Raw genomic sequence first — 57,671 nt, 5'->3', positions numbered from 1 at the left:
CGGTGCTGCTGCAGCGCTCCGGCACGGCTTATCTCTTCGTCAATGCCGGGCACATCCTCGGCATCGGCCTGCTGCTCGGGGCGATCCTGCCACTCGATCTCCGGCTTGCTGGCGTATTGCGTGCTTCGATGCTGCCGCTGATCGGCCCGATCCTGATCTGGACGGCCGCATTCGGGCTGGGGCTGGCACTGGCGACGGGTTTCTGGCTGTTCACGGTGAAGCCGGGCGAGTATCTCGGAAACACCGCCTTCCTGATCAAGCTCGGCCTGCTCGCCTTGGCGCTGGGTAATATCGCGCTCCAGCATCACGGGCTGAAGCCGGTGCTGGCCGGCGGCGAGATCGGCCCGCGGGTCCGCCTGCTGGCCACTCTCTCCGCCTCGCTCTGGCTCTGTGTGTTGGTCGCCGGACGCTGGATCGGCTTCCTGTGACGGCGTTCAGACGACCAGCGCCGTCATCGCCTCGTTGATCCACCACCATTCACGGCCGGGCGCGTCCTCGCCGCGCAAGGTCGCAAGCAATTGCTGGTAGCGCAGCGAGCGGTCGTGGTGCCGGCGGTATTGGTCGAGGTGCCAGGCGCGGAAGGCGTCGTCGGGCTCGCGTTTCATCGCCCTGGCCGAGGCGTCCAGCCAGTCGCGGGCGATGGTGCGGCCGGCGTCCGAACCGGGAGCTTCGCCCGCAGCCATCGCCTTGCGAACCTCAGCGAAGATGCGCTCGGCGGCGGCGTGATAGGCGGCGGGGTCGAAGTCCGGCGTCCACATCAGCTCGGCGTCGGCCTTGGCGCGAGCGATGACCGTTTCGTCGCTCAGCATCGTCCGGAGCTCGGCGAAGGCGTCGATCTGCTCCGGCGTCGGATCGTCCGGGAGCTCGGGCGTGCCGGCCTCGATCGCCTTCTGGCGCCAGTCGGGGTTCATCCTGTCGCCGGTGACCTCGTCGTAGAAGCGTTCGGTCAGGCTGCGCATGTCGGCATTGGACAGGCTGGTCATGGTCCATAATCTCCGGAGGTCGTCTGCGGTGGGTTCGGGATTGCGCAAGGCGGCGCGCAAGGTCGCGGCGATGCGGCGCTTGCCGGCGATCTCCGCCTTGAGCGCCGAGAGCCGCAGCGCCAGCAACTCGGCGAGCGAGCCCTTGCGGGCGAGGATGCCCTGGATCGCGGCGAGGCCGACGCCCATGGCGCGCAAGGCCTGGATCAGGTCGAGGCGCGCCGCATCGGCGTCCGAATAGATGCGGTAGTTCGCCGTGGTGCGGGTGGCCGGCGGGAGCAGACCCTTGTCGGAATAGAAGCGGATGCGCCGCACGGGCAGGTCGCAGAGGCGGGCGAGCTCGCCGATGGTGTAGCGTTGGTCAGTGGCAGTCATGGGGGCCTCCTAACGTCTCCACCAGATGGAGGGTCAAGCGGCCCGCGATCCAGCAATCGTTCGAATGCGAGGGATCGCGACAGGGGGATCGAAACCCTGTCCGGCAAAAACTGTGCGTCTCTCGCAATGCGTCAAAGCGGCGTTAGCCAGTCACAGCCATCTTCCTGCGCGTGCACGCCCCACGCCACGACCCGATCTCCAGGCACGCCGAACCGGCGAGCGAAGCGCCGAGCGCCGCCGCGCCGGCACGGCGCATCGATGGCCTCGGCTTCGAGCCGGTATTGGAACGTGAATACCGGCTGCACATGCGTGCCGAGCAACGCCGCAGCACGCTGGTCTGCCTCATCACGGCGCTCGGCATCTGGCTGACCTTCATTGGGCTCGACCTGACGCGGCTCGACAATCTCGTCACGATCGGCAGCGGCGACTACACGGTTGAGCTCGCCATTGTGCTGAGGCTCGCGACGCTGGCCGTGATCCTGCGCCTCGTCTGGATCGTGCGCCACAACCGCATGGCGCGTTCCTACCATCACCTCACCATGCTGGCGCTGGCGCTGATCGGCGTGACCTGCGCGTTCATCGCCAACATGTACAAGCTGCGCGGTCTGCCGCAGGCGGACATCGCCCAGCTTGTGATCATCGCCGCCGTGTTCCTGCCGGTCGGGTTGACCTTCCTGCAAAGCCTGAGCATCGCCCTGCTGATCGCGGTGTTCACCACGATGCTCGGCTTCGTCATGCTCGAGCCGGCGCAGTTGATCGAGCATGGCCGCCTGTCGATCCTGCTGTTCTTCGCCGTCTTCGTCAGCGCGGTCGGTGCCTGGCTGCGCGAGCGGGCCGAGCGCGACCAGTTCCTGCTGCGCCGCATGCTGCACAACCGGGCGATGTCGGATGCACTGACCGGTGTCGCCAACCGGCGCGGCTTCGAGGAGCATGTCGCGATGGCCTTACTGCAGGCGCGGCGCGACCGGGCGCCGGTCGTGTTCGCGGTGCTCGATATCGACCATTTCAAACGCTACAACGACCGCTACGGCCACCAGGCCGGCGACATCGCGCTGGCCTTGATCGCCCGGGCCATCGACAGCAAGCTGCGCCCGCCGATGGACATGGTCGGGCGGCTCGGCGGCGAAGAGTTCGGCCTGCTGCTCTATGACACCACGCCGGAGAAGGCGCAGGAGCGGCTGGAGCGGGTCGCGCAGGCGATCGCTGAGCTCAGGATCGAGCACGCCGCCTCGCCGACGGCGCAGCACATCACCGTCAGCATGGGGGCGGTCGGCTTCGATGGGCAGGAGACGGCGGTCGACCTCTACCGGCGCGCCGATGCAGCGCTCTATGCCGGCAAGAACTCGGGGCGAAACCGGGTCGAGCTTGGCCGGGGCGGCGAGCGTCTCGCGGGATAGCCGCGGACACCACCGGGCTGCTATGCGGCATCGATTGCATCGCCTAGAGAGAATCCCATGTCCGCACCTGTTTCCATCGGCCTGATCGGGGCCGGCATCATGGGCGAGCGCATGTTGCGCGCGATCCTGGCGCAGTCGCCCGAACTCGTGCGTGCCGCCGGCATCTGGGATCCGTCGGGCGAGGCGATGGCGCGGATCGCCGGCGAGCTGCCGCAGGTTGCACAGGTGACCGATGTCGCCGCGGTGATCGCGGCGAGTGACTGCGTCTACATCGCCTCGCCGCCGGCCTCCCATCTCGGCCATGCCCGCGCCGCGCTCGCCGCCGGCAAGAGCGTGTTCTGCGAGAAGCCGCTCGCGATCGACGTCGCTGACTCCAGGGCCTTTGTCGGCGAGGCCGGTGGCCGGGGCGCGGTCAACTTCCCCTTCGCCTCTTCGCCCGCCGTCTCGCAATTGCAGGACTGGATTGGGACCGGGGGTATAGGAGGCGGTCGGCGGATCGCGATCGAGGTCGCCTTCGCGACCTGGCCGCGCTCCTGGCAGGCCGATGCGGCGGGCTGGCTCGACCGGCGCGAGCAGGGCGGTTTCACCCGCGAGGTCGTCTCGCACTTCCTCTTCCTCAGCCGCCGGCTCGGCGGGCCGCTGCACGGCCTGCAGGCGAGCGCCTCGTTCCCGGAAGTGGGCAAGTCGGAGCGCCGGATCGAGGCGCGCCTGATGGCCGGCGACATCCCGGTAACGCTCATTGGCAGCGTCGGCACGACCCAGAAGGACGACCACAACATCTGGATGCTGGAAGGCGAGGGCGGTGCGGTCCGGCTCTGCGACTGGTCGCTGGCCGAGCAGCGACAGCCGGACGGCTCCTGGCAGCGCGCTCCCGATGCGCTGACCCAGCTCGAGGCGCGTCCCGTCGCATTGAAGCGGCAGCTCGAAGGCGTGGCGAGGCTGACACGCGGCGAGCCGCACCAGCTGGCGACGCTGGAGGAAGCGCTCAATGTGCAGGAGATTGTCGAGGGGATTCTTGCCAGCTAGACGCCTTCATTGAGGCGACATGCCGGGAGGGCTATGATCGGCGGGCTCAGGAGGCCTGCCGATGCGCCATGCCTTCCTCACCGATGCGCAGATCGACGCCCGCGCTCTGGCGCATCGGCGCGGGCTCGGTTTCGGCGACGACGAGGCCGTCGAGGTCATGACGTTGCTGGCCAGGCTCAAGGCGCACTATCCCGAATTCTCCCATGAGCGCGTACCCGACGGCTCTCTCGGCGAGGCCGAGGCCCAGTGGGATTCACAAGTCAAGCGGCTGCTGATCCCGGAAGGCGTGTTCCAGGCGGCCAATCGCGGCGAAGGCAGGGCGCTGATGACGGTGGCGCACGAGGTTGGCCACGCGTTGCTCGGCCATCAGGGCAATCTGAACCGGGGGCCGGCCGGCGGACGGGCCGAGCGGGCCTCGGCGAAGCTGCGCTCGATGGAATATCAGGCACGGCGCTATGCGGCCGCCTTCCTGATCCCCGATACGCCGGCGGTGCGCCTGCTCGACGCGACCGCGCTGAGCAAGCGCTATGGGGTCAGCATGAGTGCCGCGATCGTGCGCCATAGTGAGCTGCGATCGGGTGAAAGCGCGCGAGCCCTGCCATTGCGGCAGGCCGGGCTCGACCTCTGAGCGGCTTGCGGTTCGTCCGCCGGCGGGGCATGGCTCGGGCAACGTGACGATCATCGAGGCTGCCATGACCATCGCCGTTCCCGGCCTGCCGCCGACGCCGAAGCCCGCCGCACGGGCGCAGGGCGTCTCCCCCTTCATCGTCATGGACGTGATGAACGCCGCCGAGGCGATCGAGCGGCGCGGTGGCTCGGTCGTGCACATGGAGGTCGGGCAGCCTTCGGCACCGACGCCGGCCAGCATCCGTGCTGCTGCGGCGAAGGCGCTGGAGGACGGCCGCATCGGCTATACCCAGGCGCTCGGCATCGGCTCGCTCCGGGCCCGGATCGCACGGCATTATCGCGACACCTATGGCGTCGAGGTGCCGGCCGAGCGGGTGGTGGTGACCACGGGTTCCTCCGGCGGCTTCATCCTGTCCTTCCTCGCCTGCTTCGAGCCGGGTGCGCGCATCGCGATCACGGCGCCGGGCTATCCGGCCTATCGCAACATCCTGACCGCGCTCGGGCTCGAGCCGGTCGCGATCCCGGTCGGGCCGGAGACGCGCTATGCGCTGACGCCGGAGCTGATCGCGAAAGCCCATGCCGAGAAGCCGCTCGCCGGCGTGCTGACGATGAGCCCGGCCAATCCGACCGGTGTGGTGATGGCGCCGGAGGCAATCGCGGCGGTGGCGGCCGAGTGCCGGCGGCTCGGGCTCTGGTACATCTCCGACGAGATCTATCACGGCCTGACCTATGAGCGGCCGGCGACGACGGCGCTCGCCGCCGATCCGGACGCGATCATCGTCAACTCCTTCTCCAAGTACTATTGCATGACCGGTTGGCGGGTCGGCTGGCTGGTGGTCCCGGAGCGGTTGGTGCGCGTGATCGAGCGGCTGCAGCAGAATTTCTCGATCTCGGTGCCGATGCTGAGCCAGGTCGCGGGCGAGGCGGCCTTCGATGCGATGGATGAATGCGAGGCGATCAAGGCCGGCTATGCGGCGAACCGCGCCTATCTGCTGAAGGCGCTGCCGGAGATCGGGCTTGGCGACTTCCTCCCCGTCGATGGCGCCTTCTACATCTATCTCGACATTGGCCGATATTCGAACGATTCCATGAGCTTCTGCCGGGATGCTCTGGAGAATGCCGGCGTCGCGATCACGCCCGGGCTCGATTTCGACGAGGGGCGCGGAGCGCGGACGGTGCGGCTGTCCTTCGCCGGCTCGCTGGCGGAATGCGAGGAGGCGGTTGCGCGCCTGGGGCGCTGGCTGAAGACACGCTGAGGCGGGTGCTTGCCAAGACGAGGCAGTGGACTCAATCTGATCCGGCTTGGGGGCAGGACATGGTCGCAATGCGGAACTGGCTGAAGGCCATGGCGTTGTGCGGGGCCGCGCTATTGGCGGGCGCCGCGGCAGGCCCGATGCCGGCTGCGGCACAGCAAGCCAAAGCGGACTCATCGCCTGTCCTCACCCTGCGCGGCGACGAGACGCCTGAGACCGTACGCAAACTGGTCGACTCTCTCTCGGCCGGCGGGCGTAAGGTCGAGATCAGGATCGCGGGCAAGGGAGAGGCTGTCCCCGCGGCATCGCCGGCTGCCGCAGCCAGCCCTGGCCCTACAGCGACGAGCAATGCCCCGGCGGAGGACGAGACCCCGGCCGAGGCATTCTGGGACCATTTCGTCGATGGCGTGTCGCAGGGCCTCGGGGCGGTGCCGCGCCTGGCCCAGATACCGGACGCCTGGCGCAGCGCCTGGGCGCAGAATCGCAATGGCGTAAATGGAGTCTCGGCCGGCTGGCGGCTCGCCCTGGGCCTCGCGCTTGCGTTCGCCATCGCCGGGCTGTTCCGGCTCGCGACCAATAGCTGGTTCAAACGCCGGCTGCGGCCGGAGGGGCCGGAGTTCACGCCGCGCCTGATCGCGTCCTCCTGGGGGCTGCTGCAGGATCTGGCGACGCTCGGGCTCTGGCTCGCAGTGCTGCATGCGGTCCGCAAGTTCTGGCTGCCTGAGCCGGACCTCGCCCACATGGTGCTGCGCACGATCGCCAACGGCCTCACCATCGGCGCCGGCTATCTGATTCTCGGACGCTTCCTGCTCGCTCCCGGCGCCCCGGAACGTCGGGTGATGCCGCTGCCGCGGGCCGAGCGGGCTTTCAAATTCCTGATCTTCTTCGGCATTCTCACGCCCGTCCTGCTGACGGCGACGGTGTCGATGCAGCATGCCGCCGGACCCGGAGCCGTCGTCGGGCTGTTCGCCCTGGTCGGCATTGTCTCCACCGTGTTCAAGGTCTGGTGGTTCATCGATGCGCGGCACGACCTTGCGGCGTTGATTCTCCATTCCGCGCATGAACCCGGGCCGACGCGCCGCGTGATCGCCCTGACGACGGGCTGGCTCTATGCCGCACTCGCCGTGCTGATCTGGATGGTCGGCAATGCATCCTCGATGATGGAGGGCGGGGCGCGCTGGGCGGAGGCAGCCGCGCTGACGCAGTTCATCATCGTGCTGGCGCCGATCCTGGCGGTCGGCATCACCAGCCTGATGGCCTGCCGGCAGGCGCATGCGGCGGCGATGGGCGAGGTCGCTCCGCTCTCGATCGCGGTCGGACATGCCCTGCGCGCCGCGGCGGGCGGCGCGATCTGGGCCGGCGGCTTCTATCTGCTGGCGCGGCTCTGGGCCGGCTTCCTGTTCGGCGTCAGCTCCGACCAGTTCACCGTGCTGATGCGCCAGGCCGGCGGTGTCGCCGTGCTCGCTTTCGGCGGCTGGGTGGCGATCGTCTTCCTGCGCAGCTTCTTCGACGCCTATACGCCGAAGCCCGTGGCGAGCCTGCCGGGCGACGAAGACGCCGTACCGCATGACCATGTGCCGTCGCGGCTGGCGACCGTGCTGCCGGTGCTGCGCGGCGTCGTGCTCGCCGCCGTGTTCGGACTGACTGCATTGGTGCTGCTGTCGCGGCTCGGCGTCGACATCGGGCCGCTGCTCGCCGGCTTCGGTATTCTCGGCCTCGCCATATCCTTCGGCTCGCAGGCGCTGGTGCGCGACATCGTCTCCGGTTTCTTCTTCATGCTCGAGGACGCGTTCCGGGTCGGCGAATATGTCGATACCGGCCGGCTGAAAGGCACGGTCGAGAAGATCTCGCTGCGCTCGATGCAGTTGCGCCACCAGAGCGGGCAGATCCACACCGTCCCGTTCGGCCAGGTCCAATCGTTGACCAACGCCAGCCGCGACTGGGCGACGGTGAAGTTCAACGTCCGTCTCGATCACTCCGCCGACATCGAGAAGGCGCGCAAGACGATCAAGAAGATCGGCCTCGCCTTGCTCGAAGACCCGGAATACGGCCAGCATTTCATCGCCCAGCTCAAGATGCAGGGCGTCGCCGACATCACCGATCAGGCGATCGTCATCAGGCTGAAGTTCACCGGCAAGCCGAATCAGGCCTCGATGCTGCAGCGCGAGGCGCTGAAGCGGGTCTATCGCGGCCTGATCGATGCGCAGGTGCCGTTCGCCTCCAATGCGGTCACGGTGAAGGAAGGCGGAGGCAAGAGCGCCGCTGCCGCGATCGCGGCTGTGCCGCCGCCGACGCCGCTGGTGCCGGCGGCGGAGTGAACGTCGGTCGGGCCGGGGGCTTCACCCGGGCTGGCGGTCGAACTCCAGCATCAGGAAGAAACCGAAACCAAGCAGCGCCAGCAGGACGCCCATGCCGGCGGCGAGCCGGGCGGCCGAGAGCTGCCCCAGCCACTCATGGCGCTGGCCGGCGCGCTCGGCCGCGTGCTCGCGGCCATGCTTGTGGAACTGGCTGGCGTAGAGGTCCGGCGTCATCTGCGGGCCGACAGGCAGGTTGCCTTCCAGCTCGTAGCGTACCGCGACGAAGAGGGTGAACAGGCCAAGCAGGCCGACACCGAGCCAGCCGAGCGCCTGCTGAGCCAACCAGGCCAGCCCGATCAGGCCGGCGCAGGCGAACGCCCTCACGAACAGGCTCTCACGGCTCCTCGGCGGGCGCATCCGTCCCTCCCGGTCATGAAAAAGGCCGCCGCGATCGCTCGCGACGGCCCTGATGTTACTTGCGTCCGGCCAGCTTGTTCCACCAGCCGCCGCGCTTGGGCCGATCCGGATCCGGCGGCGTCAGCACCACCGCGACGGGTTCCTCGACCACGCGCGGTGCGGGCGGCGGCTCCTCGGCGACAGGCTCGGGCTGAGGCGCTGCGGCTTCGGGAGCAGGCACCGGCTCGGCCGGGGCAGCGGCGACGCCGTCCTCGGTGATCGGCACGACCTTCTTGCGCGAACGGCTGCGCTTGGGCTTTTCGGCAGGTTCGGTGACGGTTTCGCTGGCCGTGTCGGCCGCCTTGGCGGCCTCGACCGGCTCGGCTTGCGCTTCCGCCTCGGCCTTCTTGCTGCGGCTGCGCCGCGCGCGCTTCGGCTTGGCATCCGCTTCCGGCTCGGCGGCAGAGGTCTCGCTCACGGTCGCGGCCGGCTCATCGACGAGCGGAGCAGCGGCCGGGGCGGCGTCGTCCGATTCGCCGATAGCGGCATCATCGCCGTCCTCGGCCTCGTCCTGATCGCCGTTTTCGTCGGCCGCGCCTTCGAGGCCCTGGCCCTGACCATCGCGCTCACCACCGCGCCGCCGACGGCGCCGGCGCCGGCGGCGACGGCCGTCACGGCTCTCCTGGCTTTCGCCTTCTGCAGCGTCGGCACGCGGCGCGGCTGCGGTTTCGCCCTCAGCCTCCTCAACCTCGACCTCTACCTCGACGATATCCTCGTCCTCGGGCTCGTCGATGATCGCCTCGTCGCGCATGCTCGACACCGGCACGACGCGGTTCTCGTTGCCGACGAACTCGCCGCGCTCGACCTCGAAATAGCGGGTGCCGAGCAGGGCCGCGTCGGCCGAGACAGTGATCGCGATGTTGAAGCGCTCCTCCAGGTCGCGCAGATGGGCGCGCTTCTGGTTGAGCACGTAGAGCGCGACCTCCGGCCGGGTGCGGACCTCGAGATTATGCGAGGCGCTCTTGATCAGCGTCTCTTCGAGCGCCCGCAGGATCTGCAGCGCGATCGAGGGCGTCGAGCGGACGAGGCCGGCGCCGGCGCAATGCGGGCAGGGCACCGAGGAGCTCTCGAGCACGCCGGTGCGGATGCGCTGGCGCGACATCTCCAGGAGGCCAAAGGCCGAGATGCGGCCGACCTGGATGCGGGCCCGGTCGTTCTTCAGGCACTCCTTCAGCTTCTTCTCGACCGCGCGGTTGTTGCGGTTCTCTTCCATGTCGATGAAATCGATCACGATGAGACCGGCAAGGTCACGCAGGCGCAGCTGGCGCGAGATTTCCTCGGCCGCTTCGAGATTGGTCTTGAGGGCGGTGTCCTCGATGTTGTGCTCGCGGGTCGATCGCCCGGAGTTGATGTCGATCGCGACCAGCGCCTCGGTCTGGTTGATGACGATGTAACCGCCCGACTTCAGCGTCACCGTGTTCGAGAACATCGCGTCGAGCTGGCTCTCGACGCCGAAGGCGGCGAAGAGCGGGGTCTGCTCGCGATAGGGCTTCACGCTCTTGGCATGGCTCGGCATGAGCATGCGCATGAAGTCCTTCGCCTCGCGATAGGCGCTCTCGCCGGCGACGTGAACCTCGTCGATGTCCTTGTTGTAGAGGTCGCGGATCGAGCGCTTGACGAGGTTGCCCTCCTCATAGACCAGCGCCGGAGCGACCGAGCCGAGCGTCAGCTCGCGCACGCTCTCCCACATCCGCATCAGATATTCGTAGTCGCGCCTGATCTCCGGCTTGGTGCGGGAAGCGCCAGCGGTGCGCAGGATGATGCCCATCCCGTCCGGAACCTCCAGCTCCTGGGCGATCTCCTTCAGGCGCTTGCGGTCCTCGGCATTGGTGATCTTGCGCGAGATGCCGCCGCCCTTGCCGGTGTTCGGCATCAGCACCGAATAGCGGCCGGCGAGCGAGAGATACGTGGTGAGGGCGGCGCCTTTGTTGCCGCGCTCTTCCTTGACGACCTGGACCAGGATGATCTGGCGGCGCTTGATCACCTCCTGGATCTTGTACTGGCGGCGCAGATTGCGCGGGCGCTCGGGCATGTCGTCGAGGGCATCGCCGCCGCCGAGTTGCTCCGGCTCCTCCTGGGCCTCCTCGCTGCCGTTCTCCTCGTCGCCGTTCTCGTCGTCCTGCGAGCGGCGGCGCGCTTCAGAAGCCTCCTCGCCATCCTCGGAGGCGGATGCCCCGGTGGTGGTCTCGAAGGTCAGCGGCGCGGAGTTCTCGGCCGCGTCCTCATTGGTGGATTCGGCGATCTGCGGCGCGAAGCTCTCGCCGAAGGCGGGCGCGCCTTCGTTGACCATCGCGGCTTCCTTGCCGTTGGTCTCGACCAGATCCTCGGCCTGGGCGGCGCCGGCCTCGACCTCGGCGCTGACGGTCTCGCCGGTCTCGGCGGCGCGCTTGGGACGGTTGTCGCGGTCGCGGCGGCCGCGGCGGCCACGACGCTCGCGCTTTTCCTCGTCGCGCTCTTCCTCACGCTCGGCGCGGGCTTCCTCGGCGAGCAGGGCCTGCCGGTCGGCGACCGGAATCTGGTAGTAGTCGGGGTGGATTTCGGAGAAGGCGAGGAAGCCGTGGCGGTTGCCGCCATATTCCACGAAGGCGGCCTGGAGCGACGGCTCCACCCGCGTCACCTTCGCCAGATAGATATTGCCGCGGAGCGGCTTGCGGCTGGCCGATTCGAAATCAAACTCTTCGATACGCGATCCGCGGGACACCACGACCCGGGTCTCTTCCGGGTGGGTGGCATCGATAAGCATCTTGTTGGCCATGGGACAATTCCATTGGCGCGGCGGCCTTGGCAATCCGCCGGGCTGCGGACGTGTGTCCGCGGCCGCGGGCAGGGGCGCCGCGCGTCGACCGGTTGAAACCGGCATGTTGCAGGGAGAGGAGTTCGATCAAGGAAGGACGACGGAAGCGGACGGCGGAGCGGGCGGACAGCCCGTCACCACCTGAGAGGTTTCGACGAAACACCGAAAGGGAAAGCGGCGTCGTTTGCCCCGACATCTGACCTTTGACCTGCAGCGCGCCGCGAAGCGCACCGCGTTTGACACGCTCGCGGACAAGAGTACCGGCGCCGATTGCTGCCTGGCGCAGGCCCGTCCGCGGACGATTCCGTTGTTGGTTGCCCCCGCGCCGGCGCGGATCAGGTGACAGATCCGGTCGTTCGGCTGTTTCGCAGGGCGCCGGCGGGCTTATGACCCGTCTTGTGCGCTGCGGTAGCCTTCGCGATGCAACCATCTCCATTACAGACAGGCGATGCATTTTTGCAAGCACGTTAACGGTGGGTGATCGGCAGGGCGCGGTTTCCGGTGCCGATCGGCCGTGGTAACGGGTTGTCAACGACTGGCGACGCTATGGTTAAGTCTTGTTAAGCGTCGAACCAGCGAATCGAGGAGCGTTCTCCTGCTTCACCGGCTTCGCCTGTTGATCACGGGCCTTGCGCACCGTACCGCCACTCCGGCGCTGCGGCTATTGGTGCTGGCGGCTGCGCTTCTGTCATGGACATCGCTTGCGCCCGCGAATTCTCCCAGCCGTCCCGTCGCTGATCTTCCGGTCGCGACCGATGCGCGGCTGGAGGCTCAGGGCGACACCGTCCGGCTGACCATGGCGCTGTCCCGGCCCGTTGCGGCCAGCGCGACCGTCACCGCGGGGCCCGATCGGGTCATCGTCGACCTGCCGTCGATCAACTTCCAAGTTGAACAGAAGCAGGGCCGCAAGTCGGCAGGTTTCGTCTCCGGCTTCCGCTACGGCCTGTTCATGGCCGACCGGGCCCGCATCATCCTCGATCTGTCCCAGCCGGCCGCGATCGCGAACGTCACCGTCAAGCCGGTGCGCGGCGGCTTTGGCGAGCTTGTCGTCGAGCTGAAGCGGACGAGTCGCGAGGAGTTCGCCGCGCTCGCTCGCGAGGCGGCAGCGAAGACGCAGCTGCCGAGCATCCCGGTCGAGCGCAAGGCCGAAGGTGATTCGCGCCGCATCGTGGTGATCGACCCCGGCCATGGCGGCATCGATCCCGGCACCCAGGTCGCCGCGATTGCCGAGAAGGCGGTCGTGCTCGCCTTCGGGCTGAAGCTGAAGGAGCAGCTCGAGGCGCAGGGGCGCTACCGGGTGATCATGACCCGCTCCGACGACACCTTCATCTCGCTGAACGACCGTGTTCGTATCGCGCGCGGCGTCGAGGCCAATCTCTTCATCTCGATCCACGCCGATTCGCTGGCGCAGGCGCAGGATGTGCGCGGTGCCACCATCTACACCGGCTCCGAGCGCGCGAGCGACGCCGAGGCCGCGCGCCTGGCGGCCAAGGAGAATCAGGCCGATGCCGTCGCAGGCCTCGATTCGAGCGAGGACGTGCAGGATGTCGCCGGTATCCTGATGGATCTCGCCAAGCGTGAGACACGCAGTTTCTCGACGATCTTCGCGCGTAACCTGGTCGAGAAGCTCGGCGGCTCGGTCAAGATGCACAAGGTGCCGTTGCGTTCCGCAGGTTTTCGCGTATTGACCGCGCCTGACGTACCGTCGGTGCTGATCGAGCTCGGCTACATGTCGAGCCCGAAGGACGCCGAGCTCCTGAATTCCGAGGGCTGGCGCACGCAGGCGGCCGCGGCGGTCCAACAGGCCGTCGACCAGTATTTCGAACGCCTGCAAACCCCGGGCAAAGCTGCGCAAAGCAGGCCTTGACGGCACAATGGGCGAAGATGGCGATTTGTGGTCGCAAAGCCACGGTTCCGCCATGTCCGCCGTGATATAGAGACGAGTTCAAGATAAGCCGGGCACGGTGCGACGCCAAAGGGGGAGGGCGACGCCGCTGCCGCTAGCCGAGGTCAAAATTCTCGATGCGGTTCATATTGCGCCTTTTCGGATGGGCGTTCGCCGCCGGTACGATCGTGTTCGTCATCGGTGTCGCGGGTGCGGCCGGCGTGATCTGGCACTACTCCAAGGACCTGCCCGATTCGGCGCAGCTGCGGAATTACGAGCCGCCGGTGATGAGCCGTGTCCACGCCGGCGACGGTAGCCTGATCGCCGAGTTCGCTCGGGAGCGCCGGCTCTACCTGCCGATCCAGGCGGTGCCGAAGCTGATCATCGATGCCTTCCTCTCGGCCGAGGACAAGAATTTCTACAAGCATTTCGGCGTCGACCCCGAGGGTCTCGCCCGCGCCGCGATCTCGAATTTCCGCAATCGTGGCTCCGGCCGCCGGCCGCAGGGCGCCTCGACCATCACCCAGCAGGTGGCGAAGAACTTCCTCGTCGGCTCCGAGCAGAGCATCGAACGCAAGATTCGCGAGGCGCTGATCGCGCTGCGCATCGAGTCGACCTATTCGAAGGACAAGATCCTCGAGCTCTATCTCAACGAAATCTATCTTGGCGCGCCGGCGCCGGGGCAGGGTAGCTATGGCGTCGCCGCGGCGGCGCTGAACTATTTCGGCAAGTCGGTGCATGAGCTCAACGCGCAGGAAGCGGCCTATCTCGCCGCGCTGCCGAAGGCGCCGACCGACCTGCACCCGTTCCGCAATCGCGAGCGCGCGATCGAGCGGCGCAACTATGTGCTCGACCGCATGACCGAGAACGGATTCCTGAAGCGGGCCGACGCGGAAGCTGCCAAGAAGCAGCCGCTCGGCGTCAACCCACGCACGGTCTCGCCGAACCAGATCGCCGCCGGCTATTTCGCCGAGGAGATCCGGCGCGAGCTGCAGGACCGCTATGGCGAGAAGAAGCTGCTCGAGGGCGGGCTCTCGGTCCGTGCCACCGTCGATCCCAAGATGCAGCTGATGGCGCGCAAGGCGCTGGTCGACGGTCTCGTGCGCTTCGACGAGGCGCGCGGCTGGCGTGGCGCGATCCAGAAGATCGATGCGGCGAGCCGCGAATGGGGCCTCGCCATCGCCGAGCTGCCGGTGCTCGGTGACGTCAAGCCCTGGCGCCTCGCCGTCGTGCTCGACGTTGCCGGCGACAGTGCCCGCGTCGGGCTGCAGCCGATCCGCGAGGCGTCCGGCCAGCTCCGGCCGGAGCGGGAGACGGCGACACTCGGGCCGGACGGCATCCGCTGGACCAGGCGCACCCGCGTCTCGCAGGCGGTCTCGCCGGGGGATGTCGTCTATGTCGAGCCGATCGACGGCAAGCCGGGCCAGGTCCGTCTGCGCCAGATGCCCGAAGTCAACGGCGCGATCACCGTGATGGATCCGTTCTCGGGGCGTGTGCTCGCCATGGTCGGCGGCTTCTCGCACGACCAGTCCGAGTTCAACCGGGCGACGCAGGCGCTGCGCCAGCCGGGCTCGTCCTTCAAGCCCTTCGTCTACGCGACCGCCCTCGACAACGGCTATACCCCGTCCAGCATCGTGCTCGACGCGCCGATCGAGGTCGATCAGGGTGGCGGCCTCGGCATGTGGACGCCGAGCAACTACGACGGCAAGTTCACCGGCCCGCGCACGCTGCGCTACGGCATCCAGTTCTCGAAGAACCTGATGACGGTGCGCCTCGCCAAGGATGTCGGCATGCCGCTGATCGCGGAATATGCCCGCCGCTTCGGCATCTATGACGACATGCTGCCGGTGCTCTCGATGTCGCTCGGCGCCGGCGAGACCACGGTCATGCGCATGACCGCGGCCTATTCGATGCTGGCGAATGGCGGCAAGCGCATCCGGCCGACGCTGATCGACCGCATCCAGGATCGCTGGGGCGCGACGATCTACAAGCACGACCAGCGCGTCTGCGAGGGCTGCGAGGCGGATAAATGGAGCGGCCAGCGCGAGCCGCGGCTGGTCGACAATCGCGAGCAAGTGCTCGATCCGCTGACCGCCTACCAGATGGTCTCGATGCTCGAAGGTGTCGTCAACGCCGGCACCGCGACGGTGGTGAAGTCGGTCGGCAAGCCGCTCGCCGGCAAGACCGGCACGACCAACGACGCCAAGGACGTCTGGTTCGTCGGCTTCTCGCCCGACCTCGCGGTCGGCGTCTATATGGGCTTCGACAAGCCGAAGTCGCTCGGCAACTCGGCGACCGCCGGTCAGTACGCCGCGCCGATCTTCCGCGACTTCATGACCGTCGCGCTGAAGGACAAGCCGGCGACGCCGTTCCGCGTGCCGCCCGGCATCAAGCTGATCCGGGTCGACCCGCGCACCGGCATGCGCGCCGGCGGCGAGGGCGGCATCCTCGAAGCGTTCAAGCCGGGCACGGCGCCGCCGGACAGCTATTCGGTGATCGGCGCTTCCGACGGCACTGGCGGCGCGATGAGCGTGGCGCCTGCCGGCGGCCGTTCGGTCGGCTCCGGCACCGGCGGCCTCTATTGACGAGAGCTGAGGGCGCGGCCCTGACGGCCGCGCCGCTTCAGGCGATCCTCGAGGCCGAACTGGCGCGCGGCAACCGGATTCTCGATAGCGGCGCATGGCCGCCGGATTGCGATCTCTTCGTGCTGCTCGCCCGGCCGTTCCGCAAGCGCTACCCGCTTGCCGCGGGGCTCGTCTATGAGATGGTCGGCGATCCGCATTACTGGAAAGCCGAATACCGCCACGGTCGCGAGTGCCTTGCCTGCTCCTTCTGAGGGAGAGGTTGGCGCCGGCGCCATTTACACGACTGCGCTGCGTGCCTATGTCAGCGCCCAGCCAGTCAGCCTCAAGCGACGGACTTAAAGACGACGACCATGCGCCCAGAAATCCAGACGCAACTCGACAACGCCAAGCAGTCGATCGGACTGCTGAGGAGGCATCTTTGACTGGGATGTCGCACAACGACGCCTGGCGGAGCTGAACGCGCTTTCCGAAGGCCCCGATTTCTGGAACGACGCCGAAGCCGCGCAGAAGCTGATGCGCGAGCGCACCCAGCTCGAAACGCAGATCGAGGGCATCACCAAGCTCGAGCGTGACGTCGAGGACGCGCTCACGCTGATCGAGCTCGGCGAGATGGAAGAGGATACGGCGACCATTGCCGAGGGCGAGGCCGCGATCAAGGCGGTCGAGGCCGAAGCCGGCCGGCTGCAGGTCGAATCGCTGCTCTCCGGCGAGGCCGACATGCTCGACACCTATGTCGAGATCCATCCCGGCGCCGGTGGCACCGAGAGCCAGGACTGGGCCGAGATGCTGCTGCGCATGTACCGGCGCTGGGGCGAACGGCGGAAGTTCAAGGTCGAGACGCTGGAATACCAGGATGGCGACCAGGCCGGCATCAAGTCGGCGACGCTGCAGTTCAAGGGCCACAACGCCTATGGCTGGCTGAAGACCGAATCGGGCGTGCATCGGCTGGTGCGCATCTCGCCATTCGACTCGAATGCCCGCCGCCAGACCTCGTTCGCCTCGGTCTGGGTCTATCCCGTTGTCGACGACCGCATCGTCATCGACGTCAAGGAATCCGACTGCCGGATCGATACCTACCGGGCCCAGGGCGCCGGCGGCCAGCACATCAACACCACCGATTCGGCGGTGCGCATCACCCATATCCCGACCGGGATCGTGGCCGCGTGCCAGCAAGAGCGTTCGCAGCACAAGAACCGGGCCAAGGCCTGGGAAATGCTGCGCGCCCGCCTCTACGAGGTCGAGCTGAAGAAGCGCGAGGAGAAGGCGAACGCCGAGCAGGCCTCGAAGACCGATATCGGCTGGGGCCACCAGATCCGCTCCTATGTGCTGCAGCCCTATCAGCTGGTGAAGGACCTGCGCACCGGCGTCGCCTCGACCGCGCCTTCCGACGTGCTGGACGGCGATCTCGACCCGTTCATGGAGGCATCGCTGGCCCAGCGCGTCTACGGCACGAGTGTCGAAGTCGAGGACATCGATTGAGCGGGACCAAACGCTCCCGCGGCCGCGAGGTACTGATCAATCTCGCGGTCTCGCTCGGCAGCGTCGTCGTCTTCCTGCTATTCTGCGAGCTCGTGCTGTTCCGCTTCGTGCTGCCGGCGAGCGACGTGCCGCGCAATGCCTTCGTCAACGAGGTCGTGCGCTATCAGCCGGGGCAGAATGGCGTCTGGCGCGTGCGCGACGAGATCGCCGCGCCTTACAGGATCAATGCGCAGGGTTGGAACTCGCCGCTGCCGGACTATCCCGTCGAGCGCAAGGCTGGAACCAGCCGTATCGCCTTCGTCGGTGACAGTTTCGTCGAGGCGCTGCAGGTGCCGTTCGACAAGAGCTTCGCCGAAGTGGCCGGAGCCCGGCTGGCCAGCAAGGGGCCGGTCGAGATCCAGCGCTTCGGCGTCGCCGGCGCGCCGCTCAGCCAGTACCTGCAGATGGTCGAGCGCGAGGTCGCCCAGCGCCGCCCCGATCAGATCGTGGTGATGCTCGTCCATAACGATTTCGACGAGAGCTTCGTGTTCAAGCCGGGGCGCTATACGTCGAGCTTCCTCAAGCTGAAAGTCGAAGGCGGCAAGGTGGCCGGCGAGGTCGCGCCCGCACCCTGGCGCGGCGGCTGGCTCGAATTCCTGCGCCAGAGCGCGACGGCGCGTTTCCTGCTCTATCGTTGGCAGGTCCGGCCGCAGGCGCTGGTCGACGCGATCCTCGGACCCGCCAGGGCTGCGGGCGAGGGCGGCTATGCTGCCAATATCGACGTGGCGAGTGTGTTTGCGCAGGAGGCCGACATCCGCGTGGCGACCGACTACCTGTTCGGCCGGCTGAAGGCGCGTGCTGATTCGATCGGAGCGAAACTCCAGTTCGTCATGGATGGCGACCGCGCGGCGATCTATGCCGGCCGCGGCGACAGCCCGGCACTGAAGCTCAACCGGATTGCGGCGGAGATGGCGGCCAAGCACGGTATCGCCTTCCTCGACCTGCATCCCGTCTTCGCTGCGGAGTGGGCAAAGGCAGGTAAGCGCTTCGAGTTCCAGGCCGATGCTCACTGGAACGAGTACGGCCATCAGGTGGCCGGCGCGGCGATCGCAGACGCATTGCGGTAAAGCGAGACATTATCGAATCAAAACAGACCGCTGTGGACAAATGCTACAGTGGTCTGTGAAGCTTCGCCTATGCTTGGAATGGCTTCAGAGCTGCCCCACCAGTTTGTCGCCGGCGCGCAGGAAACGGTTCGGATCGGCTGGCTCGCCGTCGATGCGAGTCTCGTAGTGCAGGTGAGGCCCGGTGGAGCGGCCTGTGGAGCCGACACGGCCGACCAATGTGCCGGCCGCGACCGTCTGCCCTTCGCTGACCAGGATCGCCGACATATGGGCATAGCGGGTGGTGATGCCGCCGGCATGCTCGATCTCGACCATGTTACCGTAGCCGCCGGAATACTCGGCCGTCACGACCTTGCCCGGGCCGGTCGCGCGTATTGGTGAGCCGTGCTCGGCACGCAGGTCCATGCCGGTGTGCAGGGCGGCGCCGCGCGTGAAGGGATCGGCGCGATAGCCGTAGTTGGAGCTCAGCTCAAGTTCTCCCGCGAGCGGCCGGCGCAGCGGCAGTTGCTCGACGAGGCCGCGCAGGCGGAAGACGGTGGCGATGCGCGGCTGCAGCGAGCTCAAGGTCGCCTCGAACGGCCCGGCCGAGGCGTCGAGATCGACCGGGACCAAGGGGCCGCCGACGCCTTTCGGAAGCGGGGTCGCTACGGCCAGCCTGTCGGTATCGAGGCGGGTTTCGGCAAGGGCGCTGCGCAGCGTCTTCTGGGTATCGCCGAGATTCCTGTCGATCTCACGCAGGGCCGCAAGCTGCGTCGCCGAGCTGCGCTCGATGGATTGGTCGAGCTGGATCAACGCTTCGGCGACACGCTTGGCCGGCGGCACGGGCTCCTCGGCCTCGCCCGATTTCCAGGGCGCCGGGCGGTCGTCGGCGCCACGCAGCGGCAGGGTTTCCGGCGCCGGCGTCGGCTTGCCGGAGGCGAATGGCGCGAAACTGGTGACGCCGGAGGCGCGGATCGGCTCCTCGGGCTTGATCATGCGCTGGCGCAGCGGGTTCTTGGCGGCTTGCGACACGCCGATTCCCGCCGATTGCAAGCTCTCGGCGACGGCGTTGACCAGGGATTGCCGCGATTCAAGTTCGGCCTGGCGCATGGCGATCTCGCCGACGCGGGCTTCGACACCGTCCTGATCGAGCAAGGCGCGGCTGGCGAGCCGGTCGACATCGGCACGCAAGGCGGCGATCCGGTCCTCATAGGCGTATTGGCGGGAGGTCTCGCGGCTGATCAGCCGGGCGGCGAGATCATCCTTGCGCAGGATGTACCAGCTCGTCGCGCCGCTCCAGGCGGTGGTCAACGCCAGCAGACTAAGGCCGAGCAGCGCGGTAGACCGGCTGATCGTGAAGCTGCGGCGGGAGAAAAGGCCGGTCACGGCAAGGTCGCGGCCAGTGGCCTGAACGCGGGGATCCGAGGAGGTCATACGCAAAACCGGAAGTGACGCTGCGATAGGGTGATTAGACCTCGTTAGGGTTAATCAATCGCAAACCGCAGGCGGTTTCGTCGCCTTCCAGCAGCAATCCGTCAGAGCTCACGAGCAGCCGCAAGCACCGCCTCGGCGTGGCCTTTCACCCGGACCTTGGCCCAAACGCGGGCGATGTTTCCGGCGGCATCGATCAGGAAGGTGCTGCGCTCCACGCCCATATAGTGGCGGCCATACATCTGCTTTTCGACCCAGAGGCCGTAGGCTTCGATCGCCGTCCGTTCCTCGTCGGAGACGAGCGTCAGGCGCAGCCCGTATTTCTGCCTGAACTTGTCGTGGCGCTTCACCGAATCCGGCGAGATGCCGACGACCGTCGTGCTGACTGCGGCAAAATCGCCGAGCAACGCGTCGAAGGAGAGCGCTTCGTTGGTGCAGCTTTGCGTGTCGTCCTGCGGATAGGCGTAGAGCACGACCTTGCGGCCGCGCAGACCGGACAGCGTGAACGAACCGCCGCCATCTGTCGGCAAGGTGAAGTCGGGGGCGGGAATGCCTTCGTTCAACGCCATGTCTGCCTTCCTTTGGTCTCGATCACGTGCAAGGGCCGGGCAAGCCGGAAGCGATAAGCCGGCTCAGACACAAATCAGAATCGGCGGGATCGAATCAGCTAGCTTGCCGCTGCTGTACCGCTCCCGGAATCGGGCGCATCATGCGGGTGGCGAGGCGGGCTGGCCTGGCCGCAGATATCGTCGCATCGATCCGCACGATTCGAGCAGCAAGACAAGAAGCGATTTCGTTGACCGACAACAGCAAGACCAACGTGGCCCCCACATCCGCTGCGGCCCCCGCGGCGGAATGTCAGGAGGTGGTCGCCGTAGCCAGGCGTGCCTGGCGCGGCATCGTCACCATCGCGGTCACAGTCTGCGTTGCAGTTGTCACGCTCGGCTTCGCTGCAGCGGCATTGCTGGTCAGTGGTTTCATCCCGCTCTCGGGACTGGAGGGGCGGATCTCGACCGCCATCGAGGAGCGGCTCGGGCCGAACTGGAAGGTCGAAGCCGAGCAGGCCGAGCTCAACCGCGTCGATGGCCGCTCGCGCCTGCGGGTCCGCGAGGTCTCGTTCCGGCATGCCGGCGGGGCTTCGTTCCGAGCGCCGGAGGCTGTGCTCGGCTACGATCCAATGGCGCTGCTGCGCGGTGATTTCCGCCTGGTCTCCCTCGACCTGCGTGGGGTCAATATCCGGCTCGGCGTCAGGCAGGACGGGTCGCTGCTGCTGGAGCAGGATGCCCAGCCGGAACAGGCTTCGAAGACGCCCGTGGCGGGTGATCCCGTCGATTGGGATGCGTTCGCCGGAGCGATGAATGCGGTCGGCGCGCTGGTCTCGAACGACGGCCTGCTCGGTTCGCTCGAAGTCGCCGGCATCGGCGGAGCGCGGGTCACGCTGATCGACCCGGCCGGGCGGCAACGCTCCGGCCTGGAAGACGTCGACATCAGGCTGGAGCGCTTCGGCGGCGGGCAGGCGCGGCTGTCGATGAAGGGGCGCATCGGCCCGCGCTGGAAGGAACTTGCGATCGATCTGACAAGCGCGCCCGACGGCACGCGCAGCGCCACGGTCGACATTCAGCGCTTCGAGCCGGCCGAGGCGGTGGCGCTCGCCTTCGGCAACGCCATGGTCGCGCTGGACGGGTTGGCGCTCAGCGGCAAGATTTCGCTGACCCAGACCGGCGGCGGCGAACGCAGGATTGCTGCGGGGCTCTCCGTCGCACCCGGAGTGGTCAAGGTTCACAATGCCGGGCTCGACCCGATCGAGGTCCAGGGTGCCAAGCTCGACTTCACCAGCGACGACGGACTCAAGACGGTCAAGGTTGCAACCGTCCAGCTCCAGGCTGGCGAGACCAGGCTCGCCGGAAGCGGAGAGGCGCGCAACGAGGGGGGCATCTGGCGACTGGCGCTCAACGGAGCAGGGCAGGTGGCCGGTATCGGCAAGGATGCGGCGGTTGTCCTTTCGAGCTTGCGCACGCAGCTCGAGGTCGATCCTGGTGCGGGCGAGGTGCGGATGGGCCAGCTCTCGTTCAAGGGGCCGCTGATCAACGCCGAAGGCTCCGGCATGGCGCGCCGGCGCGACGACAAGAATTCGCATCGCTTCCAGATTAGGGCGGTCGATACCGATATGCGGGCGGCGCTCGCGGTCTGGCCGGCTGTCACCTCTCCCGGACTGCATGCAGCCCTGGTCGAGATGGTGAAGAGCGGGCGGGTCGAGGAGATCGACGTCAAGCTGGCGATGTCACCGGAGGCGAACGCCCGGCTGGCGGACGGCAAAGGCATGGATGACGACGCTGTCGCCGTGAGCCTGAAGGCCTCGCAGGTCAGTTTCCTGCCGAATCCCGGCTTGCCGCTCCTCACCGATGCCCGCGTCGTCGGCTCGACGACAGGCCGCACCGTCGACCTTGTCATTTCGCAGGCCACGGCCGAGGTCGGCGAGGGCCGCAAGCTCCAGCTCGGCGAAGGCACCTTCGCCATGTCCGACACCTGGGCGGAGCGGCCGCAGGCGCGGATCGGTTTCAAGTCGACGGGCTCGGCCGACGCGCTGGTCGCGCTCCTCAATTTCCCGTCGCTGCGCGAATTCTCGCCGCTCAAGATCGAGCCGGGGGCGCTGCGCGGCGCGATCGATCTAACCAACCAGCTCTCACTGCCGCTGGTCAACGATCTGACGTTCAATGACGTCCTGATTCGCAGCACTGGCATGCTCTCGAACGTCGCCTCCGACAATCTGCTCGGCGGCGAGAAGCTCGAGGGCGCCAATCTGGCGCTGACTTATGATCGCGGCCAGCTTTCGATCAAGGGCGAGGGCCGGATTGGCGGCGACAAGGCTCCGATCGAACTCAAGCAGAACGCCAAGGGCCTGGGCGAGGCGACGGTCTCGCTGATGCTCGACAACGCAGCCCTCAAACGGCGCGGTCTCGGGCCCGAGACCGGCATCAGCGGGCCGCTGCAGGTCAAGGTCGTCAAGCCGCTGGGGAGGAGCCCAGAGCCGCCGCCGCGCGTGGAAGTCGACCTGACCAAGGCCGCGATCGACGCCGGCGTGCCGGGCCTGAACAAGCCGGCCGGCCGGGCGGGCAAGGCGAGCTTCAACTATGTCGTCGACGATGACGGCCCGGACCTGGAGGACCTGACGATCGAGAGCGCGCCATTGCTGGCCAAGGGGCGCATTTCGCTGACCAGGCAGAACACCTTCGAAAGCGCCAGCTTCTCGCAGCTGCGCCTGTCACCTGGCGACAATCTGAGCAAGGTCGAGATCGGCCGCGATGGCAACGTGACCAAGCTTTCGGTGCGCGGGCCGGTGCTTGATGCGCGTCCGTTCATCCGCGACCTGTTCGACACCCCGGCCGCGCCGGCCCGAGGCGGTGCGCGCAGCAATCAGAGCGCAGCGTCCGGCCCGGATTTCGACCTCGATCTCGACGTGCCGATCCTGACAGGGTTCAACAACGAGGCGCTCGGCAATTCGCAGCTCAAGCTGTCGCGCCGTGCCGGGGCTGTGCGTTCGATCGCCTATCAGGGGCGGATCGGGCGGGCCGATCTTTCGATCCGGCAGACGAAGCAGGGCGATGGTGCCTCTCCGATCGTGGTGCAATCGGAGAACGGTGGCGCAACCTTGCGCTTCCTCGACCTATATCGCCGCGCTTATGGCGGCGACCTGGTGCTGCAGATCGGAGCCGGCGAGGGGCGCCAGCCGGGCGAACTGCTCCTGCGCAACTTCACCGTGCGGGACGAGCCGGCCTTGCGCCGCGTCGTCGGCCCACCGGGCTCGCAGCCGCCAGGCGCGCTCGACAGCACCGGCGCGCCGGCTCCGCGCATCGATGCGAGCGATGTCGCCTTCACCAAGCTGCGCGCCGAATTCGTGCGTAGTGCCAGCCGGATCGACATCAACGACGCGGTGCTGTGGGGCCAGCAGGTCGGCTTCACCATCCAGGGCAATGTCGACTATGGCCGCGACCGCGTCGATATTGGCGGCACCTTCGTGCCGGGCTATGCCTTCAACAATGCCTTCGCCCAGGTGCCGGTGGTCGGCATGATCCTCGGCGGCGGGCAATATGGCGGCCTGTTCGCGGTGAATTTCCGCGTCTCGGGCTCGGCCAGCCAGCCGACCATGACGGTCAATCCGCTCTCGGCGATAGCGCCCGGCATCCTGCGCCGCTTCGTCGACCCGCTCGGCGGCGGGCCGATGGGGCAGACCCGACCGGGCGGCAACATGCCCGTGCCGGGGACCGCGGAGCGCTGACGAGACTCGCCGGCGCCAAGTTCTTGACGTTAGGGAATGTGCGGTTAGGCTTCCCGGTGTCCACCGGATAAGCGAGGTCGACGTGCCCGGGCCACCACTTGAGATCAAGTTTGCCGTCGGAGCCGGAAGCTCGCCCAACAAGAACGAGGACGTCGACAAGATCATCACCCTGTTGCGCGAGATCAAGGACTGGTCCGGCGGCAGCCCTGACGCCGATCGGTCGAATTTCAAGGACAGGATTCGAACCTTCCAGCGTGTCGCACGGGTAGGCGGCGGCGATGGTATCGTAAGTCCCGGCCTGACTCGCCCTACGCTAAAGGCGCTCAATTCCTATGCGGGCCGCTTGACCGAGCCGGACACTTCGCGGCCTTATCCGGTCAGTGCCGCGATCAGGGCCACCTTCGCGGTGGCGCCGGCCTGCAACTACTCGCAAGGCGACAATCGCTGGGGCGACCAGACCCTGAACGGTACGGCCGACGAGATCCGGGCCAAGGGGTGCGCGCTGACCGCCTGCGCAACCATGATCGCCTCGAAGAACATCAGGTTCACCCCGCCACATCTCGATACGGTCAAGACGGTTCTCGCGGGCAAGAATTCTGCTTACGCCCTCGATCCGGCGATCGTCACGCCGGCCACGCTCGAAGCCTGGATGTCGCATGAGGCGCAAGGCTATGCGCATCGCAGCAAGCAGCGCTCCGACCTCGATTTCGGCCTCCTAACCGGCGCGTTCGGCAAGCGCGTGTGGCTCTATCGGCAGTACAAGGGTGCGGAGACCAGCTTTGGTGAGGTCAGCGGCTGGCTGAAATCGGGCGCCGGCATCGTCGCCCATATCACCAATGAAGGGACCACCAATCACTGGGTGGTTCTGACCGGCTACGACGATACCGGGATCTTCAGCGTCGCCGACAGAAGTTGTGGGACGACGCTGGTCTATTACGACCAGCTCGATCGGTTCACGCGCTATCATTTCAGCTGAACGGGCCGCCCGGGCCGGCCGTTCAGCGCCCTTCAGACTGGCCGCAGCAGGACGTGCTTCTTCTTGCCGAAGGAGAGCTTGACCGCGCCGTCGACGAGGTCGGCCGGCGACAGCGTCGCGCGCTCGTCAGAGACCTGGGCATCGTTGACGCGCAGGCCGCCGGCCTTGATCTGGCGGCGGGCTTCGCCGGTCGACGGCACGAGGCCGGCGCTGACGAAGGCGCTGAGTACGCCGAGGCCGGCCTTCAGCTCGGCCGCCGGCACCTCGATGCTCGGCAGGTCCTGGGCGGCCCCGCCTTCCTCGAAGGTCTTGCGGGCGGTCTCGGCCGCGGCTTCGGCCGCCTCGCGGCCGTGCAGCAGCGCGGTGGCCTCGGTCGCCAGCACCTTCTTGGCCTCGTTGATCTCCGAGCCGCCGAGCGCGGCGAGCCTGGCGATCTCGGCGAGCGGCAGGCGCGTGAACACCTTGAGGAAGCGGCCGACATCGGCGTCCTCGGTGTTGCGGAAATACTGCCAGAACTCATAGGGGCTGAAGAGGTCGCCATTGAGCCAGACGGCGCCGCTGGCGGTCTTGCCCATCTTGGCGCCCGACGAGGTCGTCAGCAGCGGCGTCGTCAGCGCGAAGAGCTGCTTGCCCTCCATGCGATGCGAGAGGTCGACGCCGTTGATGATGTTGCCCCACTGGTCGGAGCCGCCCATCTGCAGGCGGCAATCATAGCGGCGGCTGAGTTCGACGAAGTCGTAGCCCTGCATGATCATGTAGTTGAATTCGAGGAAGGAGAGCGACTGCTCGCGATCGAGCCGCAGCTTCACCGAGTCGAAGGAGAGCATGCGGTTGACCGAGAAATGCCGGCCGACGTCGCGCAGGAACTCGACATAGTTGAGCTTCAGCAGCCAGTCGGCGTTATTCACCATCAGCGCGTCGGTCGGGCCGTCGCCATAGCGCAGGATGCGCGAGTAGACCTTCTTGATGCTCTCGATGTTGGCGTTGATTTCCTCGATCGAGAGCAGCTTGCGCTGATCGTCGCGGAAGGACGGGTCGCCGACCATCGAGGTGCCGCCGCCCATCAGCGTGATCGGTCGGTGCCCGGTCTCCTGGAACCAGTAGAGCATGGTGACCGAGATCAGGTTGCCGATATGCAGGCTGGTCGCGGTCGCGTCATAGCCGACATAGGCGGTCTGCGGTCCCTGCCGGCAGAGCTTGTCGAGCTCCTCCGGATTCGAGATCTGGTGGATCAGGCCGCGCTCGTCGAGCGCACGCAGGAAGTCGGATTTGAAGGCGGTCATGGCGGCTTGCGATCTTGATCTTTGTCGTCCCGCCGTCGTCTAGAGCATGTTCCGCCAAAGTGGAAACCGCTTTTGCGGCGGAAGCACCCCAGTCCTCATCCGGAAATGCGATCGAGCCATAATCCGGTGGGGATACTGCGGTGCGGCGGTTCCACGGCTTCGCGTGCAAGCCCAAGGTCGCGGAGCGCGCGATCGTCCAGCGCGGCTAGATGATGTTGCATGCGAACGGCTGTTCCATGGCGCTGCCAGAGCGCCCACAGGCCGTGCAGGAGTGATGCGCCGCGCCGCGGGGCGAGGGGCGCGGTTTGCGCAAGGCAGGTCATGATCGATCCTCGGAAGAGTAGGCGGCAGCGCCGCCGATGTGAGGTGAATCTGGGCCAGACGGGGCAGGGCGACAAAGCGGAAGATTGTCATCTGCCATAAAGAGAGCTTATGCTTCTTTATGCCCGTGCCTCCGCCGCCGCCGAAGCTTCCGCCTCTTGCCGCGGTCCGCGTCTTCGAGGCTGCGGCACGCCATCAGAACTTCACGCGCGCCGCCGAGGAGCTCGGCATGACACAGGCGGCGGTGAGCTATCAGATCAGGCTGCTGGAGGATCGCGTCGGAGCTGCCTTGTTCGTGCGCCAGCCGCGCCAGGTCGTGCTGACGGCTATCGGCCAACGCCTCGCAGGGCCGGTCGGCAAGGCACTCGCCGATATCGGGACGGTGTTCCGCGACGTCTGCGAGGCAAACCAGACGGTTCTGACGATCTCTTCATTGCAGACGATGGCGATCACCTGGCTGTCGCCGCGGTTGGCCCAATTCCAGAGCGAGAACCCTCAGTTCGCCGTCCGCGTCAGGACTTCGCAGCATCTGGTCGACTTCGCCACCGAGGCCGTCGATCTCGCAGTGCGCTATGGGCCGGGCTCCTGGCCGGGCGTCGCGGCAGAAAAGCTGTTCGCCTGCCACTATGCGCCGCTCTGTTCGCCCGAGCTGCGCGACCGCCTGCAATTGCGCGAGGCAGCCGATCTGCTGCGCGCGCCGTTGCTCAGTCCCGACGAGACGCCCTGGAAGGTCTGGTTCGCCGATCTCGGCCTCGACCAGCCCCGGCAGGGCGGCCGGACGATGTCGCTGGAAATGCAGGCGATGAATGTCCAGGCCGCGATGCGCGGGCACGGCGTCGCGATGGCCGTGCCCGAGCTCTTTGCCTACGATATCGCGGCCGGGCGGCTCGTCTTCGCGGTGGAGCACGCCATACGCGACCAATGGGCCTACTGGATCGTCTATCCGCTCGAACGCCAGCGCGAGCGCAAGATCAGGCTGTTCCGGGACTGGATACTGGCGGAGGCGCGGACAGCGGCGATGACGCTGCCCTTCATGGCCTCGAGCCGGGGGCTGATCCACCCGTCATCGTGAGCCGGGCAGCTCAGGCCTTTTCCTGCTCGCTCTTGATGATCTCGGGGCCGACCTTGCGGTCGAGATAGACGCCGACCTGCTCCATCAGCTGGTCGACGCGGCCGTCGAAGAAGTGGTTGGCGCCCTCGACCACGGCGTGCTCGATCTGGATGCCCTTCTGGGTCTTCACCTTCTCGATCACCGCCATCACCTCCTTGACCGGGGCGACGCGGTCCTCCGAGCCGTGCACGAACAGGCCGGAGGACGGGCAGGGGGCGAGGAAGGAGAAGTCGTAGCGGTTGGCCATCGCCGCGATCGAGAGGAAGCCCTCGATCTCCGGACGGCGCATCAGCAGCTGCATGCCGATCCAGGCGCCGAAGGAGACGCCGGAGATCCAGCAGCTCTTCGCCTCGGGGTTCAGCGCCTGCATCCAGTCGAGCGCAGCGGCGGCATCCGAGAGCTCGCCGGCGCCATGGTCGAACTGGCCTTGGCTGCGGCCGACGCCGCGGAAGTTGAAGCGCAGGGCCGAGAAGCCGCGGTTCACGAAGGTGTAGAACAGGTTGTAGACGATCTGGTTGTTCATCGTCCCGCCGAATTGCGGGTGCGGGTGCAGGATGATCGCCAGCGGCGCGCCGCGCTTTTTGGCGGGCTGGTACCGGCCCTCGATCCGGCCGGCCGGTCCGTTGAAAATCACCTCAGGCATTCTGATTCCGCCTCTTGCTGGGCAAAACCGTCGGTGAAGCGGGCGCGAAAGCGGTCATGCGACCGCTGCGTACCCGTTCCACCCTTGACGGCCCCGCCGCTCGCGCCCTACATCAAGCGCTTAGAATGGTTCTAACAGCCGTGAACAAAACTGGAACATGCAAGCGATAGCCGCTTGCGGTTCCAGTCCATCGCGGCTCAGACGGGCGGCTATAGCACGGTGCAGGGGTGCGATTTCAAGCATTTCGTGCCGTGTCTTCGGGCAAACCCTCTGGAGCGGAGCATAGACGCAGGTGTTCGCGACGACCCGCAGCTATCTCGACCACAACGCCACGACGCCGGTGCGCCCGGCCGTGGCGGAGGCGATGCTGCGGGCCTTGCAGATGCCGGGCAACCCGTCTTCCGTCCATAATGAGGGTCGAACGGCCCGCGGCGCGATCGAACAGGCGCGCGAACAGGTCGCGGCGCTGGTCGGCGCCAGGGCGAGCAATGTCGTCTTCACCAGCGGCGGCACCGAGGCCAATGCGACGATCCTGTCGCCTAGCCTCAGCGATTGCAGCGGCGCGCGCGATTGCGTGCGGGCGCCGGTTACGCTGCTGCTGTGCAGTGCCAGCGAGCATCCTTGCGTGCGCGACGGCCATCGTTTCCCTGCCGGTCAGGCCGAAGCGATCCCGGTCGATGGCGAGGGTCTGGTCGATCTCAGCTGGCTCGATCAGCGGGTCGCGCGGTTCGCGGCAGAGCAGCCCAATGAGCGCGCTCTTGTCTCGGCCCATCTGGCGAACAACGAGACGGGCGTGCTGCAGCCGATCGTCGAGGTCGTCGCCATCGCCAGGCGCCACGGCGCGCTCGTGCATTCCGACGCGGTCCAGGCCGCCGGCAAGATCGCGATCGATATCAATGCCTTGGGTGTGGATGCTCTGACGCTGTCCGCCCATAAGATCGGTGGGCCGAAGGGCGTCGGCGCGATCGTCTTCCGCACCGGTGCGCTCGAGCTTGCCGACAAGCCCTTGCGCGGCGGCGGCCAGGAGCGCGGCTGGCGCGCCGGCACCGAGAACCTGCCGGGCATCGTCGGCTTCGGCGTTGCGGCTGAGGAGGCCGGCAAGGCGCTCGCTGGAGAGGCGACCCGTCTGGGCGCGCTGCGTGACCAGCTGGAGGCCCGGCTCGTGGCGCTGGCGCCGGATACGGCGATCTTCGGCAGCAAGGCGCCGCGCCTGCCCAACACCTGCGCCTTCGCGACGCCCGGCATCAAGGCCGAGACGGCGCTGATCATGCTCGATCTCGCCGGGGTTGCCTTGTCCTCGGGCTCGGCCTGTTCCTCCGGCAAGGTCAGGCGCTCGCATGTGCTGACAGCCATGGGCGTCGACCCTGTCATGAGCGAAGGGGCCTTGCGCGCCTCGCTCGGATGGACCACCTGCGAGGCAGACATCGACCAGTTTATCGCGGCCTATGCGAAAGCCCTGGCTGCAAACCCCAACCGGAAGGTTCAGGCAGCCGCCTGAGGCCCTCCGCAAGAGCAAGACCGAACCGGCGGGCCCTTGAACCCGCGACTGGAGAGTAGACATGGCAGCGGTCCAGGAGACCATTGATCAGGTCAAGTCGATCGACGTGACCGAGTACAAATACGGCTTCGTCACCGAGCTCGAGGTCGACAAGCCGGCCAAGGGCCTGACCGAGGACACGGTCCGCTACATCTCGGCCCGCAAGAACGAGCCGGAATGGATGCTGGAATGGCGGCTCGACGCCTTCCGGCGCTGGAAGACCATGACCGAGCCGACCTGGTCGCGCGTCAACTATCCGCCGATCAACTACCAGGACATCTATTATTACGCCGCGCCGAAGAAGGGCGCCGATCCGAAGTCGCTCGACGAGGTCGATCCGGCGATCCTGGAGACCTACAAGAAGCTCGGCATCCCGCTGCGCGAGCAGGAGATCCTGGCCGGCGTCGCGCCGGAGAACCGGGTCGCGGTCGATGCGGTGTTCGACTCGGTCTCGGTCGTCACCACCTTCAAGGACGAGCTCGCCAAGGCCGGCGTGATCTTCTGCTCGATCTCGGAGGCGATCCGCGAGCATCCCGAGCTGGTGAAGAAGTACCTCGCCAGCGTCGTGCCGGTGACCGACAACTACTTCGCTACGCTGAACAGCGCGGTCTTCACCGACGGCTCCTTCGTCTACATCCCCAAGGGCGTGCGCTGCCCGATGGAGCTGTCGACCTATTTCCGCATCAACGAGCAGAACACCGGCCAGTTCGAGCGCACGCTCATCATCGCCGATGAAGGCTCCTATGTGAGCTATCTCGAAGGCTGCACCGCGCCCAAGCGCGACGAGAACCAGCTGCATGCGGCGGTGGTCGAGCTGATCGCGCTCGACGACGCCGAGATCAAGTACTCGACTGTGCAGAACTGGTTCCCCGGCGACGCCGAGGGCAAGGGCGGCATCTACAACTTCGTGACCAAGCGCGGCGATTGCCGCGGCAAGCGCTCGAAGATCTCGTGGACGCAGGTCGAGACCGGCTCGGCGATCACCTGGAAGTACCCGTCCTGCATCCTGCGCGGCGACGGCTCGCGTGGCGAGTTCTACTCGATCGCTGTCTCGAACGGTGCCCAGCAGGTCGATAGCGGCACCAAGATGCTGCATCTCGGCAAGAACACGACCTCCAAGATCATCGCCAAGGGCATCGCGGCCGGAAAATCCGACTCGACCTATCGCGGCATGGTCTCTGCCCACCGTAAGGCAACGGGCGCTCGCAACTTCACCAATTGCGACTCGCTGCTGATCGGCGACCAGTGCGGCGCTCACACGATTCCCTACATCGAGGCCAAGACCGCGACCGCGATCTTCGAGCACGAGGCGACCACGTCGAAGATCGGCGAGGACCAGATGTTCTACTGCCAGCAGCGCGGCCTCTCTGAGGAAGAGGCGGTAGCGCTCATCGTCAACGGCTTCGTCAAGGAGGTGCTGCAGCAGCTCCCGATGGAGTTCGCCGTCGAAGCGCAGAAGCTGATCACGATCTCGCTCGAGGGGAGCGTGGGGTGATCGCTGGGCGGAGGAATCGCTTTCTGCTTGGCGCTGCGGCTGTTTTCGTTGCGATGACGGCTCATAGCGAATTCGCGATGGCCTGTTCCTGCGTCGATGACGGACTCGTTGGTGAAGCTCTAATGTCTGCTCGCTTTCAAAAAGCGTCAGATGTCGTGCGCGGCAAGGTCCTGACCGTCAACGCCGGCCGTGACGTTGTTCGCTTAGGCAGTCAGTTCGTCGTCGGGAAGCTCCAAATCGACGAGACATTAAAGGGTGATCTGAAGGGCGAGATCGAAGTGATCACCGGCTTTGGAGCTGGTGACTGCGGTCTGCCTGGCGCGCTTCTGATCTCGATTGCTTGGGATCGCCAGGTCGAACTGGCGGTTCGGAGAGTGACCGAACGAGAACCGCTCTACGTCGTGGACATGTGCGGCTACGGCAAGGTGCTACCAGAGCCGCCTGCCAAGTGACACACCGAATTCAACTTGCGGGCTTCGCCCGCCACGGAATGGAATTCTAACCAATGCTCGAAATTCGCAATCTCACCGTCAAGATCGCCGACGAGGACAAGCAGATCCTCAACGGCCTCAACCTCACCGTGAATGCTGGCGAGGTCGCCGCGATCATGGGGCCGAACGGCTCCGGCAAGTCGACGCTGTCCTACGTCATCGCCGGCAAGGAGGACTATGAGGTTCTCGACGGCGAGATCCTGCTCAACGGCGAGAACCTGCTGGAGATGGAGGCCGATGCCCGCGCCGCCGCCGGCATCTTCCTCGCCTTCCAGTATCCGCTGGAGATCCCCGGCGTCGCCACCATGACCTTCCTCAAGGCGGCGATGAACGCGCAGCGCAAGGCGCGCGGCGAGGCCGAATTGCTGACGCCCGACTTCATCAAGCAGGTCAACGGCGCCGCCGACAAGCTCGGCATCGACCGCGAGATGTTGCGCCGGCCGCTCAATGTCGGCTTCTCCGGCGGCGAGAAGAAGCGCATGGAGATCCTGCAGATGGCGCTGCTGTCGCCGTCGATGTGCATTCTCGACGAGACCGATTCCGGCCTCGATATCGACGCGCTGCGCATCGTCGCCGAGGGCGTCAATGCGCTCCGCGCCCAGAACCGCGGCTTCCTGGTCATCACCCACTATCAGCGCCTGCTCGACCATATCGTGCCCGACACCGTGCACGTGATGTCGAAGGGCAAGATCGTCAGGACCGGCGGCAAGGAGCTGGCGCTCGAGCTCGAGAAGAGCGGCTATGCCTCCTATGGCGAGGCCGCGTAATGGCGATCATCACCCCGCTCAAGACCGCGGCCGAGCAGCAGCTCGCCGAGCAGTTCGCCAATATCAAGGCCGAGCTGCCGGGCGCCGGCGCGATGCGCAAGCTGCGCGAGGATGCCTTCGCCGGCTTCGAGGCCAAGGGCCTGCCGCATCGCCGGCTCGAATCCTGGCGCTACACCGATCTGCGCAATCTGGTGCGTGAGGCGATGCCGCTGGCGCGTCGTCCCACCCGGCCGCAGGCGATCGCCGACCGGCTGGCGCTGCAGACCATTGCCGGCCGGCGCTTCGTCACCATCGACGGTGTGTTCAGCGCCGATGATTCCGATCTCACAGGCCTGCCCGAGGGCATCACGGCGCGCAGCCTCGCCGAGGCGCTGACCGAGAGCCCGGACGAGATCGCCACGGCCTTCACGGCACCGGAGGTGGCGCGCGACGACAGCGCGCTGATGCTCAACGCCGCTTTCGCCCAGGACGGTGTCGTCATCGAGATCGCGCCCGGCACGGAATTCGACCAGCCGATCGTGCTGCTCGCGCTCGGCACCGGCGCCGGCGAGGCTTCGATCGTCTCACGCTCGCTGGTCAAGATCGGCGCCGGCGCCAAGGTCACCGTTGTCGAATTGCAGGAGGGTGTCGGCCTGGCGCCGGTGCAGATCAACCACGCAACCTCCTTCGTCATCGGCGAGGGCGCCGAGGTCGAGCATGTGCGGATGGTGACGCGCCAGCGCGCCGAGACCGTGCAGGTGCAGTCGCTGCTGGTCGAGCTCGGTGGCCATGCGACCTTCGATTCCGTCGCGGTGGCGGTGAATTGCGGCGTACTGCGCCAGCAGAGCTTCCTGCGTTATGGCGGCGAGCACAGCCGCGCTGGGTTGCGCGGCATCAACCTCTTGCGCAAGCAGGAGCATTCCGACGTCACGCTGGTGATGGACCATGCAGCGGCTCATGGCGAGAGCCGCGAGCTGTTCAAGAGCATCATCGAGGGCGAGGGCACCGGCGTCTTCCAGGGCAAGGTCATCGTCCGTCCGCATTCGCAGAAGGTCGACGGCAGCATGAAGAGCCATGCGCTGCTGCTGAACGATGGCGCGACCATGTTCAACAAGCCGGAGCTGGAGATCTTCGCCGACGACGTCGTCTGCGGCCATGGCGCCACCGTGGCGCAGATCGACGGCGAACAACTCTTCTACCTGATGGCGCGCGGCCTGCCGCGGCCGCAGGCCGAGGCGCTGGTGCTCGCAGCCTTCGTCGGCGAGGTCTCTGACATGGTCAGCGACGAGGGCGTGCGCGAGATCGTCGCCCGCGAGATCGACTGCTGGCTCGGCCAGCGCGAGGGTGCACCCAAGCCCGGAGCTGCCTGATGCCCTACGTCAACCTGCAGATCACCAAGGGCGCGACGCGCGCGCAGAAGGCCGAGATCGTCAAGGAGTTCACGCAGACGCTCGTCCGCGTGCTCGGCAAGAACCCGCAGAGCACCCATATCGTGATCCAGGAGATCGAGCGCGAGGATTGGGGGCATGCCGGCACGCTCGTCGCCGACCGGCCCGCCGAGCCTGCCGGAAAGGCCTGAGATGAACGCGATCGCGAAGCCCTACGACGTCGAGGCGATCCGCAAGGACTTCGCGATCCTCTCGCGCGAGGTTTACGGCAAGAAGCTGGTCTATCTCGACAATGCCGCCTCGGCGCAGAAGCCGGAAGCGGTGATCGAGGCGATGACGCGGCTGATGCGCGAGGACTACGCCAACGTCCATCGCGGCCTGCATTACCTCGCCAACGCCTCGACCGAGGCCTATGAGGCGGCTCGCGAGAGCGCCCGCCGCTTCCTCAACGCCGCCCATATCGAGGAGGTGCTGTTCACCCGCTCCTCGACCGGGGCCCTGAACACCGTCGCCTCTTCGCTCGGGCAGTACCTGAAAATCCAGGAAGGGGACGAGATCATCCTCTCGATCCTGGAGCACCACTCCAACATCGTGCCCTGGCATTACTGGCGCGAGCGGCACGGCGCCGTGATCAAATGGGCGCCGGTCGACGAGGACGGCAATTTCCTCATCGACGAGTTCGAGAAGCTGATCACGCCGCGCACCAAGGTGGTGTCGCTGACCCATATGTCGAACGCGATCGGCACCATCGTCCCGATCGCCGAGGTCGCGAAGATCTGCCAGGCCTATCGCATCCCGCTCGTCGTCGACGGTTCGCAGGGCGCGGTGCACCTGCCGGTCGACGTGCAGGCGCTCGGCTGCGACTTCTACGCCTTCACCGGCCACAAGACCTATGGGCCGACCGGCTCGGGCATCCTCTGGGGCAAGCGCGAATGGCTGGAGAAGCTGCCGCCCTATGAAGGCGGCGGCGAGATGATCGCCACCGTCAGCGAGGATGCGATCACCTATAACGATCCGCCGCACCGTTTCGAGGCCGGCACGCCGGCGATCGTCGAGGCAGTCGGCCTCGGGGCGGCGCTCGACTACATGATGGCGCTCGGGCGCGAGAACATCGCGGCGCACGAAGCCAGGCTCAACGCCTATGCGATGGAGCGGCTCGGGCAGATGAACTCGATCCGCATCTTCGGCAAGGCGAAGGAGAAGGGCGCGATCATCGCCTTCGAACTCGCCGGCGCGCATGCCCATGACGTCGCGACGGTGATCGACCGGGCCGGCGTCGCGGTCCGGGCCGGCACGCATTGCGCCATGCCGCTGCTGGCGCGCTATGGCGTGACCTCGACCTGCCGTGCGTCCTTCGGCCTCTACAATACGCTGGAGGAAGTCGATATATTGGTGGAAGCCCTGCGCAAGGCGGAAGAGCTGTTCTCCTGACGCTCCCCCTCGCGCCGAACGGACGATTTTGCGATGACCGACACCGTTGCCGAAGACCTCAAGCCGAACGCGCCGACCATGGGCGCGAGCTCCGGCCTGCCGCCGGAGGAGATCGACCGGCTGACCGACGACATCGTCGCGGCGCTGAAGACCGTCTACGACCCGGAGATCCCGTCCGACATCTACGAGCTCGGCCTGATCTACCGCGTCGACATCGCCGATGACCGGCAGGTGGCGATCGACATGACGTTGACCGCGCCGGGGTGCCCGGTGGCGGGCGAGATGCCGGGCTGGGTCGAGAATGCGGTCGGTGCCGTACCTGGCGTCTCGGGCGTGACGGTCAACATGACCTTCGATCCGCCCTGGGACCAGTCGCGCATGTCGGACGAGGCCAGGGTCGCGCTCGACATGTGGTGAACTCGGCTGACAAGCGCCGAAACTGATGAGGCCGCTGCCGAGGCAGCGGCCTTTTTCGTGGTAGCCGTCGCTCAGAAGCCGAAGTTGAAGCCGGCCCTGACGATGTCGCCGGCAGTGCGAATCCTCATCGCCGCGTACTGTTCCGGTGCCAGTCCGGTATAGTCTTGCAGCAGCAGGCGCTTCTGGCCGAGTTCGTAGTGGGTATAGTCGAGCCGGATCGTCATGCCTGGCGCGAGCGCGTATTCGACGCCGCCGCCCACCGCCCAGCCGCCGATGAGACCCGAACGCGAGCCGCTGGCAGCCGAGGTGGTCTGCAGATTGTCGGGCGTGATCGAGCCCTTCTGCTCGACGAGGCCGTAGGCATAGCCGCCGCTGCCGTAGATCAGGAAATCGCCGAGCACGACGCCGGCGCGCATCCGCACCGTGCCGAGCATCGAGAGCTCGTTGCTGGAGCGGGTGGTGAACTGTGTTCCGGGGTTGGCCGAGGTACTCTTGCCGCCGCCCGGCCGGGTCGCTGAGAGGTCGGCTTCTGCGCCGATCACAACCATGCCCATCTGGTAGTTGAAGCCGAACTGGGCGCCGCCGACGGCGCCGGCTCCATCGGGCGTCAGACTGCGCGGGACTGCCGAGGGTGTGATCGCCCAGGGCGCCAGCGTCGGCGTCCCGGCCGTGGTGGTGGCCGTGGTATTGGTCGAGGTGGCCGTGGTCGCGTTCGTGGTCGTGGTCGTGGTCGTCGTTGTGGCCGTGGTCGAGCCCAGTTCCACGGTCGTCACCGTCGTCGCGGTCGTGGTGGCGGTTGTGCTCGTGCTCGTGCTCGTCGTGTTGGTCGTCGTGGTCGTCGGTGTCACCGTCGGGCTGCCATAGGGGCCGTCGACGGTCGTGCGGCCGCTCTGCTGGCCACCACCAAGCGAGCCGCCGACATAGAAGCCCGTCCAGCGCGGCTGGCTGGGCAGGATGGCCGGCAGGGGCGGCGCGTAGATCGGCGGCGGAGGCGGAGCGGCCTGCGGCTGCCTTGGCGGCGCGCTTGGGCGGCCGGGCGAGCGCGGGGTGTAATCGGCGTGGCGGACCCGCGGCTGAAGCGCCGGGCAGACCGGGCAGGTCTGCGCGACCTGAACACGGTTGCGGCTAGGCGCGCTCGCAGCCAGGCGCAGCGCCTCGTTCACATGCATCGAACCGGGATAGAGGCGGGCGAAGAGCTTGAAGGACTCGGCATCTCCGGCGAGCACTGTCTCGGCCCAGGCAGTCTCCTCGGTCCGCTGCGCCAGGATGCGGTGCAGCCTCAATGCGCTCTGGTCGTCCGGGTTGATGTCGAGGGCGCTGCGATAGATGTCGCGACGGTCCCAGGCGATGGCCGTGCGATAAGCGTCCGCAGGCGACATCGCGCGTAGCGCTGCCAGGGTGGGGCGGGTCGCGAGCGGGACGGCACCGGCAATCGCGGGCTGCGCCGGAGCGGCTCCGGCGGGGCGCGGGAAGAAGCTGACATCGGTGATCAGCGAGGAGGTGTCCCAAGGAATCTGGATGCCGCTGGTGGTGTCGTAGACGGAGAGGCGGATGCGGCGGAAGACCTGCTCGATTGGCAGGCCGGGCTCGCGCGCTTCGCGCAGGAAGGCGGTGGTGAACGGGCTGTTCGGGCCTGTGCCATCAGCGGCGGTCGAGCCGGGCGAGGTCGCAAAGGCGACGAAGGTGCCGCTGTTGGAATCGATACGAGCGAGGCCGGCCTCGCTGCGGATGCCCTCGTTCGCACCGTCGACCATCTGCAGCGCCAGGCCGCGCGACAGTTCGCGTGCGGCGAAGGGATTGTTGCGGCAGGCATCGAGGATCGCGATCTTCGATCTGACGCCGGCGGCGTCGAGCTTGCGCAGGATATCCGAGAGCGAGAGCGATTGGCTCGGGAGGTTTGCCGAGGTTTCCGGGCGGATATCCGTCGGTAGGATGTAGTTGGCGCCGTCGAGCTGCACGGCGTGGCCGGCATAGTAGACGAGGGCGGTCGCGCCGGTGCCGCTCTGCTTCACCTTCTCGACGAAGACGTCGAGCGCGCTGCGCAGGCCGGCGAGCGAAAGATCGGTCGCGGCGGTGACGTCGAAGCCGGCTTCCTGAAGCATGGTCCGCGTCGCATTGGCGTCGTTGAGGGCGTTCGGCAGCTTGGCGATATTCTGATAGGCGCCGTTGCCGATGACGAAAGCGAAGCGCCTTTGCTGGGCGATTGTCGGCGAGGCGCCGGAGATGAGCGTTCCTGCGATGGCGGCGAGTGCCAGCAGGGCATAGGTCAGTAGCCGCAGGACAGTCCGCATGGCGCCTCCCCGGCGGCGCGGTCTGGAACCGAGCCGCAGCCGATTCGTCTCGTACCCGTAGCGAATCGAAGTCTAGCCGCGGCCGGCCGTGAGGCGAACAGGATTGTGTCGCCGAGGGGATACAGATGCGCAGCTATGTGCGCTTTGCCACGCCGCCAGCTATTGGGAGGGCAGGCGGGGGGCTCAGGGTTCGCGGGCGACGCGGAAGCCGTTGGTGTAGAAGCGCACGTCGCTCTCGTATTTGAAGCGCGCGGCGGAGCGCAGATAGCGTGGGTCGTTGTTGAAGGAGCCACCACGCAGGACGCGCTCGCGGCAGCCCGGCGGCGCATAGGCGCTGCCGTCGCGGGGGGCGGCGCGATAGTTCTCGCTCCAGCAATCGGCGACCCATTCGGCGGCGTTGCCGGCCATGTCGCGCAGGCCGAAACGGTTCGGCGGGAACTGTCCGACCTCGCTGGCCTGACGCAGCGGCTGGGTGTTGCAGCCGATGCAGTTGGCCATCTCCTTGTCGACAGCGCCGCCCCAAGGGTAGGCCGTCGTCGTGCCGGCACGAGCGGCATATTCCCATTCGGCCTCGGTCGGCAGGCGGTATTTGCCCCCGGTCTTGTAGGACAGCCAGACGACATAGGCGTTGGCGTCGTTCCAGTGGATGTCGGTGACCGGGCGCTTGCCGCGGCCGAGATTGCGGTCGCCCGGGCGGTGACTGCAGCCACCCTCGGCGACGCAGGCATCCCATTGCGCGAAGGTGACCTCGTCCGTGCCGAGATAGAACGGCCTGGAGATGCTGACGGCGTGGACCGGCTTCTCGAACTCGAACATCTCGTTCGAGCCCATCTCGAAGCTGCCGGCCGGGATCAGGGTCAGCTCCGGGCAATCGTCGCAATCGCGGACGGTCCTGGCGGGCGAGCTGGCCGCAGGAGCCGGGGCGGGTGCCGGCGGCTGCGCCGCCGCAGGCTGCGTGCGGCTGCGGTAGAACTGCTCGCGGGTCCGGGCCAGTCCGGCAAAACGGCCTTTCGGATAGGCCTCGAGATAGGCGCGATACTCGTCGGGATTCTGGCTCTTGCTGATCGTTTCCCAGAAGGAGAGCTCATAAGGGCCGAGCTGGTCGGACTGAGGGCCTGGGGGCGGCGGCGCGTTGATGATGCCTCGGTTGGTGTTGAGGGCGGTCGCGACCGGTCGGCTGGTCGGTGTGACGACGAGCCCGGCCGGAGGCAGCGACGAGATCCAGACCTGCTGGGCCTTCCTGGTCGCCCGGCTCACGGCATCGCGCGTGCGGGTCAGCGCCGCGGCCATATCGAGACCGGGCGTGCGGATCGCCTTCAGCCATTCCTCGATCGCCGGGTTCGCACGGCCTGGGGTCTCGGCCGCCGTCCGCCCTGGCGCGACCGGCGCCATGATCGCGATGGCTTCGAGCGGCTCGATCGGAGCCAGGCCCTTGCCGGCGCCGAGCCCTGCCTGCCAGGGATTGTCGCGCGCCGCATCGAGCACGAGCAGCGCGCTGGCGGGCCGGCTGACGATCAGCGCGTCGATGAGCTGGTCGAGATCGATCGCCTCGCGCGCGACTTCGACCGGGCCGCGCGGCGCGGCGTCGACCGGGACGAGGAAGTTGCGGCCGCGCGACTGCACCGCGTGCCCGGCATAGAAGACGACGACCTGGGCGCCGCGTGCGAGCTTGCCGCGAAAGGTCGCGATCGCTCGCTCAAGCGCAGGACGGTCGGCGTTCTCGATGCTGACGAGGTCGAACTCGCCCTGGCGCAGCACATCGGCGACGGCGCGGGCATCGGCTGCGGTGTTGGCCAAGGGAGACGTGCGGTAGGCGGCGTTGCCAATCACCAGGGCAAGGCGCGGCGGCTGGCCGTCGCCGCTCTGGGCAAGGGCCGGGGCGAGCGGCGCGAGGATGGCTAGCGCGGCGATGGCGAGGCAACGATACCAGGACATGGCGTTCATCCTTCGCTGCGGCGCTCGGCCTCGCGATGCGGCGGGGCCGCACCCATGCTTCATCTGACGTAGACTGTGATCTTCTGAGACAGAACCGGCGGACTGTGCGGCGTATGCGTGTGATCGCCGAGCAGCAGCTGCAGCGTATGCGTTCCCTTCGGCAAGGTGACGATCACCTCCGTCTGGCCGTTGCCGAGATGGATATGGTTGTAGTCCGCGGGGATCGGCTGGTCCGGCGGACCAGGATCGGTATCGATCAGCAGGTGATGGTGGCCGGTGCCGGGCTTGTCGACCCCGGCCGGGGCGACGCCCATCTCCTTCAGCCCGATCCGCACGGTGAAGCGCTCGGGCACGCGCAGGCCGTCGAGCGGATAGTGGAAATAGACCAGGGCGTTACGCGGCGAGGGCTGGCGCTGAACGCCCTGCGCCATCAACTGGGAGTGGGTCAAGGCCAGTGCGGCGAACGATGCGACTGCGGCCAGGACGGAGAGGAGGCGGCGCGGTGCAACGATCATCGGCGCACCCTCCGCTTCGCGGGGGCGCCGACATAGATGGTGATGCGCTCCGACATGATCGGCGGGTCGTGCGGGACGTGCTGGTCGTCGCCGAGGATGAGCTGCAGCGTGTGCTCGCCTGGCGGGAGCGTGATCTTTCGCTCGGTCTGGCCGTTGCCGAAGTGGATGTGGTTGAGGTCGGACGGGATCGCCGCGTCGAGCGCTGGGGTCGGCACATCGATCAGCAGGTGATGGTGGCCAGTGTTGGGCCGCGCCACGCCGGCTGGCGCGACGCCCATGTTGCGCAGGCCGAAGCGGATGGTCGAGGTCGCGAAGATCCGCGTGCCGTCGCGCGGATAGATGAAATAGACCGCTGCGTCGTTGGGAGCCGGAGTCCGCCCTGAGGCGGCGCGGGCGGGCGGAGCGACGGGCGCTGCCGGGCTCGTCACCGAAGCCGACTGCACCCGCACCCTGATCTTCTGCGACATCACCGGCGGGTCGTGCGGGACGTGCTCGTGATCGGCGAAGAGGAGCTGGAGCGTGTGTTCGCCGGGCGGCAAGGTGAGCTCGGTCTCGGTCTGGCCGCGACCGAAATGCAGATGGTTGAAATCGCTCGGGATCTCGCGATCGAGCGGCGGCAATTCGGTATCGACCAGGAGATGATGGTGGCCGGCGTTGTCCTGCTTCGTGCCAGCAGGGGCGATCACGATGTTCTCCTGGCCGAAGCGGACCACAGAGTGTGGCGGGATCACGGCACCATCCTGCAGACCGACGAAGAAGACCCTGGCATTGGGCGCTGCGGCCGTGCGCGGCTTTTCCTCCGGCGCGGCCATGACGTCGACGGTGATCTTCTCCGACAGCACCGGCGGATCGTGTGGCACGTGGTCCTGATCGGCGAAGAGCAGTTGCAGCGTGTGGCGACCCGGCGAAAGCAGGATTTCGGCTTCGGTCTGGCCTCCGCCGAAATGCAGATGGTTGAAATCGCTCGGGATCGGCTGCCCCAGAGGCGGCAGCTCGGTGTCGATCAGCAGATGATGGTGGCCGGCATTCCGGCGCGCCGTGCCGGCCGGTACCACCTCCATGCCGCTGACGGCGAAGCGGATCGTCGTCTTGCTGGCGATGCGGGCGTTGTTCTGAAGGTCGACGAAGGAGAGTTTCGCGCCGGCGGGTGCGGGGCTGCGCGCGCGAATGCGCTCCTGCGCGAAGCCCACGGATACTGCTGCGGCGAAAACAGCCGTAACCCCGACAATGAGCTGAAGTCGAAGCCCCCGCATCGGCGCTCTTCCTCGCGGCGCGTGACCGCCGTAAAGTTAGCAGTGGGCCCGGAGGGGAGCAAGCAAAGCGCCTGTCACGACAGGCGGATAAATCTGGATTTTCACGGTCACTTTCTTTAGGGTGACGTAGGGAATGGTGCCATGACTGCAGCCGTCAGAGTTTGCGCACTGATTGCTCTTCTTGCCCAGCTCGTCGCCATGCCGGCGCTGGCGCAGACCCAGGAGCGTCGCGTCGCCCTGGTGATAGGCAACTCCGCCTACAAGAACGCACCCGTCCTGCCCAACACGCCCAATGATGCGCGCGATACCGCCGAGGCGTTGCGCAAGGTCGGCTTCGAGGTGGTCGATGGCGTCGATCTCGACAAGCGCGGCATGGATGCCGCCGTCTCCCGCTTCGCCCGTCTGGCCCAGGAGGCCGATGCGGTGATGTTCTACTATGCCGGCCACGGCTTCCAGTTCAACGGCGAGAACTTCCTCGTGCCGGTCGAGGCCAAGATCGATGACGAGGTCTCGGTCCAGTACGAGACGGTCAAGCTCAGCGAGGTGACCACCGCGCTCGGCTTCGCCAAGGGCGTCAAGATCATGGTGCTCGACGCCTGCCGCAACAATCCCTTCCTCGCCCAATTGTCGAAGAAGTCGACGACGCGCAGCATGTCGGTCGGCGCCGGCCTGGCGCCGATCGTGAAGGCGCAGGGCATGGTCACCGCCTATGCGACGCAGGCGAACGACGTCGCCGCCGACGGCGCCGGTCGCAACAGCCCGTTCACTGCGGCGCTGGTCCAGGAGATCAAGCAGCCCGGCCTCGAGATCGCGACCATGTTCCGCCGCGTCCAGAAGGCGGTCTACGACTCCACCGGTGGCAAGCAGACGCCGGAGCTCTCGCTCTCGCTGCTCGGCGACTTCTACCTCAACCGCGAGGAGACCGACGCCGACATCTGGAAGCGCCTGCGTGGCAGCGACAACGCCGCCGAGATCAAGGCCTTCATCCAGCGCTTCCCGACCAGCTTCTTTGCCGTCGATGCCAAGACCAGGCTCGACCTGATCGAGCGCCGGGCGCTGGAGCCGGGTGAGCGCGAGAAGCTCGAGCAGGAATTCGCCGCGCGCGAGAAGGCACTGCTGGACCGGGTCCAGCAGGTCGAGAAGGACCGCGCCAAGGCGGCGACCGATCTCGCTGGCCGCGATGCCGGCAAGACCGATGCCGAGCGCGCCGTGCAGAAACCCGGTGACGCTGTGGCGCCGAAGACAGCCGATCCGAGCGAGCGCGATCGCCTTGCCAAGGAGCTCGCCAAGAAGGAGCAGGAGCTCGCCGCGCTCGAGGCCGAGAAGGCCAAGCTCTCACAGGAGCGTCAGGAGCGCGAGAAAGCAGTGGCGACGCGGATGAACTCCGGCGGCGTGACCGAACTGCCGGCTCCGCAAAAGCCGCTGCTGCCGACGGCGCCCGGCGCGCGCCCGCAGAGGCAAGAGCCGCGCGAGGTTCAGCAGCCACGCGTCGTGCTCGACCGCAAGTCGACCGGCATCCTGACCGGCGGCGTCGAGGCGACGCCGGAGCCGCGCAGCGGCCGGCGCCGGCCGGGCGGCGGCACCTCCGACTGCACTGACGCGCTGATGCGTGCTCAGCTCGGCGATGGCGGCGGCACGCTGAAGAACTGCCGCTGACGGTTCGTCGGATCAGGTTTTCCACTGCCGAGGGCGAGCATCGCTCCGGACGGAATGCAACAGGGGGCTTCGATGCGTCGTTCTCCGCTCATCCGTTTTGCGCTGTTGGGACTGCTGGTCGCGCCGGCCGTAGCCCTGGCGCAGGCGCCGCCGGCTGCCCCGGCCCCGACACCCATCCCGTTTCCGGAGGCGCTGCAACGCGCCGCCAACGATCTGTTCGCCAAGGCGCAGGTCGAAGGAGAGCGCGTCGAACTGGTGATCGACCCGCTGATCGACGGGGTCTCGGGCGCGCAATCGACCTCGACGCGCTCGATGCAGCAGAGCCTGATCGAGCTGGTCGGCAAATCCTACCCGCGTTTCCAGGTGCAACCTTTCTCGACCGAGGCGCTGGCGCGCAATCCGGTCGTGCTGATCGGCACCTTCACGGCGGTCAACAATGCCGGGGCTGCGAATGGCTCGCGCGACGCCTATCGGATCTGCCTGGCGCTGGCCGATCTCAAGGCCAAGCGCATCGTTTCCAAGGGAGTCGCCCGGGCCAAGCCCGAGGGCGTCGACGTCACGCCCACGACCTATTTCCGCGACTCGCCGATGTGGTCGAAGGATCCGGTGACCGAGGCCTATATCAAGACCTGCCAGGGGACGAAGCTCGGCGACCCGATCGATCCGCTCTATGCCGATCGCCTCAATGTCGCGGCGCTGATCAATGACGGCATCCTCGAATACGAAGCGAGGCACTATCGCGAGGCGCTGGCCTTCTACCGGACCGCGCGCACTCTGCCCGGCGGCGACCAGCACCGCGTCCGCATCGGCGCCTATCTCGCGAGCAGCAAGCTCGGGCGCAAGGATGACGCGGTCGAGGCCTTTGGCGACCTCGTAGACAGTGGCCTCTCCGCCAACCAGCTGATGGTCAAGCTGCTGTTCCAGCCGGGCTCGACCCAGTTCATCGCCAATCCACAGGTCACCGAACCTTATCCGATGTGGCTGAGCCAGATCGCGACACGTGCCAAGCAGAAGGGCGCCTGCCTCGAGATCGTCGGCCATACCTCCCGTACCGGCCTGCCGCAGGTGAATGAGCGGCTCTCGGTGCTGCGGGCGCAGTATGTGATGGAATTGCTGCAAGCCGGAGCGCCTGATAGCCGCAACCGCATGATCGCGACCGGGCGCGGCTTTAACGAGAACCTGATCGGCACCGGCAAGGACGACGGCAGCGACGCGCTCGACCGCCGGGTCGAGTTCAGGGTGATCGGCTGCTGACCGCTTAGCTGAATACGTAACGATACGAATTGGATAGGCGAGATTCTTCGATGAACGACATGGCGACGAACCCTTACGATGCCGTCGCCTATCCCGGGCACGCCTTCTCCCAGACGCACCCGGCGCATCTGGCGACGATCGCCCATGTCCACGGCATGAAACCGGCCCCAACCACGGCGATGCGGGTGCTGGAGCTCGGTTGCGGCAGCGGCGGCAACTTGATCCCGATGGCGTTGCAGTGCCCGGGCGCCGAGCTCGTCGGCATCGACCTGAGCGGACGGGCGATCGCACGCGCCAAGGCGGAGGCGGCGGAGCTCGGCCTGACCAATGTCAGCTTCCACCATCTCGACATCATGGCCATGTCAGCGGCGCTCGGCCAGTTCGACTACATCCTCGTGCACGGGGTCTATTCCTGGGTGCCGCAGCCGGTGCGCGAGCGGATACTGGCGCTCTTCGGCGAGCTGCTGGCGCCGCAAGGCATTGCCTATGTCAGCTACAACGCCTTGCCGGGCTGCCGGATGCGCGATCTCGCCCGCGACGTCATGCTGTTCGAGACACGCGATATCGACGACCCAGTCGAGAAGGTCAGGGCGGCGAGAACCGCGATCAAGCGCTTCGCCGAGGCAACCGATGCCGAGACCTTTTACGGGGCAGCCCTGCGCGAGCGCATGAAGCAGATCGAGGATATTCCGGACAATGTCCTCTATCACGACGATCTCAATCCGGGCGCGCGGGCTTTCGCCCTGCACGAAGTGCTCGCCGCGGCGGAGCCCTATGGTCTGCAGTTCCTCGCCGAGGCCTCCTTCCCGAACAATTTCGGCGGCGCGCGGGGGCCGGCACAACAGGTACTGAATGAAATCCCGAGCTCGGAGACTCTCCGGCAAGAGCAGTCGCTCGACCTTCTGATCGGCCGTTGCTTCCGCCAGACATTGTTCTGTCGCGCCGAGGTCCAGCTGCACCGCGGCTTCTCCCGGTTCACCCTGGCGCCCTATTACCTCGCCGCCAATGCCCAGGAGATGGAGGAAAAGGACGAGGCGCGCCCGGCAGCGGTGAACTTCCTGTTCGCCGGCGTGCGCCTCGCTATCGACCTGCCGGCGGCGATCGCGGCGCTGCGGCTGCTCGGACGGGTCTGGCCGGACAGCATCGCTTATGATGAGCTGATCGAAAGGGCATTGAGCGCGGCCAAGGATAGCCTCGGCCCCGATCGCGAGCGCGAGGCCGGTCGTCTGAACGAGGCACTGACCGCGATCTACCGGGGCTGTCTGCTCGAGATCAATCTGGAGCCGTACCGGCTGACGACGCGGATCAGCGAGCGGCCGGTCGCTAGCCTGCTGGCGCGGCGCCAGGCGCTGACCGGCAACGAGGTCACGGATCTGCGCCATCGTGCGGTCGCGCTCGAGGGTATGATGGTACGCAAATTCGTCAGCCTCCTCGATGGCACGCGGACGGCGGCGATGCTGCTGGCGGAGATGAACGCGTTCCTGTCCGAGGTGCACAGCTCCGGCCGCGATGTCGCAAGCATACCGATGCAGGCGACAGCCGAGGAGGTCGAGACCCATCTACGCGACGTGGCGCGGCTCGGACTACTGGCGGGTTGAGCTTGTGGCGATCGAGCCAGCTGCGTACTGCGGAGCGCGGCAGCGGCGGTAGCGAGGGATGAGTCAGCGCTTCAAGCAGTTTCAGGCCGCATTCCAGGAGGATGCCTGCCTCGAAACCATCATGCGGGCGCGGCGGGGCGGCACGACGCTGGCCTGCTCGGCCTGTGGCAAGACCGCGGCCTTCGCGCCGCGGGTGAAGCTGCGCGCCTATGCCTGCCCACATTGCAACTTCCTGGTCTCGCCCTGCCAGGGCACGCCGCTGGAGAGTCGGCGCATCTCGCTGCAGCTCTGGTTCTTTGCGCTCAAGGCGTTGACCGAGCAGGGCGCGCGTAGCGCGGCCACGACGCTGGAGCGCGAGGCGGATGTCCCGGCCCAGCAGGCGCGCCGGATGGTCGCCGAATTGCAGGAGACCGCCAGCAAGGACGGCAAGCCGCCGGACTGGCTGGTGCTGGCGCAAAGGGCGGTGGCCGGCGGCGCCAATGCCACCAATGTCGCTGCCGGCGCGCCGTTCGCGGTTGCGGATGGCGGCTCGCGGCTTCGGCTCGTCTCTCTGGTCGGCGGCGGCGCGCTCGTGCTGGCGATCGCCGGCGGTGTCGCCGTTGCGACGCTGAAGCCCGGTTCCACCGAGGTGACCGGCGGTTTCGAGCCGATGGAGAGCGTCGAGGCGCCGTCTCTGAAGGCGCCGACCCGGCCGTCGCTGATTCTGTCTTCGGTGGAGGGCGACCTCGAAGCGGCGCGGCAGGCGACGCAGTTCGCGCTGAACGCCGATCCCTCGCTCGCGGCGATCAAGGAGCAGGTCGCGTCGGAGATGCCGAACCAGCCGGCGATGCCCATCCCGGTGATGCCGCCGTCCAACATCATCCTGGTGCCGCCGACGCTGCCGGGTAAGCCGGGTGCTCCCGCGGCTGGCCCGCGAAGCCAGCTGCCGCAGGCGCCGATCAACTATAGCGGCGATCCCAACCAGATCCTGACCTTCGGGCCGATCAAGATCCGCCGGCATCTGGTCGAGATGATCGTCAGGGCAGGGCGCGTCGTCGGCGCCGACCCGACGCTGCTGATGGCGGTCGCCGACAAGGAATCCTCGTTCGCGACAGAGGTGAAGGCGAAGACCTCCTCGGCGACCGGGCTCTACCAGTTCATCGAGCAGACCTGGTTCGGCGTGATCTTCGAGTTCGGTCGTAAGCACGGGCTGGTCGCAGAGGCGGCACTGGTCACCCGCAACGGCCGGCAATTCGTCATCGCCGACGCCAATGAACGCCAGCGCATCCTCGATCTCAGGCGCGAGCCCTATCTCTCGGCCCTGCTGGCGGGGGAGATGCTGAAGCGCGATACGCTCCGGCTGGAGAAGGCGATGGGGCGCCATCTCACCGGCGGCGAGATCTACCTGATCCACTTCCTCGGGCCCGATGCGGCGCAGACCTTTATCGAGACAATGGAGGAGACGCCCGGCGCCAGCGCGGCGGCGCTGCTACCGAAGCCGGCCGAGGCCAACCGGCCGATCTTCTACGCTCAGGCCGGCGGCGAGACCAAGACGCTCTCGGTTTCCGAGGTGCACAAGAAGTTCGACGAGATGATCAAGGTCAGGCTTGACCGCTACAAGGTCGTGCGCGGCGGGCCGGCGACGGCGCCTGCGCGGCAGCAGCAGAAGTAGTCGCCGAAGGCGAATACGCGCCAGGCCAGGCCAAAGCGAACGTGGGCGCAGTGAATTTGCCGTGGAGGCGGGGCTGGCCCATGATCAAGCAATCGCAGAGGCGAGGAGACGACGATGGCCAAGAATCGGTTCGAGCAAGTCGATGAGCCGCAGCCCGATGCCATCACGCTGAGCCTCGGCCAGCGCGACGGCAAGACATTCTCCCGCATTGCCTGCCCGGCTGAGCTGGCTGCCGGCCATCTCACAAATGACTTTGTCAGCGACGAGCTCGATCCGGTCGAAGGCTTCCGCTCGGCCGTGCGCCTCGCCAACGAGATCAAGGCACCGATCGTGGTCGAGGATGCCGAGGGCCTCTGGCAGGAAGAATGGGGCGAGCTCTACCGCGAGGCGTGACGGCCTGCGTCATTCTCGGGTCTGCGCTTGGTTTCGCCCGAGAATGACGGGATCGTTGGTCACTCAATCCGGAAATACTTGATACCGACGCCGACCTTGCCGCCGGAGCGGGCGATGTCCTGGCGCAGGCCGGGGAAGACGTCGCCCGCAGGAGCGGGGTCGGGGCCGGACAAGCTCGGCAGCGGCGCCGGGCTGACCAGCGCGAGCACGGTCTGCGGCCGCACCGGCGCGCCCGAGGCGGCGGCCGATTCCAGTTTTAGGCTGAAACTCGCCTTGCCGCCCTCGCGGCGGGTGTATCTCGCGAGGTTGTAGACCTGCCCGTCATCGCCGATGAGCAGGATGTCGAGATGTTGGCGCGGGTCGCTTTCGACCGAGCCGGAGAGTGTATCGCCGCTGCGCATGGTGAAGGCGCCGATCTGCATCGCCGGGCTGCGGTCTATGCCGCGGCCGAGCTGGCGCAGGAAGTCGACCATCGGACATTGCGCCGCGGTGACCGTACGCAGGCTGACCTGCGCCTCGTAGCCCTGTGCCTTCTTGAACGCTGCGTCGAACCTGACGAAGGGCTCGGCCGTGCTGCCGAACCCTTCGACGGCGGCACGCTTGTCGGCGATCGTCGTCGGCCACAGGAAGAAGCAGGCGCCGCCGTCATAGTCCGTGACATAGCGCGCGGTCCGTTCTGCGGCGGTACGCGGCTCGGGGTCAACGGCCGGCGGTGGTGTCGGCGTCGGTAGTGGGGCAGTCGGGGTCGGCTTCGGGCTTGTCGTCGAGGCCGGGCTGCCAAGCGGCGGTATCGGAGTCGGGTTCAGCTCCGGCGGGGCAGGCGCGGGCGGCTGCGGAGAGGGCGGTGCCTGTGTCGGCGCCGTCTGCGTTGGAGCCGCCGGTGGCTGGAGAGCTGGCGGCTGGTTTTGGCTCGCAGTTTGCGGCGACTGAGCCGGAATGGCCGGCGGCGGGGTCGCGGGCGTGAGTTCGGGCACCGATGTGTTCGCTCCCGTACCCGCGGGAGGCTGCGGACGATCGTCGCTTAGCGCAGGCGGCGGCGCTGTGTTCATCGCTTGCTGGGTCGGCGTTGCGCCGCCAAGCATCTGCCAGGCGATGACACCACCGCCGGCGAGGAGCGCAACCGCGGCGACGCCGCCGACCAGCGCCCAGGGAAAGCTGCGTCCACTACTGCCGCCAGAGTTGGCACTGCCCTTGGCCTGCCAGGACGCGACCTCTGCCATGTCGGCCGGGCGGTCCTTCGGATCGGGGGCGAGCATCCGCGCGAGCAACGGCCGGATGCGCTTGTCTATGCTGGCGAGATCCGGGACGCGGCGGCGCTTCTCCAGGATCTGCATCTGCGTGCCGCCCATGTCGAGCGGGCGGCCGCCGAGCGCCTCGGCGAGCACGAGGCCGAGGCTGTAGATGTCGGATTTGCCGGTGACCTCGGCGCCATAGAGGCCGAGCTGCTCCGGCGAGACGTAGTTGTACTTGCCGGCAAAGCCGGAGCCGATCACTGTCTTTTCGGCCAGCTTCGACTTGGCGATGCCGAAATCGATGATCTTGGCGCGGGTGACCTGGCCGCCTGGCAGGATGATGTTGTCCGGCGAGACGTCGCGATGGGTGATGCCGAGCAGATGGGCGGCATGCAGCCCCGACGCGATGCGCCGGCGCAGCAGATCGACCTCTTCGATGGGGAGCGGGCCCTGCTTCAGCCGGTCGGAGAGCGACTGGCCGTCGACGAACTCCATGGCGAGATAGGTCGCCTGCGTCGCCGGGTCGACGGTGAAGACGTAATAGCGGACGATCGCCTCGTTATAGAGGTTGTGCAGCGCTGCCGCCTCGTTGCGGAACAAGGTGATGACATTGGCGTCCTGCGCCATGTCGGAGCGGACGATCTTGATGGCGACGGCGTCCCCTGTCTGGATGGCGCGGCCCTGATAGACCTCGCCCATGCCGCCGGTCGCGATCAGGCGCTCGATCTCGTAGATGCCGTTCAACCGCACGCCGGGCGCCAGGCCCGTGCGCGGCATGAAGACGGTGCGGTCGGGGTCGCTCATGGCGCATCGCTCCTGCGCTGGCGCATGTTCGGCACCCAGCGCGTCTTCTCGGCTCCGCCATCGTGATGATAGCGCACCACGATCACGGTGACATTGTCGCTGGCGCCGCGCTCCAGCGTCAGCGCCAGCAGGGCGTCGCAGGCGGCCTGGGGATCGCCGGAAACGGCGGCGCGCAGGATCTCCTCATCGCGGACATGATCGGTGAGCCCGTCCGAGCAGAGCACGAAGACGTCATCATCTTCGAGCTGACCATGATCGATCTCGAGCTCGGGGCGATCATGCACGCCGATGGCGCGGGTGATGACGTGCCGCCGTGGCCAGGTTCGCGCCTCCTCGGCGGTCAGCAGGCCGCGTTCGATCATGTCCTGCGCCTCGGTGTGGTCGCGCGAGACCTGGGTGATCTGCCCACTGCGGACGAGATAAACCCGGCTGTCGCCGCACCAGACGCAGGCGAAGTGGCGGCCATGTGCGAGCAGCACGGCGAGTGTCGCGCCCATGGTGGCGCCGTCATGCTCGCGGATCTTGCGGCGGAGCTCGGCATTGGCCTCGACGACGCGATGTTCGAGCCGGTCGAGCAGTTCCGCTGCAGAGGCGGCGGGTTCGATGGCGGAAAGGCTCGCCGCTACCGTGGCGCTCGCCATGGCGCCGTTCTGGTGTCCTCCCATGCCGTCGGCGACCGCCCAGAGGCCATGCTCGGGCCTGACTACCAGATTGTCCTCGTTGTGGCTGCGCACGCGCCCCGCGTGGCTGACCGCGCCCGTCTCGAAACCAGAGCCGGTGCGGTGCTCGTTCATGCGGCCGACCCTGCGCCGAGGAAGGCATCGAAGCGTCCGGTCAGGAGCCCGGTGTACAGATAGGGGCTCGGCAGGCCCTGGCCGACGAGGGCAAGAGGCTCGAAATCATCACCGCCGATGGTCCAGAGATAGCTGGCATAGGCATAGGAACGCGTATGGTCCTCGACGCGCAGCGCCGAGAGCCGCGCCGGGAAGGTGGCGGAATCGAGCGCGCTGACGATCGTGCCGTCGGAGAGCCGCACCATATCCGCCGGCGGCGCCGCCCTGAGATCGTCGTTCGGCATGGCGAGCCCGCCGAGCGCATGTGCGACCGCCTCAAAGCTCGCTTCGGGCTCGAGCGAGCGCAGCAGGAAGTCCTCGGCCTGCGCGAACCAGGCGTCCTGCGGATCGAGTTCGGGCGGCGGGATCGCCGCACCCGGGCCGGCGAGGGCGAAGACCGTCAGCGGGAAATAGCGGCCGATGCCGTCGACCGAGGGCATGAAGGCTCCGGCCACCGTCGTGCCGCAGAAGGCGCTGCCGAACCAGAAGCGCCAGATCGGGGCATTGAGGAAGGCGTCCTGCCAGCCGGCGCCGAGCTCGACCCGGCTGGCGGTGAGTCCGCCCTGGAGCCAGCGCTCATAGGCCGAGAGAAAGGCGGTCGGCGCATTCAGCGCGATGAAATCCCGCTTGCCCGGCAGCTTCCCGAACAACCCACACGCCATCTCAAATCCCCGCCGGACAACGGATTTCACGCAGCGCCGGCAGCACCAGCGGGTTTTTCAGCGAGCCGACGCCGAACTGGTAGCCGACCTGGCGACCGCTGGCGGCGAGCGTGAAGACGACATTGTCGCCCTGGCGCAGCACCGAGCCGGCATCGAGCAGGCGGAAAAACGACCAGACGCCCGCGCGGTCGAACATCTTCACCTCGGTCGGCGCTGCCGGCGTCGGGCTGTTGGAGAAGAAGCCGCCACCGAAGATGCCGCCGGCATTGTTGTTGGCAGCGGCGCCGCCGATCGTCAGCGTGATCGAGGTCTTGGCGAGGCCGCCGCCCGGCCACATCACCTGCACCGGCGTGTTGACGCCCTGCTGGCTCGCCACCGTGACGCCGTTGATCTCGAGCTTGGCACCGGAGGCGTCGGAGGACAGGGTGGTCGGCACCACTACCATCTGGAAATTCGGCAGGTTGCCGCCAGTCGGGAAGAAGGCCTCGCGGATGTCGTTGGCGCGCTGGAACTCGCGCAGCGTCGTCGGCGAGAGGGCGCGAGCGACGCGGCTGTCCTGGCGCCAGCTCCAGTTCTGGCCGGACTTGTCGATATAGGGGTCGAGCCGCTCCTTCATGAACTTGTCCATCGCGCCGGTGCCCGGCGCGAAGAGCTGGGCGAAGTCGGCAAGGCCGATCTCGCTGGTGCTGCCCTTGGCGAAGGGATAGCGATTGGCGAGCAGGCTGGAACAGCGGCCGGTGACCTCGCTGGCCAGCGCCTGGCGCAGCAGCGAGACGGTGGCGCCGGTGGCGTCGCCCTCGAAATCGTTGACCGCGGCGACGATCATCGCGTCGAACGGCGCCGGATAGCGCGAGGAGTTGCCGCGCAGCGAGGCGATCAACGGCACCAGCGCCGCATTGGCGGCAGCGGCCTGCGCCGGCGTGGTCGCGGCGATTGCGAGGTTCTGGTTGATCTCGGCGAAGATCTGCAGCGCCTGGTCGACCGGCCGCTTGCCGCCATCGCCCTCGACCAGGACATGGAAGGCCTTGAACTGCGCCTCGATATTGGCGCCGAGCGCCTCGCCGCCTCCTCCGCCGGAGAGCACGCGATCGACGCCGGGCGCGCTGAGCGGCAGGCTGGTGCCGAGGCGGCTCAGCGAATAATTGGCGCGCTCCTCCAGGGTCTTCGCAGCCTTGTCGGCGACTTGCCCCGCCATCTTCTCGGCAGCTTGCGCCGCAGCCGCCCGCTTCGCCGCGCGTTCTTTCGTCAGCTGCGTCTCGTCGCGGATCGATTCGAGCAACTGCTTGAAGGGCGAAGTCGGCGCCGCGATCGCCGAGAGCGCGATGTATTTCGGCTTGTCGGCATTGAGGGGGCGCAGCTTCAGCCGGCGCAGCGCCTTCTGCCAGGAGGCGGTGAAGTCGCGGGCATAGAGCTTGAGCAGGTCCTGGAACAGGCTGGCATATTGCGAAGTGATCGCCGCCTGGTCGGCATTGTCGCCAAGGACCCAGCGCTCCTTCTCGATGCGCTCGCCGATATCGCCGAGCCGGTCGACGAAGGCGCTCTGGAAGCCGTCATAGGTGTAGAAATAGGGTACCCGGATCGTATCGAGATCCTCGCCCGAGACACCTTCGAAGACGAGGCGCGAATCCGAACCGCCGCGGATCGCCGCGACCCAGTCGCGACTGGCGTTGCGCCCTTGCGTACGTAGCAGTTCATAGGCGCGCTCGGCGATGCTGAGCCGGCGCAATGTGCGCTGGCTGCTTTCGATCAGCAGCTGGTTGAGCTTGACCACTGGCTGGCCGCCGTCGTCGAGGTCGAGCAGCGCGACGAGATGCTCCTCCAGCGCCTCGCGGCCCTTGGCATTGGCGGCGCCGGGGAAGAGGTTTTCGGCCCAATCCTGGCGCATCCAGGCGAGCACGAGGTCGCGGTCGAGCGGGGCGCGGCCGCCGACCATCAGATAGACCTTGAGCGCCTCGTAGATGAAGCCGGGATTGTTGACGTTGGCCTCGAGCTGCTCCTCGAGCCGGAAGATGATGCGCGAGCGCAGCAGCCGTTCCAGCGCCTGATGATAGCTCTCCTGCGTCGCCGATTGCAGGCGTTCGCGCTGGCTGAGGCCGAAAGTGGCGGGCAGCGGCGTCGGCTCGTCCTTGTTGGCATAGCCGGCCGGCATGTGGCGCAGCTTGTGCAGCAGCGGCAGGATGCGGCTGAAATTGCGGTCGGAGAGGCTGGTCTCCTGCAGCACCGGCGCGGCGCTCGAACGATAATCGGCGAGGCCGTAATTAGTCTGGTTGATCAGGTCGCTGTTGCGGGCATAGCTCGTCCACCACATGCCGCCGAGCGCCAGCGAGACCAGTGCGATCGCGCTGAAGCCGGCAATGCGCAGCAGGGTCGAGCGGCGGGCGGCGCGCAAATCGGTCGAGACCCAGCCGGATTCGCCGATGATCACCTTCTGGATGAGGTCGGTCAGGAAGAAGCTCTTGCCGCGGCCGGAGTAGGAGCCGGAATCGGCGTGGGCGCTGCCGAAATTACGCGAGAGCGCGCCGATCAGCTGGTCGATCGGCGTGCCTTCCTGGGTGCCGGAGGTGAAGTAGAAGCCACGCAGCGTCGCGCTCGACTGGTAGCGCGTCGGCTCGAAGACGCGGCCGAGGAAGTCGATGATGATCGGTTTCAGCGTCGCCATCTGGCTCGGCAGGCCGAAGAGCTTGGCGCGCGAGGTCGGGTTGTGCTCGTCCTGCAGGCGGTCGGAAAGCCGCTCGTTCAGCCGCTCGATCAGCGCGTCGAATTCGGGCGGCACGTCGCCGATCATGTTGCGGGTCTTGTCGATCGTCTGGAAGGTGTGGCCCCAGACCATGCGCCGCTGCGGCTCGGAAAGCGCGGCGAAGAACTCGTTGAAGCCGGCGATCAGGTCGGCCTTGGTGAACACAGCGTAGACCGGGAAGTCGACCTTGAGCCGCTCGTTGAGCTCGAGCAGGCGGGCGCGGATCGCCTCGGCATGGGCGATGACCTCCTCCTGCGAGGAGGTCAGGAGATCCTCGACACTGATCGCGACGATGACGCCGTTGATCGGCTGGCGCGGGCGGTTGGACTTGAGCAGATCGAGGAAGGCGAGCCAGCTCGTCCTCTCGGCCCTGGTGTCGGTGTCTTGCGTGGTGTAGCGGCCGGCGGTGTCGATCAGCACCGCGTCCTCGGCGAACCACCAGTCGCAATAGCGGGTGCCGCCGGCACCGGCGACCGCGGCCGGGGCCTGGCCGCCGCGGGCGAGGGGGAACTTCAGCCCGGAATTGACGAGGGCCGTGGTCTTGCCGGCGCCGGGCGGGCCGATGATGACATACCAGGGCAGATCGTAGAGATAGTCGCCGCCATCCTTGCCGCGGGTCCGCCGGAGCGTCGCCAAGGCATCGCGCATGGCGGCGGAGAGCGCAGCGCCGTCACCGGTCTGGGATTCCTCCTTCGCCATCGCCTCGGAGAGCGCGGCGACGGCCCTGCGCCGCTTGATCACGATCCAGGCGATCCAGCCGAGCGCGCCGAGCATCAGGAGGAGTGCGATCGGCAACCTGACCCAGATCGATTCGAACGGGCGCACCTCGCCGAAGGCGACGAAGGGGCCGCCGAACCAGATCAGCAGCGTCAGCGCGAGAGCGCCGACGAAGATGGCCGCGATCCTGAGCCACGTCGCGAGATTCATCGTCTACCCGTCTCCTGCATCGCCGTCCGTCCTAGCTGTTGCGCTGGATCAGGATTTCGACGCGTCGATTCTTCGCCTTGCCAGCCGCTGTCGCGTTGCTGGCGATCGGCACGTCGGGGCCCTTGCCGTCGGTGCTGATCCGGTTTGGCTGCTTCAGCCTGCTTTTCAGGAGGTCGCCGACCGCCACTGCGCGCGCCTTCGACAATTCGAGGTTGTTCGGGAAGCGGGCGGATCGGATCGGATCGGAGTCCGAATGGCCGACGACCTTGATTGTGCCGCCTTCCTCGTTGAGCACGGTGGAAATTCGCTCGATCAGTGGGCGGAATTCGTTGCGCACCACAGCCTGGCCGGGTTCGAACAGCGCGATGTCCATCAGGCTCACGATGATCAGGTTCGGGGTCACCTCGCAGGTGATCGGCGGCTGCACCGTGCCACAGACCTTGGGCGGTTGCGCCGGAGGCGGCAAGGGCGGCGGTGGGCGAGCTGCGACCTGGCGGATGATCTCGATATCGCCCTTGGGATGGACCGTGAGCAGTGCGCTGGCCGAGGCCTCGGCATTGCCGCCGAGCAGAGCGCGGAAGATGAAATAGAGGCCGAGCACCGCGACGGCCGCGACGGCGGCGACCGACCAGACCGGAATCTTGAAGCCGGCGAGCCGGGCGGTCAGCGCCTGGCCCTGCCAGCGCGGCGACAATTCCGGATCGGGCTGCTTCACGCGCCGGAGCGTCTCGAACAGGCTGCGCTGGATCATCTGCAGATTGGCGGCGCCGCCGGCCGAGGTGCGGTGCACGCCCTCGAAGCCGAGTGCCAGGCAGACATGCATCAGTTCGAGCAGGTCGTAATTGACGCTTGGATCCTTCTTGGCGCGCTCCAGCTCCTCGAAGAAGCGCACGCCGCCGGTGCGCTCGCCGAAGAAGCGGGAGAGCATGCTGTACTGCGTCCAGACATGGCGGTCCTCGCCGGGGATGTTCTGGACGATGTCGTCGGAGAAGGCACAGATGATGTACTTGGCCGTCCGCGTCTGCTCGGCGGTGAAGCCTGCGGCACGGACCTCATGGTCGAAGGCCTCGATCGTCTCGCCGACCTGGCCGATCATCTGCGTCGCCGGGGCGCTGGAGAGGTTGGCACGCAGCCGCCCGAGCAGCAGCAGCAGCGGGCCGGCCGCCTTGAGCAGCGGGTTGGTGTTCGGCGTGAGCATCTGCTCGCGCTTGGGCAGGGCCTGCGGCACATAGCCTTGTGGAGGAGGTGGTGGCGCGCTCTGCCGTGGTTGCGGCTGCGACATCCATTCCTCGCCGCCGGGCACGCCGGGCGAGGGAGCTGCCTGGGGGTATTGCGGCGCGCCCGAGGGTGCGTAGGGCGAGCCCTGCTGCGGCGGGTAGCCGGCGGGCGGCGGGGCATAGGGTGCGTTCGGGGGCGGGTAGGGCTGCCCCTGCGGCGGGTAACCCTGGGCAGCGTCCGGCGCCGGGCGTGAGGGCGGCGGCACGCGCCGTCCGGCCGGGTTCGGCCGGATGAAGGTCCGGTCGGAGCGGCCGAATGGGTCGGAGCCGTCGTTGCTCATCGCCTGCCCTCGAGCACGGCCCAGAGCTCCATTTCGAGATCGGGCCAGTCACCGGAGAAATGCATGCCGATCGAACTCGCCGAGCTGAACTCCGGCCAAAGCGGCGAGGTGCGGTCCAGATAGAAATAGACGTGGTCGGTCAGCGCCCGGATCTGGGGCGGCGGCGTCGGCAGGTGGACGAGATTGATGCCCGGCAGGTGGGCATGGACGATCTCGTTCATCTTGGTGTTGGGGCCGATCTTGAACAGATGCGGGAACTGCGACTGGATCTCGGTCAGCGGCCGGCGTGCCGCCACTTCCAGGATTAGCGTCGCATTGCGCATCAAGGCGCGGTCGCGGATCGTCGACATGAAGGCGTTCTGCGCCCGCTCGACGATCTCGAGCCGGATGGCGCGGCGGCCGAGCTGGGCCGAGAGGAAGTCCTGGATATCGCGCACCACCGGGGTGAAGCAGCCTTCCAGATCGTCATGGTCATAGGCCGGATAGTCGCGGGCGCGGCGCTCGGCGGTGGTGAAGGTAGCGAGTTCGCCGGCGATGGCGAGCAGGGTGACGAACAGGCGCTCCGGATGGACGAAGCGCGAGCCGCGCAT

Annotated in this window: 45 protein-coding genes (2 of these 45 running past the window's edge); 27 read left to right on the top strand and 18 right to left on the bottom strand. The window is 67.2% G+C overall.

All coding sequences use genetic code 11. The annotated features are described in order from the left end of the window. Positions 1-428: the 3' portion of a DUF2214 domain-containing protein gene (locus ACWIGM_RS19990; RefSeq protein ID WP_454027695.1), read on the top strand. Its footprint begins 40 nt before the window's first position; the window shows 428 of its 468 coding nt (coding positions 41-468); the start codon falls outside the window, past its left edge; the stop codon is at positions 426-428. Positions 429-434: 6 nt separating this feature from the next. On the opposite strand, the gene ACWIGM_RS19985 is transcribed toward ACWIGM_RS19990, so the two are convergent. Further along, complete coding sequence (locus ACWIGM_RS19985; protein ID WP_454027694.1) at positions 435-1,355, bottom strand: MerR family transcriptional regulator; 921 nt, start codon at positions 1,353-1,355, stop codon at positions 435-437. Between the two features lie 170 nt (positions 1,356-1,525). Here ACWIGM_RS19985 and ACWIGM_RS19980 point away from each other — a divergent pair, with 170 nt between their 5' ends. From ACWIGM_RS19980 to ACWIGM_RS19960, 5 genes are all read left to right on the top strand, one after another. Further along, complete coding sequence (locus ACWIGM_RS19980; RefSeq protein WP_454027693.1) at positions 1,526-2,752, top strand: GGDEF domain-containing protein; 1,227 nt, start codon at positions 1,526-1,528, stop codon at positions 2,750-2,752. Between the two features lie 57 nt (positions 2,753-2,809). Next, positions 2,810-3,778 carry a Gfo/Idh/MocA family protein gene (locus tag ACWIGM_RS19975; RefSeq protein WP_454027692.1) on the top strand — a complete coding sequence of 323 codons (969 nt, stop codon included), beginning with the start codon at positions 2,810-2,812 and terminating at the stop codon, positions 3,776-3,778. Positions 3,779-3,839: 61 nt separating this feature from the next. Beyond that, positions 3,840-4,406, top strand: a complete 567-nt coding sequence (locus tag ACWIGM_RS19970) for an ImmA/IrrE family metallo-endopeptidase (protein ID WP_454027691.1) — start codon at positions 3,840-3,842, stop codon at positions 4,404-4,406. Positions 4,407-4,470: 64 nt separating this feature from the next. Continuing rightward, positions 4,471-5,661: a pyridoxal phosphate-dependent aminotransferase gene (locus ACWIGM_RS19965; protein WP_454027690.1), complete on the top strand. Its 1,191-nt coding sequence runs from the start codon at positions 4,471-4,473 to the stop codon at positions 5,659-5,661. 59 nt (positions 5,662-5,720) lie between these two features. After that, entirely contained in the window at positions 5,721-7,976 is a 2,256-nt protein-coding gene (locus tag ACWIGM_RS19960; protein ID WP_454027689.1) for a mechanosensitive ion channel family protein, read from the top strand. 21 nt (positions 7,977-7,997) lie between these two features. Here ACWIGM_RS19960 and ACWIGM_RS19955 read toward each other — a convergent pair whose 3' ends face one another. Together ACWIGM_RS19955 and ACWIGM_RS19950 are read right to left on the bottom strand one after the other, a co-directional pair. Then, a complete protein-coding gene (locus ACWIGM_RS19955) occupies positions 7,998-8,372 on the bottom strand; it encodes a hypothetical protein (RefSeq protein WP_454027688.1) in 375 nt (124 codons plus the stop codon). A 55-nt stretch (positions 8,373-8,427) separates the two neighbouring features. Beyond that, entirely contained in the window at positions 8,428-11,166 is a 2,739-nt protein-coding gene (locus ACWIGM_RS19950) for an Rne/Rng family ribonuclease (RefSeq protein WP_454027687.1), read from the bottom strand. A gap of 655 nt (positions 11,167-11,821) precedes the next feature. Between ACWIGM_RS19950 and ACWIGM_RS19945 the strand changes: the two genes are divergently transcribed. The 5 genes from ACWIGM_RS19945 (at position 11,822) to ACWIGM_RS19925 (ending at position 18,260) form a co-directional block, all read left to right on the top strand. Then, entirely contained in the window at positions 11,822-13,072 is a 1,251-nt protein-coding gene (locus ACWIGM_RS19945; protein ID WP_454027686.1) for an N-acetylmuramoyl-L-alanine amidase, read from the top strand. 155 nt (positions 13,073-13,227) lie between these two features. After that, entirely contained in the window at positions 13,228-15,675 is a 2,448-nt protein-coding gene (locus tag ACWIGM_RS19940; protein ID WP_454027685.1) for a penicillin-binding protein 1A, read from the top strand. Beyond that, positions 15,672-15,926, top strand: a complete 255-nt coding sequence (locus ACWIGM_RS19935) for a hypothetical protein (protein ID WP_454027684.1) — start codon at positions 15,672-15,674, stop codon at positions 15,924-15,926. Before ACWIGM_RS19940 ends, ACWIGM_RS19935 begins: the two co-directional genes overlap by 4 nt. Before the next feature lie 99 nt (positions 15,927-16,025). Continuing rightward, positions 16,026-17,154, top strand: a protein-coding gene (gene prfB / locus ACWIGM_RS19930; RefSeq protein WP_454027683.1) for a peptide chain release factor 2 whose coding sequence is annotated in 2 segments (ribosomal slippage) — positions 16,026-16,094 and positions 16,096-17,154 — 1,128 coding nt in all. Because the reading frame shifts where the segments join, the coding sequence is not laid out codon by codon here. After that, positions 17,151-18,260 carry an SGNH/GDSL hydrolase family protein gene (locus tag ACWIGM_RS19925; protein WP_454027682.1) on the top strand — a complete coding sequence of 370 codons (1,110 nt, stop codon included), beginning with the start codon at positions 17,151-17,153 and terminating at the stop codon, positions 18,258-18,260. Before prfB ends, ACWIGM_RS19925 begins: the two co-directional genes overlap by 4 nt. An 84-nt stretch (positions 18,261-18,344) precedes the next feature. On the opposite strand, the gene ACWIGM_RS19920 is transcribed toward ACWIGM_RS19925, so the two are convergent. Together ACWIGM_RS19920 and ACWIGM_RS19915 are read right to left on the bottom strand one after the other, a co-directional pair. Next, positions 18,345-19,622, bottom strand: a complete 1,278-nt coding sequence (locus ACWIGM_RS19920; protein ID WP_454027681.1) for a M23 family metallopeptidase — start codon at positions 19,620-19,622, stop codon at positions 18,345-18,347. Between the two features lie 149 nt (positions 19,623-19,771). Then, positions 19,772-20,236: a peroxiredoxin gene (locus ACWIGM_RS19915; protein WP_454027680.1), complete on the bottom strand. Its 465-nt coding sequence runs from the start codon at positions 20,234-20,236 to the stop codon at positions 19,772-19,774. A 296-nt stretch (positions 20,237-20,532) separates the two neighbouring features. On the opposite strand from ACWIGM_RS19915, the gene ACWIGM_RS19910 reads away from it, so the two are divergent. Then, a complete protein-coding gene (locus ACWIGM_RS19910) occupies positions 20,533-23,943 on the top strand; it encodes a hypothetical protein (protein ID WP_454027679.1) in 3,411 nt (1,136 codons plus the stop codon). A gap of 172 nt (positions 23,944-24,115) precedes the next feature. Next, positions 24,116-24,919, top strand: a complete 804-nt coding sequence (locus tag ACWIGM_RS19905) for a C39 family peptidase (RefSeq protein ID WP_454027678.1) — start codon at positions 24,116-24,118, stop codon at positions 24,917-24,919. Between the two features lie 32 nt (positions 24,920-24,951). On the opposite strand, the gene tyrS is transcribed toward ACWIGM_RS19905, so the two are convergent. Next, positions 24,952-26,202: a tyrosine--tRNA ligase gene (gene tyrS / locus ACWIGM_RS19900; RefSeq protein WP_454027677.1), complete on the bottom strand. Its 1,251-nt coding sequence runs from the start codon at positions 26,200-26,202 to the stop codon at positions 24,952-24,954. A gap of 95 nt (positions 26,203-26,297) precedes the next feature. Continuing rightward, positions 26,298-26,525 (bottom strand): YjiS-like domain-containing protein, encoded by a 228-nt coding sequence (locus ACWIGM_RS19895; RefSeq protein ID WP_454027676.1) that lies wholly within the window; start codon positions 26,523-26,525, stop codon positions 26,298-26,300. A gap of 119 nt (positions 26,526-26,644) precedes the next feature. Between ACWIGM_RS19895 and gcvA the strand changes: the two genes are divergently transcribed. Next, positions 26,645-27,595, top strand: a complete 951-nt coding sequence (gene gcvA, locus ACWIGM_RS19890) for a transcriptional regulator GcvA (RefSeq protein ID WP_454027675.1) — start codon at positions 26,645-26,647, stop codon at positions 27,593-27,595. Positions 27,596-27,605: 10 nt separating this feature from the next. Here gcvA and ACWIGM_RS19885 read toward each other — a convergent pair whose 3' ends face one another. After that, complete coding sequence (locus tag ACWIGM_RS19885) at positions 27,606-28,277, bottom strand: alpha/beta hydrolase (protein ID WP_137880940.1); 672 nt, start codon at positions 28,275-28,277, stop codon at positions 27,606-27,608. Between the two features lie 292 nt (positions 28,278-28,569). Here ACWIGM_RS19885 and ACWIGM_RS19880 point away from each other — a divergent pair, with 292 nt between their 5' ends. The 8 genes from ACWIGM_RS19880 (at position 28,570) to ACWIGM_RS19845 (ending at position 35,782) form a co-directional block, all read left to right on the top strand. Then, the gene (locus tag ACWIGM_RS19880; protein WP_454027674.1) at positions 28,570-29,775 is read left to right on the top strand and encodes a cysteine desulfurase family protein; all 1,206 of its coding nucleotides are present in this window, start codon (positions 28,570-28,572) and stop codon (positions 29,773-29,775) included. A gap of 61 nt (positions 29,776-29,836) precedes the next feature. Next, positions 29,837-31,309, top strand: coding sequence for a Fe-S cluster assembly protein SufB (sufB, locus tag ACWIGM_RS19875; RefSeq protein ID WP_092153685.1), 1,473 nt, complete (start codon positions 29,837-29,839; stop codon positions 31,307-31,309). After that, positions 31,306-31,761, top strand: coding sequence for a hypothetical protein (locus ACWIGM_RS19870; RefSeq protein WP_454027673.1), 456 nt, complete (start codon positions 31,306-31,308; stop codon positions 31,759-31,761). Before sufB ends, ACWIGM_RS19870 begins: the two co-directional genes overlap by 4 nt. Positions 31,762-31,814: 53 nt before the next feature. Then, complete coding sequence (gene sufC / locus ACWIGM_RS19865) at positions 31,815-32,567, top strand: Fe-S cluster assembly ATPase SufC (protein ID WP_454027672.1); 753 nt, start codon at positions 31,815-31,817, stop codon at positions 32,565-32,567. Further along, complete coding sequence (locus ACWIGM_RS19860) at positions 32,567-33,916, top strand: SufB/SufD family protein (RefSeq protein ID WP_454027671.1); 1,350 nt, start codon at positions 32,567-32,569, stop codon at positions 33,914-33,916. Before sufC ends, ACWIGM_RS19860 begins: the two co-directional genes overlap by 1 nt. Then, entirely contained in the window at positions 33,916-34,125 is a 210-nt protein-coding gene (locus tag ACWIGM_RS19855) for a tautomerase family protein (protein WP_454027670.1), read from the top strand. Before ACWIGM_RS19860 ends, ACWIGM_RS19855 begins: the two co-directional genes overlap by 1 nt. A gap of 1 nt (position 34,126) precedes the next feature. Beyond that, positions 34,127-35,365, top strand: a complete 1,239-nt coding sequence (locus ACWIGM_RS19850) for a cysteine desulfurase (protein WP_454027669.1) — start codon at positions 34,127-34,129, stop codon at positions 35,363-35,365. Between the two features lie 78 nt (positions 35,366-35,443). Continuing rightward, a complete protein-coding gene (locus ACWIGM_RS19845; RefSeq protein WP_236846693.1) occupies positions 35,444-35,782 on the top strand; it encodes an SUF system Fe-S cluster assembly protein in 339 nt (112 codons plus the stop codon). Positions 35,783-35,853: 71 nt separating this feature from the next. Here ACWIGM_RS19845 and ACWIGM_RS19840 read toward each other — a convergent pair whose 3' ends face one another. The 4 genes from ACWIGM_RS19840 to ACWIGM_RS19825 form a co-directional block, all read right to left on the bottom strand. Beyond that, entirely contained in the window at positions 35,854-38,073 is a 2,220-nt protein-coding gene (locus ACWIGM_RS19840; protein ID WP_454027668.1) for a caspase family protein, read from the bottom strand. A gap of 183 nt (positions 38,074-38,256) precedes the next feature. Next, a complete protein-coding gene (locus ACWIGM_RS19835) occupies positions 38,257-40,008 on the bottom strand; it encodes an SUMF1/EgtB/PvdO family nonheme iron enzyme (RefSeq protein ID WP_454027667.1) in 1,752 nt (583 codons plus the stop codon). Positions 40,009-40,067: 59 nt separating this feature from the next. Next, a complete protein-coding gene (locus ACWIGM_RS19830) occupies positions 40,068-40,523 on the bottom strand; it encodes a DUF4399 domain-containing protein (RefSeq protein WP_454027666.1) in 456 nt (151 codons plus the stop codon). After that, positions 40,520-41,713: a DUF4399 domain-containing protein gene (locus tag ACWIGM_RS19825; protein WP_454027665.1), complete on the bottom strand. Its 1,194-nt coding sequence runs from the start codon at positions 41,711-41,713 to the stop codon at positions 40,520-40,522. The genes ACWIGM_RS19830 and ACWIGM_RS19825 overlap by 4 nt, the downstream gene beginning before the upstream one ends. A gap of 204 nt (positions 41,714-41,917) precedes the next feature. On the opposite strand from ACWIGM_RS19825, the gene ACWIGM_RS19820 reads away from it, so the two are divergent. From ACWIGM_RS19820 to ACWIGM_RS19800, 5 genes are all read left to right on the top strand, one after another. Further along, positions 41,918-43,432: a caspase family protein gene (locus ACWIGM_RS19820; protein ID WP_454027664.1), complete on the top strand. Its 1,515-nt coding sequence runs from the start codon at positions 41,918-41,920 to the stop codon at positions 43,430-43,432. A 72-nt stretch (positions 43,433-43,504) separates the two neighbouring features. Further along, complete coding sequence (locus tag ACWIGM_RS19815; RefSeq protein WP_454027663.1) at positions 43,505-44,686, top strand: OmpA family protein; 1,182 nt, start codon at positions 43,505-43,507, stop codon at positions 44,684-44,686. 50 nt (positions 44,687-44,736) lie between these two features. Then, positions 44,737-46,284, top strand: coding sequence for a methyltransferase domain-containing protein (locus tag ACWIGM_RS19810; RefSeq protein ID WP_454027662.1), 1,548 nt, complete (start codon positions 44,737-44,739; stop codon positions 46,282-46,284). Between the two features lie 58 nt (positions 46,285-46,342). Continuing rightward, complete coding sequence (locus tag ACWIGM_RS19805) at positions 46,343-47,935, top strand: transglycosylase SLT domain-containing protein (protein WP_454027661.1); 1,593 nt, start codon at positions 46,343-46,345, stop codon at positions 47,933-47,935. Between the two features lie 114 nt (positions 47,936-48,049). Continuing rightward, positions 48,050-48,328, top strand: coding sequence for a hypothetical protein (locus ACWIGM_RS19800; RefSeq protein WP_454027660.1), 279 nt, complete (start codon positions 48,050-48,052; stop codon positions 48,326-48,328). A gap of 59 nt (positions 48,329-48,387) precedes the next feature. On the opposite strand, the gene ACWIGM_RS19795 is transcribed toward ACWIGM_RS19800, so the two are convergent. The 6 genes in view from ACWIGM_RS19795 to tssK are tightly spaced (at most 31 nt apart) and all read right to left on the bottom strand, a layout consistent with a single transcriptional unit that may run on beyond the window. After that, positions 48,388-50,364 carry a serine/threonine-protein kinase gene (locus ACWIGM_RS19795; protein ID WP_454027659.1) on the bottom strand — a complete coding sequence of 659 codons (1,977 nt, stop codon included), beginning with the start codon at positions 50,362-50,364 and terminating at the stop codon, positions 48,388-48,390. After that, a complete protein-coding gene (locus tag ACWIGM_RS19790) occupies positions 50,361-51,158 on the bottom strand; it encodes a PP2C family protein-serine/threonine phosphatase (RefSeq protein ID WP_454027658.1) in 798 nt (265 codons plus the stop codon). The genes ACWIGM_RS19795 and ACWIGM_RS19790 overlap by 4 nt, the downstream gene beginning before the upstream one ends. Continuing rightward, a complete protein-coding gene (tagF, locus tag ACWIGM_RS19785; protein ID WP_454027657.1) occupies positions 51,155-51,847 on the bottom strand; it encodes a type VI secretion system-associated protein TagF in 693 nt (230 codons plus the stop codon). The genes ACWIGM_RS19790 and tagF overlap by 4 nt, the downstream gene beginning before the upstream one ends. Positions 51,848-51,860: 13 nt before the next feature. Continuing rightward, positions 51,861-55,523, bottom strand: a complete 3,663-nt coding sequence (gene tssM, locus ACWIGM_RS19780; protein ID WP_454027656.1) for a type VI secretion system membrane subunit TssM — start codon at positions 55,521-55,523, stop codon at positions 51,861-51,863. A 31-nt stretch (positions 55,524-55,554) separates the two neighbouring features. Continuing rightward, the gene (icmH, locus tag ACWIGM_RS19775) at positions 55,555-57,081 is read right to left on the bottom strand and encodes a type IVB secretion system protein IcmH/DotU (RefSeq protein WP_454027655.1); all 1,527 of its coding nucleotides are present in this window, start codon (positions 57,079-57,081) and stop codon (positions 55,555-55,557) included. Continuing rightward, a protein-coding gene (gene tssK / locus ACWIGM_RS19770) for a type VI secretion system baseplate subunit TssK (RefSeq protein WP_454027654.1) crosses the window boundary here: on the bottom strand, positions 57,078-57,671 show its 3' portion. The gene runs 744 nt beyond the window's last position; 594 of the gene's 1,338 nt are visible here — the last part of the coding sequence; its start codon lies off the right edge, out of view — the gene reads right to left on this strand; its stop codon occupies positions 57,078-57,080. The genes icmH and tssK overlap by 4 nt, the downstream gene beginning before the upstream one ends.

It is taken from the genome of Allobosea sp. NPDC055332 (assembly GCF_053645455.1).
This window is presented reverse-complemented; position numbering and strand designations above follow the sequence as displayed.

What these genes read in the sequence shown, in the direction of transcription:
- ACWIGM_RS19985 (WP_454027694.1), bottom strand. Translation starts at nt 1,355, where the DNA reads ATGACTGCCACTGACCAACGCTACACCATCGGCGAGCTCGCCCGCCTC.
- ACWIGM_RS19975 (WP_454027692.1), top strand. Translation starts at nt 2,810, where the DNA reads ATGTCCGCACCTGTTTCCATCGGCCTGATCGGGGCCGGCATCATGGGC.
- ACWIGM_RS19970 (WP_454027691.1), top strand. Translation starts at nt 3,840, where the DNA reads ATGCGCCATGCCTTCCTCACCGATGCGCAGATCGACGCCCGCGCTCTG.
- ACWIGM_RS19965 (WP_454027690.1), top strand. Translation starts at nt 4,471, where the DNA reads ATGACCATCGCCGTTCCCGGCCTGCCGCCGACGCCGAAGCCCGCCGCA.
- ACWIGM_RS19960 (WP_454027689.1), top strand. Translation starts at nt 5,721, where the DNA reads ATGGTCGCAATGCGGAACTGGCTGAAGGCCATGGCGTTGTGCGGGGCC.
- ACWIGM_RS19955 (WP_454027688.1), bottom strand. Translation starts at nt 8,372, where the DNA reads ATGCGCCCGCCGAGGAGCCGTGAGAGCCTGTTCGTGAGGGCGTTCGCC.
- ACWIGM_RS19950 (WP_454027687.1), bottom strand. Translation starts at nt 11,166, where the DNA reads ATGGCCAACAAGATGCTTATCGATGCCACCCACCCGGAAGAGACCCGG.
- ACWIGM_RS19940 (WP_454027685.1), top strand. Translation starts at nt 13,228, where the DNA reads ATGCGGTTCATATTGCGCCTTTTCGGATGGGCGTTCGCCGCCGGTACG.
- ACWIGM_RS19915 (WP_454027680.1), bottom strand. Translation starts at nt 20,236, where the DNA reads ATGGCGTTGAACGAAGGCATTCCCGCCCCCGACTTCACCTTGCCGACA.
- tyrS (WP_454027677.1), bottom strand. Translation starts at nt 26,202, where the DNA reads ATGACCGCCTTCAAATCCGACTTCCTGCGTGCGCTCGACGAGCGCGGC.
- ACWIGM_RS19895 (WP_454027676.1), bottom strand. Translation starts at nt 26,525, where the DNA reads ATGACCTGCCTTGCGCAAACCGCGCCCCTCGCCCCGCGGCGCGGCGCA.
- gcvA (WP_454027675.1), top strand. Translation starts at nt 26,645, where the DNA reads ATGCCCGTGCCTCCGCCGCCGCCGAAGCTTCCGCCTCTTGCCGCGGTC.
- ACWIGM_RS19885 (WP_137880940.1), bottom strand. Translation starts at nt 28,277, where the DNA reads ATGCCTGAGGTGATTTTCAACGGACCGGCCGGCCGGATCGAGGGCCGG.
- sufB (WP_092153685.1), top strand. Translation starts at nt 29,837, where the DNA reads ATGGCAGCGGTCCAGGAGACCATTGATCAGGTCAAGTCGATCGACGTG.
- sufC (WP_454027672.1), top strand. Translation starts at nt 31,815, where the DNA reads ATGCTCGAAATTCGCAATCTCACCGTCAAGATCGCCGACGAGGACAAG.
- ACWIGM_RS19860 (WP_454027671.1), top strand. Translation starts at nt 32,567, where the DNA reads ATGGCGATCATCACCCCGCTCAAGACCGCGGCCGAGCAGCAGCTCGCC.
- ACWIGM_RS19855 (WP_454027670.1), top strand. Translation starts at nt 33,916, where the DNA reads ATGCCCTACGTCAACCTGCAGATCACCAAGGGCGCGACGCGCGCGCAG.
- ACWIGM_RS19850 (WP_454027669.1), top strand. Translation starts at nt 34,127, where the DNA reads ATGAACGCGATCGCGAAGCCCTACGACGTCGAGGCGATCCGCAAGGAC.
- ACWIGM_RS19845 (WP_236846693.1), top strand. Translation starts at nt 35,444, where the DNA reads ATGGGCGCGAGCTCCGGCCTGCCGCCGGAGGAGATCGACCGGCTGACC.
- ACWIGM_RS19840 (WP_454027668.1), bottom strand. Translation starts at nt 38,073, where the DNA reads ATGCGGACTGTCCTGCGGCTACTGACCTATGCCCTGCTGGCACTCGCC.
- ACWIGM_RS19835 (WP_454027667.1), bottom strand. Translation starts at nt 40,008, where the DNA reads ATGTCCTGGTATCGTTGCCTCGCCATCGCCGCGCTAGCCATCCTCGCG.
- ACWIGM_RS19830 (WP_454027666.1), bottom strand. Translation starts at nt 40,523, where the DNA reads ATGATCGTTGCACCGCGCCGCCTCCTCTCCGTCCTGGCCGCAGTCGCA.
- ACWIGM_RS19820 (WP_454027664.1), top strand. Translation starts at nt 41,918, where the DNA reads ATGACTGCAGCCGTCAGAGTTTGCGCACTGATTGCTCTTCTTGCCCAG.
- ACWIGM_RS19815 (WP_454027663.1), top strand. Translation starts at nt 43,505, where the DNA reads ATGCGTCGTTCTCCGCTCATCCGTTTTGCGCTGTTGGGACTGCTGGTC.
- ACWIGM_RS19810 (WP_454027662.1), top strand. Translation starts at nt 44,737, where the DNA reads ATGAACGACATGGCGACGAACCCTTACGATGCCGTCGCCTATCCCGGG.
- ACWIGM_RS19805 (WP_454027661.1), top strand. Translation starts at nt 46,343, where the DNA reads ATGAGTCAGCGCTTCAAGCAGTTTCAGGCCGCATTCCAGGAGGATGCC.
- ACWIGM_RS19800 (WP_454027660.1), top strand. Translation starts at nt 48,050, where the DNA reads ATGGCCAAGAATCGGTTCGAGCAAGTCGATGAGCCGCAGCCCGATGCC.
- ACWIGM_RS19795 (WP_454027659.1), bottom strand. Translation starts at nt 50,364, where the DNA reads ATGAGCGACCCCGACCGCACCGTCTTCATGCCGCGCACGGGCCTGGCG.
- ACWIGM_RS19790 (WP_454027658.1), bottom strand. Translation starts at nt 51,158, where the DNA reads ATGAACGAGCACCGCACCGGCTCTGGTTTCGAGACGGGCGCGGTCAGC.
- tssM (WP_454027656.1), bottom strand. Translation starts at nt 55,523, where the DNA reads ATGAATCTCGCGACGTGGCTCAGGATCGCGGCCATCTTCGTCGGCGCT.
- icmH (WP_454027655.1), bottom strand. Translation starts at nt 57,081, where the DNA reads ATGAGCAACGACGGCTCCGACCCATTCGGCCGCTCCGACCGGACCTTC.